At 67.9% G+C, this 55,989-nt stretch carries 51 protein-coding genes (1 of these 51 only partly in view); 29 read left to right on the top strand and 22 right to left on the bottom strand.

Annotated features, from left to right (window positions below; genetic code table 11):
- The 5 genes from bioD to UUA_RS10700 all read left to right on the top strand — a co-directional run.
- On the top strand, positions 1 to 359 hold the 3' portion of the coding sequence (gene bioD / locus UUA_RS10720) for a dethiobiotin synthase (protein ID WP_008436695.1). It extends 319 nt beyond the left edge of the window; the window shows 359 of its 678 coding nt (coding positions 320-678); its start codon lies beyond the left edge, outside the window; its stop codon occupies positions 357 to 359.
- A 53-nt stretch (positions 360 to 412) separates the two neighbouring features.
- Entirely contained in the window at positions 413 to 760 is a 348-nt protein-coding gene (locus UUA_RS10715; protein WP_008436693.1) for a hypothetical protein, read from the top strand.
- Positions 761 to 879: 119 nt separating this feature from the next.
- A complete protein-coding gene (dcp, locus tag UUA_RS10710) occupies positions 880 to 3,069 on the top strand; it encodes a peptidyl-dipeptidase Dcp (RefSeq protein WP_008436692.1) in 2,190 nt (729 codons plus the stop codon).
- Positions 3,070 to 3,235: 166 nt separating this feature from the next.
- Positions 3,236 to 4,438: a hypothetical protein gene (locus UUA_RS10705; protein ID WP_155943263.1), complete on the top strand. Its 1,203-nt coding sequence runs from the start codon at positions 3,236 to 3,238 to the stop codon at positions 4,436 to 4,438.
- 258 nt (positions 4,439 to 4,696) lie between these two features.
- On the top strand, positions 4,697 to 6,532 hold the full coding sequence (locus tag UUA_RS10700) for a monovalent cation:proton antiporter-2 (CPA2) family protein (protein WP_008436689.1): 1,836 nt from the start codon (positions 4,697 to 4,699) through the stop codon (positions 6,530 to 6,532).
- A 10-nt stretch (positions 6,533 to 6,542) separates the two neighbouring features.
- On the opposite strand, the gene UUA_RS10695 is transcribed toward UUA_RS10700, so the two are convergent.
- On the bottom strand, positions 6,543 to 9,983 hold the full coding sequence (locus tag UUA_RS10695) for an ankyrin repeat domain-containing protein (RefSeq protein WP_008436687.1): 3,441 nt from the start codon (positions 9,981 to 9,983) through the stop codon (positions 6,543 to 6,545).
- Positions 9,984 to 10,053: 70 nt separating this feature from the next.
- Positions 10,054 to 10,347, bottom strand: a complete 294-nt coding sequence (locus UUA_RS10690; protein WP_008436685.1) for a YcgL domain-containing protein — start codon at positions 10,345 to 10,347, stop codon at positions 10,054 to 10,056.
- 254 nt (positions 10,348 to 10,601) lie between these two features.
- Here UUA_RS10690 and UUA_RS10685 point away from each other — a divergent pair, with 254 nt between their 5' ends.
- A complete protein-coding gene (locus tag UUA_RS10685) occupies positions 10,602 to 12,098 on the top strand; it encodes an OmpP1/FadL family transporter (RefSeq protein WP_008436683.1) in 1,497 nt (498 codons plus the stop codon).
- 73 nt (positions 12,099 to 12,171) lie between these two features.
- Here the strand turns inward: UUA_RS10685 and UUA_RS10680 are convergent, their stop codons facing one another.
- Together UUA_RS10680 and putA are read right to left on the bottom strand one after the other, a co-directional pair.
- On the bottom strand, positions 12,172 to 13,587 hold the full coding sequence (locus UUA_RS10680; protein ID WP_008436681.1) for a coniferyl aldehyde dehydrogenase: 1,416 nt from the start codon (positions 13,585 to 13,587) through the stop codon (positions 12,172 to 12,174).
- 244 nt (positions 13,588 to 13,831) lie between these two features.
- A complete protein-coding gene (gene putA / locus UUA_RS10675; RefSeq protein WP_008436680.1) occupies positions 13,832 to 16,987 on the bottom strand; it encodes a bifunctional proline dehydrogenase/L-glutamate gamma-semialdehyde dehydrogenase PutA in 3,156 nt (1,051 codons plus the stop codon).
- A 247-nt stretch (positions 16,988 to 17,234) separates the two neighbouring features.
- On the opposite strand from putA, the gene UUA_RS10670 reads away from it, so the two are divergent.
- The 5 genes from UUA_RS10670 (at position 17,235) to UUA_RS10655 (ending at position 21,742) form a co-directional block, all read left to right on the top strand.
- Positions 17,235 to 17,675 carry a DUF2244 domain-containing protein gene (locus UUA_RS10670; RefSeq protein WP_008436678.1) on the top strand — a complete coding sequence of 147 codons (441 nt, stop codon included), beginning with the start codon at positions 17,235 to 17,237 and terminating at the stop codon, positions 17,673 to 17,675.
- Positions 17,676 to 17,961: 286 nt separating this feature from the next.
- Complete coding sequence (coxB, locus tag UUA_RS10665) at positions 17,962 to 18,873, top strand: cytochrome c oxidase subunit II (RefSeq protein ID WP_039953834.1); 912 nt, start codon at positions 17,962 to 17,964, stop codon at positions 18,871 to 18,873.
- A gap of 63 nt (positions 18,874 to 18,936) precedes the next feature.
- Positions 18,937 to 20,553, top strand: a complete 1,617-nt coding sequence (gene ctaD / locus UUA_RS10660) for a cytochrome c oxidase subunit I (protein ID WP_008436673.1) — start codon at positions 18,937 to 18,939, stop codon at positions 20,551 to 20,553.
- 45 nt (positions 20,554 to 20,598) lie between these two features.
- Positions 20,599 to 20,742 carry a hypothetical protein gene (locus UUA_RS19810; protein WP_167316981.1) on the top strand — a complete coding sequence of 48 codons (144 nt, stop codon included), beginning with the start codon at positions 20,599 to 20,601 and terminating at the stop codon, positions 20,740 to 20,742.
- A gap of 112 nt (positions 20,743 to 20,854) precedes the next feature.
- Positions 20,855 to 21,742 carry a cytochrome c oxidase subunit 3 gene (locus UUA_RS10655; protein WP_008436671.1) on the top strand — a complete coding sequence of 296 codons (888 nt, stop codon included), beginning with the start codon at positions 20,855 to 20,857 and terminating at the stop codon, positions 21,740 to 21,742.
- Positions 21,743 to 22,097: 355 nt separating this feature from the next.
- On the opposite strand, the gene UUA_RS10650 is transcribed toward UUA_RS10655, so the two are convergent.
- Positions 22,098 to 22,313, bottom strand: a complete 216-nt coding sequence (locus UUA_RS10650) for a twin transmembrane helix small protein (RefSeq protein ID WP_008436668.1) — start codon at positions 22,311 to 22,313, stop codon at positions 22,098 to 22,100.
- Positions 22,314 to 22,372: 59 nt separating this feature from the next.
- On the opposite strand from UUA_RS10650, the gene UUA_RS10645 reads away from it, so the two are divergent.
- The 6 genes from UUA_RS10645 to mgtA all read left to right on the top strand — a co-directional run bounded on the left by UUA_RS10645 (position 22,373) and on the right by mgtA (position 29,219).
- Positions 22,373 to 23,131 carry an SURF1 family protein gene (locus tag UUA_RS10645; RefSeq protein ID WP_008436667.1) on the top strand — a complete coding sequence of 253 codons (759 nt, stop codon included), beginning with the start codon at positions 22,373 to 22,375 and terminating at the stop codon, positions 23,129 to 23,131.
- Entirely contained in the window at positions 23,128 to 23,697 is a 570-nt protein-coding gene (locus UUA_RS10640; protein ID WP_008436666.1) for a hypothetical protein, read from the top strand. The genes UUA_RS10645 and UUA_RS10640 overlap by 4 nt, the downstream gene beginning before the upstream one ends.
- A complete protein-coding gene (locus UUA_RS10635) occupies positions 23,697 to 24,872 on the top strand; it encodes a COX15/CtaA family protein (RefSeq protein WP_008436665.1) in 1,176 nt (391 codons plus the stop codon). The genes UUA_RS10640 and UUA_RS10635 overlap by 1 nt, the downstream gene beginning before the upstream one ends.
- Before the next feature lie 2 nt (positions 24,873 to 24,874).
- The gene (gene cyoE / locus UUA_RS10630) at positions 24,875 to 25,777 is read left to right on the top strand and encodes a heme o synthase (protein WP_008436664.1); all 903 of its coding nucleotides are present in this window, start codon (positions 24,875 to 24,877) and stop codon (positions 25,775 to 25,777) included.
- A gap of 398 nt (positions 25,778 to 26,175) precedes the next feature.
- Positions 26,176 to 26,409, top strand: a complete 234-nt coding sequence (locus UUA_RS10625; protein ID WP_008436663.1) for a hypothetical protein — start codon at positions 26,176 to 26,178, stop codon at positions 26,407 to 26,409.
- A gap of 155 nt (positions 26,410 to 26,564) precedes the next feature.
- Positions 26,565 to 29,219 (top strand): magnesium-translocating P-type ATPase, encoded by a 2,655-nt coding sequence (gene mgtA, locus UUA_RS10620; protein WP_008436662.1) that lies wholly within the window; start codon positions 26,565 to 26,567, stop codon positions 29,217 to 29,219.
- 40 nt (positions 29,220 to 29,259) lie between these two features.
- Here the strand turns inward: mgtA and UUA_RS10615 are convergent, their stop codons facing one another.
- The 4 genes from UUA_RS10615 to UUA_RS18855 form a co-directional block, all read right to left on the bottom strand.
- The gene (locus UUA_RS10615; RefSeq protein WP_008436661.1) at positions 29,260 to 30,255 is read right to left on the bottom strand and encodes a bile acid:sodium symporter family protein; all 996 of its coding nucleotides are present in this window, start codon (positions 30,253 to 30,255) and stop codon (positions 29,260 to 29,262) included.
- A gap of 10 nt (positions 30,256 to 30,265) precedes the next feature.
- On the bottom strand, positions 30,266 to 30,886 hold the full coding sequence (locus UUA_RS10610) for a DedA family protein (protein WP_008436660.1): 621 nt from the start codon (positions 30,884 to 30,886) through the stop codon (positions 30,266 to 30,268).
- A 118-nt stretch (positions 30,887 to 31,004) separates the two neighbouring features.
- On the bottom strand, positions 31,005 to 32,795 hold the full coding sequence (gene dnaG / locus UUA_RS10605) for a DNA primase (protein WP_008436658.1): 1,791 nt from the start codon (positions 32,793 to 32,795) through the stop codon (positions 31,005 to 31,007).
- A gap of 124 nt (positions 32,796 to 32,919) precedes the next feature.
- The gene (locus tag UUA_RS18855; RefSeq protein WP_008436657.1) at positions 32,920 to 33,090 is read right to left on the bottom strand and encodes a DUF1328 domain-containing protein; all 171 of its coding nucleotides are present in this window, start codon (positions 33,088 to 33,090) and stop codon (positions 32,920 to 32,922) included.
- A gap of 148 nt (positions 33,091 to 33,238) precedes the next feature.
- On the opposite strand from UUA_RS18855, the gene UUA_RS10595 reads away from it, so the two are divergent.
- The gene (locus UUA_RS10595; protein WP_008436654.1) at positions 33,239 to 33,553 is read left to right on the top strand and encodes a hypothetical protein; all 315 of its coding nucleotides are present in this window, start codon (positions 33,239 to 33,241) and stop codon (positions 33,551 to 33,553) included.
- Here UUA_RS10595 and UUA_RS10590 read toward each other — a convergent pair.
- Together UUA_RS10590 and rpsU are read right to left on the bottom strand one after the other, a co-directional pair.
- Positions 33,531 to 33,977: a GatB/YqeY domain-containing protein gene (locus UUA_RS10590; protein WP_008436648.1), complete on the bottom strand. Its 447-nt coding sequence runs from the start codon at positions 33,975 to 33,977 to the stop codon at positions 33,531 to 33,533. The two genes, UUA_RS10595 and UUA_RS10590, sit on opposite strands and share 23 nt — an antisense overlap.
- 189 nt (positions 33,978 to 34,166) lie before the next feature.
- Positions 34,167 to 34,382, bottom strand: a complete 216-nt coding sequence (gene rpsU / locus UUA_RS10585) for a 30S ribosomal protein S21 (protein WP_007081639.1) — start codon at positions 34,380 to 34,382, stop codon at positions 34,167 to 34,169.
- A 68-nt stretch (positions 34,383 to 34,450) separates the two neighbouring features.
- Between rpsU and tsaD the strand changes: the two genes are divergently transcribed.
- Positions 34,451 to 35,512, top strand: a complete 1,062-nt coding sequence (tsaD, locus tag UUA_RS10580) for a tRNA (adenosine(37)-N6)-threonylcarbamoyltransferase complex transferase subunit TsaD (protein WP_008436647.1) — start codon at positions 34,451 to 34,453, stop codon at positions 35,510 to 35,512.
- 7 nt (positions 35,513 to 35,519) lie between these two features.
- On the opposite strand, the gene UUA_RS10575 is transcribed toward tsaD, so the two are convergent.
- The 3 genes from UUA_RS10575 to UUA_RS10565 are packed head-to-tail and all read right to left on the bottom strand — an operon-like array spanning position 35,520 to position 38,021.
- The gene (locus tag UUA_RS10575; RefSeq protein ID WP_008436646.1) at positions 35,520 to 36,239 is read right to left on the bottom strand and encodes a pseudouridine synthase; all 720 of its coding nucleotides are present in this window, start codon (positions 36,237 to 36,239) and stop codon (positions 35,520 to 35,522) included.
- 37 nt (positions 36,240 to 36,276) lie between these two features.
- Positions 36,277 to 37,059, bottom strand: a complete 783-nt coding sequence (locus tag UUA_RS10570) for an ABC transporter permease (protein WP_008436645.1) — start codon at positions 37,057 to 37,059, stop codon at positions 36,277 to 36,279.
- The gene (locus UUA_RS10565) at positions 37,056 to 38,021 is read right to left on the bottom strand and encodes an ABC transporter ATP-binding protein (RefSeq protein WP_008436644.1); all 966 of its coding nucleotides are present in this window, start codon (positions 38,019 to 38,021) and stop codon (positions 37,056 to 37,058) included. The genes UUA_RS10570 and UUA_RS10565 overlap by 4 nt, the downstream gene beginning before the upstream one ends.
- A gap of 94 nt (positions 38,022 to 38,115) precedes the next feature.
- On the opposite strand from UUA_RS10565, the gene UUA_RS10560 reads away from it, so the two are divergent.
- On the top strand, positions 38,116 to 38,877 hold the full coding sequence (locus UUA_RS10560; RefSeq protein ID WP_008436643.1) for a ferredoxin--NADP reductase: 762 nt from the start codon (positions 38,116 to 38,118) through the stop codon (positions 38,875 to 38,877).
- Positions 38,878 to 39,278: 401 nt separating this feature from the next.
- Positions 39,279 to 39,722 (top strand): spore coat protein U domain-containing protein, encoded by a 444-nt coding sequence (locus UUA_RS10555; protein ID WP_008436642.1) that lies wholly within the window; start codon positions 39,279 to 39,281, stop codon positions 39,720 to 39,722.
- A gap of 30 nt (positions 39,723 to 39,752) precedes the next feature.
- Here UUA_RS10555 and UUA_RS10550 read toward each other — a convergent pair whose 3' ends face one another.
- The 4 genes from UUA_RS10550 to UUA_RS10535 are packed head-to-tail and all read right to left on the bottom strand — an operon-like array spanning position 39,753 to position 44,415.
- A complete protein-coding gene (locus UUA_RS10550) occupies positions 39,753 to 40,787 on the bottom strand; it encodes a Csu type fimbrial protein (RefSeq protein ID WP_008436641.1) in 1,035 nt (344 codons plus the stop codon).
- Positions 40,784 to 43,192, bottom strand: a complete 2,409-nt coding sequence (locus UUA_RS10545; protein WP_008436640.1) for a fimbria/pilus outer membrane usher protein — start codon at positions 43,190 to 43,192, stop codon at positions 40,784 to 40,786. The genes UUA_RS10550 and UUA_RS10545 overlap by 4 nt, the downstream gene beginning before the upstream one ends.
- Positions 43,143 to 43,886 carry a fimbrial biogenesis chaperone gene (locus UUA_RS10540; RefSeq protein ID WP_008436639.1) on the bottom strand — a complete coding sequence of 248 codons (744 nt, stop codon included), beginning with the start codon at positions 43,884 to 43,886 and terminating at the stop codon, positions 43,143 to 43,145. The genes UUA_RS10545 and UUA_RS10540 overlap by 50 nt, the downstream gene beginning before the upstream one ends.
- A 4-nt stretch (positions 43,887 to 43,890) precedes the next feature.
- Positions 43,891 to 44,415: a Csu type fimbrial protein gene (locus tag UUA_RS10535; RefSeq protein WP_007514014.1), complete on the bottom strand. Its 525-nt coding sequence runs from the start codon at positions 44,413 to 44,415 to the stop codon at positions 43,891 to 43,893.
- A 402-nt stretch (positions 44,416 to 44,817) separates the two neighbouring features.
- Here UUA_RS10535 and UUA_RS10530 point away from each other — a divergent pair, with 402 nt between their 5' ends.
- The 6 genes from UUA_RS10530 to UUA_RS10505 are packed head-to-tail and all read left to right on the top strand — an operon-like array spanning position 44,818 to position 49,599.
- Positions 44,818 to 45,438 carry a hypothetical protein gene (locus UUA_RS10530; RefSeq protein ID WP_008436638.1) on the top strand — a complete coding sequence of 207 codons (621 nt, stop codon included), beginning with the start codon at positions 44,818 to 44,820 and terminating at the stop codon, positions 45,436 to 45,438.
- A gap of 32 nt (positions 45,439 to 45,470) precedes the next feature.
- Complete coding sequence (locus UUA_RS10525; protein ID WP_008436637.1) at positions 45,471 to 45,875, top strand: hypothetical protein; 405 nt, start codon at positions 45,471 to 45,473, stop codon at positions 45,873 to 45,875.
- Complete coding sequence (locus tag UUA_RS10520; RefSeq protein ID WP_193385131.1) at positions 45,868 to 46,068, top strand: helix-turn-helix transcriptional regulator; 201 nt, start codon at positions 45,868 to 45,870, stop codon at positions 46,066 to 46,068. Before UUA_RS10525 ends, UUA_RS10520 begins: the two co-directional genes overlap by 8 nt.
- 2 nt (positions 46,069 to 46,070) lie before the next feature.
- Positions 46,071 to 47,651, top strand: coding sequence for an alpha/beta hydrolase (locus UUA_RS10515; protein WP_008436631.1), 1,581 nt, complete (start codon positions 46,071 to 46,073; stop codon positions 47,649 to 47,651).
- Between the two features lie 11 nt (positions 47,652 to 47,662).
- Positions 47,663 to 48,397 carry an ABC transporter ATP-binding protein gene (locus UUA_RS10510; protein ID WP_008436630.1) on the top strand — a complete coding sequence of 245 codons (735 nt, stop codon included), beginning with the start codon at positions 47,663 to 47,665 and terminating at the stop codon, positions 48,395 to 48,397.
- Complete coding sequence (locus UUA_RS10505) at positions 48,394 to 49,599, top strand: ABC transporter permease (RefSeq protein WP_008436629.1); 1,206 nt, start codon at positions 48,394 to 48,396, stop codon at positions 49,597 to 49,599. Before UUA_RS10510 ends, UUA_RS10505 begins: the two co-directional genes overlap by 4 nt.
- Before the next feature lie 59 nt (positions 49,600 to 49,658).
- Here UUA_RS10505 and UUA_RS10500 read toward each other — a convergent pair whose 3' ends face one another.
- On the bottom strand, positions 49,659 to 50,156 hold the full coding sequence (locus UUA_RS10500) for a hypothetical protein (RefSeq protein WP_008436628.1): 498 nt from the start codon (positions 50,154 to 50,156) through the stop codon (positions 49,659 to 49,661).
- Between the two features lie 145 nt (positions 50,157 to 50,301).
- Here UUA_RS10500 and UUA_RS10495 point away from each other — a divergent pair, with 145 nt between their 5' ends.
- On the top strand, positions 50,302 to 52,035 hold the full coding sequence (locus UUA_RS10495; RefSeq protein WP_008436627.1) for a winged helix-turn-helix domain-containing protein: 1,734 nt from the start codon (positions 50,302 to 50,304) through the stop codon (positions 52,033 to 52,035).
- A gap of 3 nt (positions 52,036 to 52,038) precedes the next feature.
- On the opposite strand, the gene UUA_RS10490 is transcribed toward UUA_RS10495, so the two are convergent.
- The 3 genes from UUA_RS10490 to UUA_RS10480 form a co-directional block, all read right to left on the bottom strand.
- Positions 52,039 to 52,365, bottom strand: coding sequence for an EF-hand domain-containing protein (locus UUA_RS10490; RefSeq protein ID WP_008436626.1), 327 nt, complete (start codon positions 52,363 to 52,365; stop codon positions 52,039 to 52,041).
- A 2-nt stretch (positions 52,366 to 52,367) separates the two neighbouring features.
- Positions 52,368 to 52,970 carry a GTP cyclohydrolase I FolE gene (gene folE / locus UUA_RS10485; protein WP_008436625.1) on the bottom strand — a complete coding sequence of 201 codons (603 nt, stop codon included), beginning with the start codon at positions 52,968 to 52,970 and terminating at the stop codon, positions 52,368 to 52,370.
- A gap of 76 nt (positions 52,971 to 53,046) precedes the next feature.
- On the bottom strand, positions 53,047 to 54,489 hold the full coding sequence (locus UUA_RS10480) for a DNA recombination protein RmuC (protein ID WP_008436624.1): 1,443 nt from the start codon (positions 54,487 to 54,489) through the stop codon (positions 53,047 to 53,049).
- A 123-nt stretch (positions 54,490 to 54,612) separates the two neighbouring features.
- Here UUA_RS10480 and UUA_RS10475 point away from each other — a divergent pair, with 123 nt between their 5' ends.
- On the top strand, positions 54,613 to 55,806 hold the full coding sequence (locus tag UUA_RS10475) for an NAD(P)/FAD-dependent oxidoreductase (RefSeq protein ID WP_008436623.1): 1,194 nt from the start codon (positions 54,613 to 54,615) through the stop codon (positions 55,804 to 55,806).
- Positions 55,807 to 55,989: the final 183 nt, after the last annotated feature.

The following is a 55,989-nucleotide window of genomic DNA, read 5'->3' as shown; positions in this document are numbered from 1 at the left end:
AGGCGGCGCATGGCACGGTGGTGGTCGAGGGCGTCGGCGGCTGGCTGGTGCCGCTGGCGCCGGGGCTGTTCGCCTCGGACATCGCCAGACAGTGGCAGCTGCCGGTGATCCTGGTGGTCGGTCTGCGGCTGGGCTGTCTCAACCACGCCCAGCTCAGCGCGCGCGCGATCGTGGCCGACGGCTGCCGCCTGCTGGGCTGGATCGGCAATTGCGTCGACCCGGCGATGGAAGCGCCGGAGGAGAACCTGGCCACGCTGTGCCGGTTGTTGCCGGCGCCATGCCTGGGCGTGCTGCCGCACGGCCTGGCGCCGGCGCTGGCCGCCGGCCATCTGCGCGCGGCGGTGACGGCGTTGGACTGAACTTCACGCGCGGCGTGCTGCGATAGGCGCCTGCCCGCACTTCAGGAGTCGTCATGGCCCGCAACCACTACTACCTCTCGATTGCCGATCTCGGCCACGCGCGCGGCGACGATCCGCGCTTCGCCTACGACGGCGCCGGCCCGAATGATTTTGCCGCAGCGCTGCAGCAGGCCTTGCGCGACGACACCCTGTTCCAGCGCTGGCGCGCGGCGCAGCCCGACCCGGATGCGGTCGACGCCAGCCTCGGCGCGACCGACCCGGCGGCGCAGGTGCAGGCGAAGGTCGCCGACCTGCGCACCGACGTGGACCTGCTCACCGATCTGCCGATGAGCGTGGTGCGCCACCGGCTGTACCTGCTGATCGGCGCAGCGTGGCAGCTGCGCGACCTGCGCGCGGCCTGAGTGGCGCGCGGACGCCGACGCGGGATCCTGCGGTTTGGAAACTCGCCGCGCTGTCGCTACAGTCGGCGGTCACGACTTGCCCTGCCCGCCGACGGGCACATCTCAACCTGGGAGACCGCATGCTTCGCCTGCGCATGATCATGATCGCCACCACCATGGCCCTCGCCGCCTGCTCGCAACAGCCGCACGAGGCCGCCAACCCACCCGCGCCGGCCACCTCGGCCGCCGCCAGCAGCACCGCCACCGCCATGACCAGCAACCCGTTCTACAGCGCCAGCACGCTGCCGTTCCAGGCACCGCCGTTCGACAAGATCCACGACGCCGACTACCAGCCGGCGATCAAGGAAGGCATGCGCCAGCAGCTGGCCGAGATCGAGAAGATCGCCAACGACCCGGCCGCACCGACGTTCGAGAACACCTACGTGGCGATGGAGAAATCCGGCGCGATGCTGCACCGGGTGATGGCGGCGTTCAGCGCGGTCACCGGCGCCAACACCAACGACACGCTGCAGAAGGTGCAGGAAGAGGAGGCGCCGAAGCTGGCCGCACACGAGGACGCGATCCACCTCAACGGCAAGCTGTTCCAGCGCGTGCAGGTGGTCTACGACCAGCGCGACACGCTCAAGCTCGATCCGGAATCCGCCCGTCTGGTCGAGGTGGTCTACAAGAACTTCGTGCATGCCGGCGCGAAGCTCTCCGACGCCGACAAGACGAAGCTGAAGGAGCTCAACAAGGAAGCGTCCACGCTGAGCACCGCGTTCACCAACAAGCTGCTGGCCGCCACCAGGGACGCCGCGCCGGTGCTCGCGGACAAGGCGAAGCTGGCCGGCCTCTCCGACGCCGAGCTGGCTGCCGCCGCCCAGGCTGGCAAGGATCGCAAGCAGGAAGGCAAATACGTGCTGAGCCTGCAGAACACCACCCAGCAGCCCGAGTTGCGGGATCTTGCCGACCGCGCCACCCGCCAGGCGCTGTTCGAGGCCTCGTGGAACCGTGCCGAGCAGGGCGACGCCAACGACACCCGCAAGACCATCGAGCGGCTGGCGCAGATCCGCGCCGAACAGGCCAAGCTGCTCGGCTTCCCGAACTACGCGGCGTGGAAGCTGGACGACCAGATGGCGAAGACGCCGGAAACGGCGTTGAAGTTCATGCACGACCTGGTGCCCGCGGTCACCGCGCGCGCGAAGGCCGAGGCGGCTGACATCCAGGCGGTGATCGACCAGCAGCACGGCGGCTTCAAGCTCGCCCCGTGGGACTGGAACTTCTACGCCGAACAGGTGCGCAAGGCGAAGTTCGACCTCGACGAGAACCAGATCAAGCCGTACTTCGAACTCGACAACGTGCTGCAGAACGGCGTGTTCTACGCCGCCAACCAGCTGTACGGGCTGACCTTCAAGGAGCGCCACGACATCCCGGTGTACCAGCCGGACATGCGCGTGTTCGAGGTGTTCGACCAGGACGGCAAGTCGCTGGCGCTGTTCTACACCGACTACTTCAAGCGCGACAACAAGAACGGCGGCGCCTGGATGGACAACCTGGTCACGCAGTCGAAGCTGCTCGGCAGCGAGCCGGTGATCTTCAACGTGTGCAACTTCAGCAAGCCGGCCGCGGGTCAGCCGGCGCTGCTCTCGTTCGACGACGTGATCACTCTGTTCCACGAGTTCGGCCATGCGTTGCACGGCATCTTCGCCGACGAGCAGTACCCGACCCTGTCCGGCACCAATACGGCGCGCGACTTCGTCGAGTTCCCCTCGCAGTTCAACGAGCATTGGGCCACCGACCCGAAGATATTCGCGAACTACGCCAAGCACTACCAGACCGGCGCGCCGATGCCGCCGGCGCTGGTCGACAAGATGAAGAAGGCCGGCAAGTTCAACAAGGGCTACGACATGACCGAGCTGGTCGCCGCCGCGCTGCTCGACATGAACTGGCACACCCTCGGCGCCGATGCGCCGCTGCAGGATGCCGACCAGTTCGAGGCCGCCGCGCTGAAGAAGGACGGCGTGGATCTTTCCTACGTGCCGCCGCGCTACCGCTCCAGCTACTTCCAGCACATCTGGGGCAACGGCTACGCCGCCGGCTACTACGCCTACCTGTGGACGCAGATGCTCGCCGACGACGCCTTCATCGGCTTCAAGGAACACGGCGGCCTGAGCCGCGAGAACGGCGACCGCTTCCGCGCGATGGTGCTCTCGCGCGGCAACACGGAGGAACTGGCGAAGATGTACAAGGACTGGCGCGGCCACGATCCCGAGATCGAGCCGATGCTGGAAAACCGCGGCTTGAAGGACGCACCGAAGCCGAAGAAGTAAGCACACTCCATGCACTTGAGATGCAAAGGCCCGCCGTTCGGCGGGCCTTTGCATTGTGCGGCCTTGGCGCGCCGGTGAATGCGGATCCCGCGCGGCAGGGCCGGTGGTTGCGCCACCCCGATGTGCACGGGTACAACCATCTGCGTCATTTGCCTCGGGGATGGGTATGCGCCATGCCGCATGCTGGTGGGCACGGATCGTTTTCGCTGTTCTGGGAGCAGGATGGTTCGTTGCGCCTCTCCTGGCTGACAGTTGGATGCCGGCGACGACGAAGGTTTATTTCTCAGCCGACCGTACCTGGCGGCTCACCGTGACGCCACGGGCCGTCTCTGGGGCGTTGGCCTACTTCGAGGACAAGGCCGCTGGTCGCGAGGATGCTGGCGCATTGCCGGGCAACCTGCAGAAGCGGGCACAGGGATTCATGGAGCATCTGGAGCATGGCCATTGGCGTGTGGTCTGGAATGAGCCGCTGCTCAACGAGGTGAGTCCCGTCGAGGCAATCATTTCACCCTCCGGCTTCGTGGTGACGTTCGACAATTGGCACGGCGCCGGTTACGGCGATGACGTGGTAGTGATTTACGACGGTCACGGCAAGCCCGTGCGTGCGATGGGATTGAAGGATTTCCTGCCGAAGGAGTACATCGAAGCATTGCCGCACAGCGTCAGTTCAATCTGGTGGGGAGAAGGCCATCATTTCTCGGCTGACGGCAGGCAACTGGTTTTGCGCGTTGTGGTGCCGGCCGAGAGCACGGTGGAAGCGATGGACGATGCGAAGGCGGAGCACGTCGAGCTGGCCTTCGAACTGATGGATGGAAAGGGATCGGTTCCTGATGAGCCGGCTTGGTCCGGGGCCATGACGAAGGCAGCTCGCGTGGATGCATTGCTGCGTGCAAGATGGGCGAAGGAGGAAGCGATCTTTGTCGCGCCGCTGCAGAGTCCGCATGGCAGTGAGTATGTCGATTGGGTGCACTACCTCACGGAAGCGTTCTTCCGGGTTGATGCTGATTGGCAGGATGGCTTCCCGGCAACGGTCGTTCTGCGATTGCCGACAGCCGGGGATTACGAGGCGTCGGTAGATCATCTGTTCAATGCGCTTCGAGGCGAGTTGAACAGGGACGGCGCACTGATGATCGCCTCACCCTCGCAGGACAACCTCGTGCGTGTTTTGGCCCGGCTTGCGAAAAAAGTGCCGCGTGAATGGTTGAAAGACGCTCGTGTCTATGTGGCGGTCGATGCCGCCCATACGGATGCAGCAAAAAGCGCACTGGCTCGGACGGGAGCAAAGTACATCCAGTTGAATCCGGATGTTCCCATTCCTCAGCGGAAGGCACGCCTCAAGGCCTTCCAGGCGAGCAAAGGCAACCCGTGAGCTGTAACAACCGATATTCCGGACAACGATGGGTATCCGGCGGTGAGGGCGGGCACGCGAACTCGCGGGACATCAGGTCTCATGCCTGAGCTGGCGTTAGGTATGACGGGTCATAGCGTCGATCTTCAGCTTCTCGCGACAGTCCATCAGCTGCACCAGCCGCTTGGCATTGGCCTGCGGCGGGACGTGACCTCCGCCGCCCGCACGGCCGCCGGCCGCGTGGAATAATCGAAGCTCCCCGACCGGAGCCGCCAGCGCTTGGACAGCCATCATTTCCTGCAGACCGCGGTGGTGTTCCTGCTGGCCGCGGTGATCGCGGTGCCACTGACCAAGCGCTTCCGGCTGGGTGCGGTGCTCGGCTACCTGATCGCCGGCGTGGCGATCGGGCCGCAGCTGCTGGGGCTGGTCAGCGACACCGAGGGGGTGGCGACGATCTCCGAGTTCGGCGTCGAGCTGATGCTGTTCGTGATCGGCCTGGAACTGTCGCCGCAGCGCCTGTGGGTGATGCGCCGCTCGGTGTTCGGCACCGGCCTGCTGCAGGTGCTCTCGACCAGTGTGGCGATCGCGGCGGCCGGGTATTTCCTGTTCGGCCTCACCGGCAAGGGCGCGGCGATCGTGGGCGGCAGCCTGGCACTGTCGTCCACCGCGTTCGGCCTGCAGATCCTGGCCGAGCGCAAGGAGGCCGGTTCCGCCTACGGCCGGCAGGTGTTTTCGATCCTGCTGTTCCAGGACCTGGCAGCGATCCCGCTGATCGCCGCGGTGCCGCTGCTGGCGTCCTCCACCGCGCAGGATTTCAACCTGCTCGCGGTGCTGCGCACGGTGGGCGTGATCGTGGCGGTGATCGTCGGCGGCCGCTACCTGCTGCGCCCGGTGTTCCGCTTCGTGGCCAAGGCGGATTCGGTGGAGGTGTTCACCGCCACCGCGCTGCTGGTGGTGCTGGGCGTGGCGCTGCTGATGGAGATGGCCGGCGTTTCGGCCACCCTGGGCGCGTTTCTGGCCGGCATGCTGCTGGCCGATTCGGAGTACCGGCACGAGCTGGAATCGAACATCGAACCGTTCAAGGGCCTGCTGCTGGGGCTGTTCTTCATCAGCGTCGGCATGTCGATGGACCTGTCGCTGCTGCTGCACCGCCCCGGGCTGATGTTCGGCCTGGTCGGCGCGCTGCTGCTATTGAAGAGCGTGCTGCTGTGGCCGCTGGGGCGGCTGCTGGGCGGGCTCAACCGTTCCGATACCTTGCGCCTGGTGGTGCTGCTGGCCTGCGGCGGCGAGTTCGCGTTCGTGGTGCTGCGCCAGGCGGCCGAACAGCGGCTGATCGGCGTGGTCCAGCGCGACGCGCTGGTGCTGGCGATCACCTTGTCGATGGCGCTGACCCCGTTGCTGGTGGTGCTGGCGGCGAAGGTGCTGGAAGTGCGGCCGAACAAGCCGTCGCGTGAGTTCGACGCGATCGATGCCGGCACGCCGCGCGTGATCATCGCCGGCTTCGGCCGTGTCGGCCAGATCATCGCCCGCGTGCTGCGCGCGCAGAATATCCCGTTCGTGGCACTGGAGCATTCGGCCGACCAGGTGGACGAGTCACGCCGCTTCGGCAGCGTCAACCTGTTCTTCGGCGACCCGGCGCGGCCGGAGCTGCTCCGCGCGGCGCGGGCCGACCGGGCCGAGGTGTTCGTGTTGGCCACCGACGACCCGGAGGCGAACCTGCGCACCGCACGACTGGTGCGGCGGCAGTATCCGCACCTGAAGATCATCGCTCGCGCGCGCAACCGCCAGCATGTGTTCCGGCTGATGGACATGGGCGTCGAGGAGCCGGTGCGCGAGACCTTCCACTCCAGCCTCAAGATGACCCGCAAGACGCTGGAGGCGCTGGGCCTGCCGCACGAACTGGCGATCGACCGGGTCGAGCGCTTCCGCCGCTACGACGAGGAGCTGCTGAAGAAGCAGGCGCTGGTCTACGACGACGAGACCAAGCTGATCCAGAGCACGCGCGAGGCCATGCTCGACCTGCAGCAGCTGTTCGAGGCGGATGCCGAGCGCAGCGCGGAACGCGAGCGCCAGCGCGACGCGGATACGCCGCTGGCCGGCGAGGAAGGGGAGTAGCGGCGGCGGTTCAGTCCGAGGGCTGCGCCGGCTGGCGCAGGGTTTGCCGCACGCTGGGGATCGCGCTGCTGCGCGCAGCCAGCTCGTGGGCGATGTCGACATAGCCCAGCTGCCGCGCCACGTCGGCCGCGGTGCGCCCGAACGCATCGGCCGCGTTGCGGTCGGCGCCGCGCGACAGCAGCACGCGCGCCGGCGGCAGCAGCGCATGCATGGCGCAGGCGTGCAACGCAGTGACCCCGCGCTGGTCGGCGGGTTCGACCTTGGCGCCGGCCTCCAGCAGCAGCGGCACCAGCGCGCCCAGGTGGGTGGCATCGCAGGCGCTGCCCGGGCGCAGCTGCGCGCCGAGCAGCAGCAGCAGCGGCGTCTTGCCCTCGTGGTCGGCGTGGTTGATATCGGCCCCGTGCTTGAGCAGGCGGTCGAACAGGCGCCGTGCGCGCAGGCTGTCGTTGTGCTCGAAACCGAACTGCGCCGCCGCATGCAGTGCGCTGCGGCCGGCGTCGTCGACCGCGTTGACCGCAGCGCCGGCGTCCAGCAACTGCTCGACGATCTCCGGGTAGCCCATCGCGGCCGCCACCATCAGCGCGGTGGCCTGGTTCGGCAGCCGCTGGTCGACGGCAACCTGGTGCTGCAGCAGCAGGGCGACCAGCGCCTCGCGGCGCGCGGCCACCGCGGCGGCCAGCGGGGTGACGCCGCTGCCCGCGGGCAGTGTGGGGTCCGCGCCGGCGCCGAGCAGGCAGGCGGCGATGTCGCGGTGGCCGGCGCCGCAGGCGTGCAGCAGCGCGGTGGCGCCCTGCTCGTCGCGGGTGTCCACGGCGAAGCCCAGTTCCAGCAGGCGCTGCACGCTGGCCAGCGCGCCGGCCTTGGCGGCGGTGGGCAGGTCGTCGGCGCGCAGCGCGCGGTTCGGTCGCGGCCAGTCGCGCCAGTCCAGCCAGCGCTCTACCGCCGGGTGCTCCAGCGCCAGGCCCAGCGGGGTCTCGCCGTTCGCGTCGGTGGCCTCGGGGTTGGCGCCGTGGGCGATCAGCGCGCGCACCAGCGGCAACGCCTGCGCACCGTGCTCCAGCGCGGCGAACAGCGGCGTGCGGCCGTCGCGGTCGCGCGTGTTCGGGTCGCCGCCGCGCGCCAGCAGGGCCTGCAGCAGCGGCAACTGCGCGTTGGCCGCGGCCAGCTGCAGCGGCGTGCGTTCGCGGGCGTCGGCGCCGAACGGATCGGCGCCGCGTTCGAGCAGATTCAACGGCAGCGCGGCGCCCTCGGCAGCCCCGTTCAAATATGCCAGCGCCTGCGACAACAGGCCGGCACCGGCCGGGCTGGCGCCGGCCTGCAGCAGGTCGTCCAGCGCCTCGGTGGCGTCGGGCAGCTGCGGCAGCAGGGCGTCGAACAGGCGCTGGCCCAGCGGCGGCAGATGCGGTGCGTCGGCGGTTTCGGCGTCGTCGATGCGCGGCGCTTCCAGCCGGGCCTCGGCATCGAGGCCGTGGTCGAGCAGCCAGCGGCGCGCCGCGTCGTGGCCCGGCCCGGCCAGTTCCAGGTACAGCCGGGCCAGCTCTGCCTGCGGCCAGTCGCGCACGCGCTCGGCGAAGCCGGAGACGATCGCCCAGTGGCCGAAGCGCAGCGCGTCCAGCAGATGGGCGGGGGTGTCGTTGCCTTCGGCCAGCACGTCATGGCTGAGGCTGGCCGGCAGCGGCGTGTCGGGGTCGAGCAGGGCGACCAGGTCCCAGCGCCCGGCACCGGCGGCGTGATCGAGCGCGCTGCGGCCGTCGCCACCGGCGGCCTTCGGATCGGCGCCCAGCGCCAGCAAGGCGCGCACGGTGTCGGCGTGCGCGCGTGGCGACTGGCAGGCCAGGGTCAGCGCGTCGCGGCCGTGGCTGTCGCGCAGGCCGGCATCCGCCTGCGCCTCGGCCAGCAGCTGCATGATGCCGCCGGCGCCGGCACGCGCCGCTTCCATCAGCGCGCTGCTGCCGTGGCGATCGACCAGGTTGACGTCGGCGCCGGCGGCGCACAGCGCGCGGGCGATCTGTTCATGGCCTTCGGCAGCGGCGGCGAGCAGGGCATGCCGGTGCCGTGCGTCGACCGCGTTGACCGCGGCGCGCTGCTTGAGCAGCAGCTTCACCCCTTCGACGTCGTCGTCGGCGATGCTGGCGGCGGCGACCAGCGCCGGTTCGCCCTCGGCCGGGGCCGGCTTGGCCCCGCGTTCCAGCAGGAATTTCACCAGTGGCCAGTTGGCGGCGCGGCAGGCGGTGGCCAGTGGGCTGACGCCGGCCTTGTTCAAGGCGTTGATCGGCGCGGCCGCGTCCAGCAGCATCGCCGCCACGCCGGCGTCCCCGCTGAGCACGGCGCCGTGCAGCGGCGTGTTGCCCTCGGCGTCGGTGACCAGCGGGCTGGCGCCGTTGGCAAGCAGGGTCAGCACCGCCTCGGCGCGGCCGTGCCAGCTGTCGCGGGTGGCGGCCAGCAGCGCGGTGATGCCGCCGCTGGCGCGGTTGACGTCGGCACCCTTGGCGATCAGCGCGCGCAGCAGGCGGGTGTCGGGCAGCAGGGCGGCCAGCATCAGCACCGGGCGCTGGTCGCGGTCGTCGCCGGGGGGCGCGGTGTCGGGGGCGGCGCCGGCTTCGACCAGCGCCAGCGCGCGCTCGATGTCGCCGTCGCGGGTGGCGGCCAGCAACGCGGCGGCCTGCTCCGGCGTGCCGGCGGTGCGTTCCTGTTCGCTCAGCACCGGGCGCGGCGCGCTGGCGGCGCGCGGGTCGTGGTCGCCGCGGCGGCGCGGCTGCTGGCGTTCGCACAAGAGTGCGCGCAGCGTGCGATTGGCGATCACCAGGCAGCCCAGTGGCAGCAGCACGGCGCCATAGATCGCCAGCGCGGCGACGCGAGGCTCCGGCGGCAGCACGCCGTACAGGCCGGTCAGCGCGATCGCGCCGAAGGCCAGCACCAGCAGCGCGAACGCGGCCGGCAGGAAGTGGCTGAAGAAGCGCTCCTCGCGCGACAGGTGGCGGCCGAACGCGATGCTGCGCAAGGTGGCGGTGAAGATCCACGAGCCGTCGCGCTGGCTCGGATAGGCGTCGTCCCACACGAACACCAGACCGAACGCCGGCCACAGCCGCCACAGCGCGACCAGCGCCAGCACCAGCGCCGCGGCCAGCACCAGCGCCGCGCTGAGGCTGGGTTCATGGGTCAGCTGCAGCATCGGCCACGCGACCAGCACGAACACCAGCACGGTGTAACCGGTGAACATCACCAGGTGCGCGGCACCACGGCGCAATACGGTGCGGCCGAAGCGCGGCTCGGGGTCGAAGCCGATCGCGTGGCAGGTCGCCGCCATGGTCAGCGCATTGGCCAGCAACAGTGGAACCAGGGTCAGCGGGTGCGTGACCAGGCCGGCGACGGCGACCGCGAACCATCCGGGAACGAACCAGGCCAGGGCGTGCAGGAGGGGTGGGCGGCGGCGCGATTTGGGCTGGGTCATGGGGACAGTATAGAAATCGTTGGCGGTGCAGGCGGTAACCAGGCGTTAACGCGAGCCGATGATGCGCGATTCATTCGTCCCGATCATCCCGCGGCGCGTGGGTATAGGCGGGGTGGTTTGCGGCGGCCAGGGTTTCCTGCGGCGGCAGCTGCAGGTGCCAGCCTTGCGTGCGCAGGTGCTCGAGCACCTGCGCGGTGTCCTCGACCGGCAGCTTGCGGGCCTCCTCCAGCTGTACCTCCATCACGAAACGCAGCTCCCCCAGCAGCAGCGCCAGTGGCTCGGGCAGCGTGTCGAACGCGTCGCGCTGCGCCAGCCACAGATAGCTGTCGGCTTTGCGCAGGCTGGCGTAGACGAAACATTGCATGGCGGCACCGTGTGGATGGGCGGGCGGACGCAGGGTGGCGAGAGTAGCAGCGCCAGATACGGGGCCCTCCGGCCCCTAGTTTGCCTGTCCGATTGAAATGGACTCGTTAGTTATTTGTTGCGACCGCACTTGCAACGCCTTGTCCAACAGGGCAAAGTCCTGCGAAGGAAGTTCAAACGCACGTATGAAATTGTCCTTCCGGCCGATCCTATCGTCACTACCCGAGCTGTTCCAACACTATGCAGGAGCTAGCGATGCACACGTCTTTCCGTTCCCTCACGGGCGCCGCCCGTCCACTGGCGCTTGCCGCGCTGAGCATCGCGGTCGTGGGCGCCCTGGTCGCACCCGCGAGCGCGGATGCCAGTGCGTTCCAGCTCAAGGAAAACAGCGCCAAGGGCCTGGGCCGCGCCTTTGCGGGTTCCGCTACCGCTGGCGGCGACGCCTCGGTGGTGGTCAACAACCCGGCCGCAATGTCCGAGCTGAAGGGTACCTACCTGCAGGCCGACGTCACCGCCATCAATTTCAGCGCCAAGTTCAACGGCAGCGCGCATGACGTGCTGGGTCGCCCGATCAGCGGCGGCAACGGCGGCGACGGCGGCACCACCTTGCCGGTGCCGGCGCTGTTCTTCGCCACCCAGGTCAGCGACCGCGTGCACGTGGGCGCAGGCTTCTCGGTGCCGTTCGGTTTCCAGACCGAATACGACAAGGACTGGGTCGGCCGCTATCACGGCATCAAGTCCAAGTTCCAGTCGCTCGATGCCACGCTGTCGGCGTCGTTCGACGTCACCGACAACTTCAGCCTGGGCGCCAGCTTCATCGCGCAGAAGACCAGTGCCGAGCTGACCAGCGCGATCAACTTCAACGCCGTGGGCCTGGGCATCCAGAAGGGCATCGGCGACAAGACGGCGGCGGGCGTGGCCGAGATCCAGGCGGCCATGGCCGCCGGCCAGCTCTCGGGGACGCAGGGCACCGCGATGATCCAGTCGACCGTGCAGCAGGGCCAGGCCGCCGCCGCCGGCGTGGCCGCGGTGACGCCCCCGGGTTCGGACGGCTATGCCCGCGTCAAGGGCGACGACTGGGGCTACGGCTGGCAGCTGGGCGGCTACTGGAAGCTGACCCCGAACGACAAGCTGGCGCTGAACTACCGCTCCAAGATCAGCCACGTCCTGACAGGCACCGGCAACTTTACCACCACGCCGGGCTACGACCTGCTGCTCGCCAACCCGACGCTGGCCAGCTCGATCCCGCCGTTCTCCCACACTACCGGCTCCGCCGACTTCACCACCCCCGCGGTGGCCAGCGCGAGCTACTGGCACCAGGCCGAAAAGTTCGGCTTCGGCGCCGACGTGTCCTGGACCAAGTGGGACGTGTTCAAGAACCTGACGGTGAACTACGGCAACGCGCAGCCTTCGACCAGCGAGAAGTACAACTGGCGCAACACCATCTACGCCTCGATCGGCGGCGACTACTACCTCAACGACAAACTGACCTTGCGCGGCGGCATCGCGGTCGACAGCAGTCCGACCTACGTCGGCACTCGCGGTGCGCGCGTGCCCGACTCGACCCGCAAGATGGCCTCTGTCGGCCTCGGCTACAGGGCCAACGAGCGCCTCGAGCTGAACGTCTCCTACGCGCACATCTTCGTCAACAACGCGCATGTCGACAACGTCAGCAGCACCGGCGACAGGCTGACCGGCAACTTCGACGACTACGGCAACCTGCTGAGCTTCTCGGCGATGTACAAGTTCTGACGCCGATCGCGCTGGCCGTGCCATCAAACCTCCCCGCTCCGGCGGGGAGGTTTTTTTGTGTGCGCGGAGGAGGTCAGCCGCGGCGCAGCAGCAGCGCGAGCATGCGCCGGAAGCGCGCGCCGTAAGGCGGGTTGAGCAGGCCGGCGCCGTTCCAGCGCGCCTGGCGGAATACCGGCTTGAAGTGCGAGAACGTGCGGAAGCCGGCCTCGCCGTGATAGCCGCCCATGCCGGAGGCGCCGACACCGCCGAACGGCAGCTCATGCTGGGCGATTTGAAACAGCGTGTCGTTGACGCCGACACCGCCGGCGTGGGTGCGTGCAAGCACCAGATCGATGCGGGCCTGATCGTGCTCGAACAGGTACAGCGCCAGCGGATGCGGACGGGCGGCGATGTAGGTGATGGCGTCGTCCAGCGAGTCGTACGGCAGCAGCGGCAACAGCGGGCCGAAGATCTCCTCGCGCATCACCGCCATGCTGTCGTCGACCTCGGTCAGCAACTGCGGCGGCAGCAGCCGTCGCGCCGGATCTTCCGTCGCTTCACCGAGCGGGTGCGTACGCGCGCCGGCGGCCAGCGCGCCATCGCGCAAGGCGGCCAGGCGCTGGTATTGGCGGTCGGAGACGATACTGGCGTATTGCGTGTTCCGCTCCAGCCGCGGATACATCCGCGTCGTCGCCTTGCCGGCCAGCTCGATGAACTCCGCCACGCGAGCGCGCGGCAGCAGCACGTAGTCCGGCGCGATGCAGGTCTGCCCGGCGTTGACCAGCTTGCCGAACACGATGCGTTCCACCGCGTGTTCGAGGCGGGCACCGGGGCCAATGATCGCCGGCGACTTGCCGCCCAACTCCAGCGTCACCGGGGTGAGGTTGGCCGCGGCCGCGCGCATCACGTGGTGGCCGACCGCGGTGGAGCCGGTGAACAGCAGGTGGTCGAACGGCAGCGTGGAGAATGCCTGCGCCACCTCGGCGTCGCCGTTCACCACGACTACTTCGTCGGGCTGGAAGTACTTCGCCACCTGCTCGGCGAACAACCCCGAGAAGCGCGGCGTGAACTCGCTCATCTTCAGCATCGCGCGGTTGCCGGCGACGAGCGCGTCGACCAGCGGGCCGATCGCCAGATACAGCGGATAATTCCACGGCACGATGATGCCGACCACGCCCCGCGGCTGCGGGATCAGCACGTTGCGGGCGGGCAGGAAGGCCAGTCCCGCCAGCGAGCGCCGCGGACGCATCCAGCGGCGACCATGGCGCAGCGCATGGCGCACTGCCGACAGACTGGGGAAGACCTCCAGCAGGTCGGTCTCCTCGGCCGGGCGCTGGCCGAAGTCGGCGTCGATCGCCGCGGCGAACGCCGCGCGCTGTTCGAGCAGCATCTTCTCCAGTTGGCGCAGACGTTGCGCGCGGCGGGGCCACCCGGGCATCGGCTCGCGCGCCTGCGCGTCGCGCAGGCGCTGCAGCATGCCGGCAAGATCAGTGTTCGTAGCGTCGTGCATGGCGTTTCGCTCAGGGGTCGTCCATCCAGCGAGTGAACTCGGCAAGTCCTTTTTCTCTCGTGGCATGCCAACGCTCCGTGCCATGGGATGCAACGTACTCGCAGCATCCGCACCGTGGCAATGCCGGAAGCCCCTCGCCCCAACCCTCTCCCCCAAGCGAAGCTTGAAGGAGAAGGTGCAGGATGCGAGATTTTCCCGAATCCCGAATCCCGAATCCCGAATCCCGAATCCCGAATCCCGGCTCTTACTCCCCGATCGTCAGCAACGACGCGTTGCCGCCGGCGGCGGTGGTGTTGATGGTGAGCGTGCGTTCGCCGGCGAAGCGCAGCAGGTAGTGCGGGCCGCCGGCCTTGGGGCCGGTGCCGGAGAGGCTTTCGCCGCCGAACGGCTGCACGCCGACCACCGCGCCGATCTGGTTGCGGTTGACGTAGCAGTTGCCGACGCGGGCGTGGCTGCGGATGTATTCCACGGTGTCGTCGATGCGGCTGTGCACGCCGAGCGTGAGGCCGTAGCCGGTGGCGTTGATCTGCTCGACCACCTGAGCCAGTTCGCTGCCCTTCCAGCGGATCACGTGGAGCACCGGGCCAAACACCTCGCGGGTCAGCGTGGTCAGCGAAGGAATTTCGTAGGCGCGTGGGGCGAAGAAGGTGCCGTGGGCGGCGATGTCGGCGTCGAGCGCCGCCTCGGCGATCAGCTTGGCTTCCTGGTCCATCCGCGCGGCGTGGTCGACCAGGATCTTCTTGGCGTCCTCGTCGATCACCGGACCGACGTCGGTGGACAACTGGCCGGGATCGCCCACCTTCAGCTCGGCCATCGCGCCGGCGAGCATGCTGGTCACCTTGTCGGCGATGTCCTCCTGCACGAACAGCACGCGCGCGGCCGAGCAGCGCTGGCCGGCGGACTGGAACGCCGAGGCGATCACGTCCTTGACAATCTGCTCGGGCAGGGCGGAGGAGTCGGCGATCATTGCGTTCTGGCCGCCGGTCTCGGCGATCAGCGCGGCGATCGGCGCGTTGCGCGCCGCCAGTGCGCGGTTGATCGCCCACGCGGTTTCGGTGGAGCCGGTGAAGGCGACGCCGGCCACGCGCGGATCTTTCGTCAGCGCGGCGCCCACGGTGGCGCCATCGCCCGGCAGGTACTGCAGCACGTCGAGCGGCACGCCGGCCTCGTGCAGCAGCTTCACCGCCGCGTAGCCGATCAGGCTGGTCTGCTCGGCGGGCTTGGCGATCACGCTGTTGCCGGCGGCGAGCGCGGCGCTGATCTGGCCCAGGAAGATCGCCAGCGGGAAGTTCCACGGGCTGATGCAGACGAACACGCCGCGGCCGTTGAGGAACAATTGATTGCTCTCGCCGGTGGGGCCGGGCAACTGTTCGGGCTGGCCGAACAGGCGGCGCGACATGGTCGCGTAGTAGCGCAGGAAGTCGGCGGCCTCGCGAACTTCCGCGATGGCGTCGGGCAGGCTCTTGCCGGCTTCGCGCACGCACAGCGCGATGAACTCGGCGCGGCGCGCTTCGAGCTGTTCCGCCGCATGCTCGAGAATCGCGGCGCGGCTGGCGGCGGGCAGGCGGTCCCAGTCCGGCTGGGAGGCGACGGCGTTGGCCAGCGCCCGGTCGACCAGCGCGGCGTCGGCGCTGACGTAGCTGCCTACGACCTGGCGGCGGTCGGCGGGGTTGGTCACCGTGACGGTGGGGCCGTTGCCCTTGGCGCCGGGCACCAGCGGTTCGGCGGTCCACGGGCCGGCCTTGGCGGCGACGGCTTCGGCGAGGGCCTTCAGTTCGTTGTCGTTGGAGAAGTTGATGCCCATGGAATTCTTCCGCAGTTCGCCATAGAGGTTGACCGGCAAGGGAATGCGCGGGTGGGGAATGGACGCGAAACGGCGCACCGTCTCGCAGGGATCGGCCACCAGCTCGCGCACCGGCAGCGTCTCGTCCACCACGCGGTTGACGAAGCTGGTGTTGGCGCCGTTCTCGAGCAGGCGGCGCACCAGGTAGGGCAGCAGGTCCTCATGCGTGCCCACCGGCGCGTAGACGCGGCACGGCACGTTGAGCTTGTCCGCGCCGATCACCTCGGCGTAGAGGTCGGTGCCCATGCCGTGCAGGCGCTGGAACTCGAACGGCCGGCCGCGCGCAATGTGGTGCACGGCGGCGATCGAGTGCGCGTTGTGGGTGGCGAACTGCGGGTAGATCAGCTCGCTGCCGGCGTCGAACAGCTTGTGCGCGCAGGCGAGGTAGGACACGTCGGTGTTCGGCTTGCGGGTGTACAGCGGGTAGCCCGGGAGGCCCTGTTCCTGGGCACGCTTGATCTCGGCGTCCCAGTAGGCACCCTTCACCAGGCGCACGTACCAGCGCCGGCCGGCGGCGCGCGCCGTCTCGATCAGCCAGTCGATCACGAACGGGGTACGCTTCGAATACGCCTGCACCACGATGCCGAGGCCGTTCCAGCCGGCCAGCGAGGGGTGTGCGAAGACGTCGCCGATGATGTCCAGCGAGAGTTCCAGCCGGTCGGCTTCCTCAGCATCGACCGACAGCGCGATGCCCTGCTTCATCGCCAGCTGCGACAGCTCCAGCAGTTTCGCAGTGAGCATGCGTCGTGCGTCTTCGCGCTTGGCCACCTCGTAGCGCGGGTGCAGCGCGGACAGCTTGACCGAGATCGACGGCGCGTCGGTGTGGTTGGCGAACGGGCCGCGCGCGCCGATGCGGGCGATCGCGCGGCGGTAGTCTTCCTGATAGCGCTCGGCGGTTTCCGCAGTGAGCGCCGACTCGCCCAGCATGTCGTAGGAATAGCGGTAAACCGCGTATTCCTTCTTGGCGCAGCGGTCCAGCGCCTCGTCGATGCTGCGGCCCATCACGAACTGGTGGCCCATGATGCGCATCGCCTGGCGCACCGCCAGGCGGATCGCCGGCTCGCCGGCGCGGCCGGCGAGGCGCTTCAGCGCGCCAGTGAAGTCGTGGCGGGTGTCCTCGGCCAGTTGCACCAGGTGGCCGGTCAGCATCAGACCCCAGGTGCTGGCGTTGACGAACAGCGACTCGCTCTGGCCCAGGTGCTTCTTCCAGTCCGCCTCGCCCAGCTTGTCGCGGATCAGCTTGTCGGCGGTGGCCTTGTCGGGGATGCGCAGCAGCGCCTCGGCCACGCACATCAGCAGCACGCCTTCCTCGGAAGACAGGTCGTACTGGCGCATGAAGGATTCCACCGCGCTCTGGTCCTTTGCGCGCGCCCGCACGCGCGTGACCAGGCCGGCGGCGACGTCGATCACCTGCTCGCGCTCGGCCGGCGGCAGGGTGGCCTGGGCGAGCAGGTCGTTGACCGCTTCGGTCTCGTCGCGCAGCCAGGCGGCGGTGATCCGCGCGCGCGCGGGCGCGCCGTCGGGGGGAAGTTCGGGGCGGAGAATGGCTTGGGTCACGGGCTTGTCAGTGGGATGTGCGGATGCGGAGGGGAACGCGGAATTGTACGCGTGCCGTGCAATCCGCGGGAGTCGGGGCGCCGCGCGGGCGCGGCTCTACCGCGCAGCATCATTCCTTGATCCAGGTCAAGCAGGTGCGACATTGTTGCCCGTTGCGCCGTCGCGGCCTATGATTCCGGTGTTCCAGGCACGCCGGGTCCCCATGATCGTGCTTCGACCAGCTACCGCCGGCTTGCCCCGCGTGACGATGTGGCTCAAGCCCAACCGCACGCTAAGCCGGCGCGGTCTGCGTCGGCTGATCGTGGTTCTGGCAGTGCTGGTGCTGATGACGGCTGGACTGGTGGCGTGGCAGGGGAATGTGTTCGCTCCGCTGTTTGCCTTGGTGGAATCCGCTGCCATGGCCATTGCCTTGAGTGTGGCCTGGCGGGCTGGCGACCGTAGCGAGCGCATCACCCTCGACGCCGAGTCGCTGGAGGTGCAATCGCTGCCAGGCCGGCGCCGCACGCGTTTCCCGTCGTACTGGGTACGCGTGCTGCTGGAGCCAGGCGGCAGTCGTCAGCGGTTGCTGTTGTCGTCACATGGACGCGAGCTGGAGATCGGCGCTTTCCTGGCGGAGCAGGAACGTGCCGCGCTGTCGAAGAAGCTCATGGTGTTGCTGGCCGATTTCAACGGGCAGCCACGCAAGTAGGTTCAAAAGAGTCTGTGTTGATTATCCAAGTACGCCGCGCCGGGAGCTGTTTGCCCGCGGGGCAAGGAAGAGGGAGGGAATGTATGTCGATACATGACCGAGCGATGACGCCGCTCCGTGGGCAAACGGACCCGGCCCTGCGGGTTGCCCTGCAGCGGCCGTCACGCGCCAGCTCGCGGCTTGCCCATGCAGCCAGCATGGGCTTCACCACGGACCACCACCTGCCAGCCGCTGCAGGGCAACGCGACGTACTTGGATCATGAATACAGACTCTAAGGTGCAAGACATGACATCTGGCGGCATCAGGCGATCATTCACGGCAGTGGCGGCCCTCGCCCTTGCATCGTTCGGCAGCGCGGCGCTGGCCGCTCCCGGTCCGTGGCAGCTGAACATGGAGCGCGGCGCGAGCACCTGGTCGCCGGTGCCGTACCACCTGAACAACGTGGCGCTCGGCGTGTGCACGGTAATCGGCGTGCTGGTGTTCAGCGCCATGTTCATCGCCATCTTCCGCTTCCGCAAATCGCGCGGCGCGGTGGCCGAGAAGTGGTCGCACAACACCACCGTGGAGGTGGTCTGGACCACCATTCCGGTGCTGATCCTGATCACCCTGGCCTACCTGGCCACCAGCGGCCTGACCAGCTGGGCCGACACCACCGGTTCGCAGATGACCGTCAAGGTCACCGGCTACCAGTGGAAGTGGCGCTACGACTATGTCGACTACCTGGGCAAGTCGATCGACAAGGTCGGCTTCATGTCCAGGCTGGACACGCGCAGCGACCAGACCCGCCAGCTCGGCTCGGGCATGGACCCGTTCGCGGTCAAGGTCGGCAACGAGAACACCTACCTGCTGGATGTCGACAAGCCGCTGGTGGTGCCGGTCGACACCAAGATCCGCTTCGTGATCACCAGTGGTGACGTGATCCACTCCTGGTGGGTGCCGGCGACCGGCTGGAAGATCGACGCGATCCCCGGAATCATCAATGCGGCGTGGGCCAACTTCACCACGCCGGGCACCTATCGCGGCCAGTGCGCCGAGCTATGCGGCCAGGACCACGGCTTCATGCCGATCGTGGTGGTGGTGAAGTCGAAGGCCGATTTCGCCAAGTGGCTGGCCGCGCAGGAAGCGGGTTCAGCCGCGCCCGCCTCGGCGCCACAGACCGCGCAGGTTGCCGCTTCGGCCTCCGGCAAGCAGGGCTGAGCCCGCTTGCCGCCACGGTTTTTTTGCAGTCGCATTCCATATCCAGGTTAGAGGTGCAAGGCCATGTCCTACGCAGCCACCCATGATCAGCATGATGATCACCACGGCGCGCCGAAAGGTTTCTTCCAGCGCTGGTGCATGTCCACCAACCACAAGGACATCGGCACGCTGTATCTGATTTTCTCGCTGACGATGCTGTTCATCGGCGGCAGTTTCGCCATGCTGATCCGTGCCGAGCTGTTCAAGCCCGGGATGCAGCTGATGCAGCCGTACTTCTTCAACGAAATGACCGCCATGCACGCGCTGGTGATGATCTTCGGCGCGATCATGCCGGCCTTCGTCGGCCTCGGTAACTGGATGATCCCGTTGATGGTGGGCGCGCCGGACATGGCACTCCCGCGCATGAACAACCTGTCGTTCTGGATCCTGCCGTTCGCCTTCGTGCTGCTGCTGTCCACCCTGTTCCTGCCCGGCGGCGGCCCGGCCGGCGGCTGGACCATGTACCCGCCGCTGTCGCTGCAGAGCGGCTCGCTGGCCTACGCGGTGTTCGCCATCCACCTGATGGGTATCAGCTCGATCATGGGCGCGATCAACATCATCGCCACCATTCTCAACATGCGCGCGCCCGGCATGGACCTGATGAAGATGCCGGTGTTCGTGTGGAGCTGGCTGATCACCGCCTTCCTGCTGATCGCCGTGATGCCGGCGCTGGCCGGCGCGGTGACCATGCTGCTGACTGACAAGTACTTCGGCACCAACTTCTTCAACCCGGGCGGCGGCGGCGACCCGGTGCTGTACCAGCACATCTTCTGGTTCTTCGGCCATCCCGAGGTCTACATCATGATCCTGCCGGCGTTCGGGATCATCTCGGAGATCGTGCCGACCTTCGCCCGCAAGCCGATCTTCGGCTACAAGGCGATGGTGTTCGCGATCGCCTGCATCGCCTTCCTGTCGTTCATCGTGTGGGCGCACCACATGTTCGCGGTGGGCCTGCCGCTGGGCGCCGAAGTCTTCTTCATGTACGCCACCATGCTGATCTCGGTGCCGACCGGCGTGAAGGTGTTCAACTGGGTGGCCACCATGTGGGGCGGCTCGATGACCTTCGAGACGCCGATGCTGTTCGCCATCGCGTTCATCATCCTGTTCACCATCGGCGGCTTCTCCGGCCTGATGATGGCGTTGGTGCCGGCCGACTTCCAGTATCACGACACCTACTTCATCGTGGCGCATTTCCACTACGTGCTGGTCACCGGCGCACTGTTCGCGATCATCGGCGCCGCGTACTACTGGATGCCGAAGTGGACCGGCAACATGTACAACGAGTTCTGGGGCAAGGTGCACTTCTGGAACAGCGTGATCTGGGTCAACGTGCTGTTCTTCCCGCAGCACTTCCTGGGCCTGGCCGGCATGCCGCGCCGCATTCCGGACTACAACGTGGCGTTCGCCAACTTCAACATGATCAGCTCGATCGGCGGCTTCCTGTTCGGCGCCACCCAGCTGATCTTCGTTGGCGTGCTGATCCACTGCGCGTTCTTCTCGAAGAAGAAGGCCACCGATCGCGTATGGGAAGGGGCCAAGGGCCTGGAGTGGACCATCCCGTCGCCGGCGCCGCACCACACCTTCGAGGTGCCGCCGGTGATCAACGACGATGAACTGGCTCACGGCCACGTCAACGATTGACCGTCATGCCGGCCGTGGCCGGCATGACCTCGGGAGCAGGCAGAGATGGCGCAGCAGACGATTCATGCGGCAACGGCCCAGCCGGACGGGAAATCCCGCCGCGGCGTGCGGCGCACGGTCACGATACTTGCCGTGGTCGCGCTGGCGGTCTACCTGTCGACGTTCCTGCAGATTCTGCTGATGAAATAGCGGTCCACGCGTTACAGGTGTCCTTCAACCGGCGCGGTTCGGCAGCCGGCGTGCAGTTCCCCGGTCGCTGCGACGGGGCAAAGTCATCAAGAGAAATCCACGGGGTTACACCATGGGTCAGCAACACGACGCTTACTTCGTTCCGACCAAGAGCTACTGGCCGTTCGTGGCCGCAGTGGTCATGTTCACCACCGTGTTCGGCGCCGCGCACTGGTTGGGCGCGGAGCCCGGCGAGAGTGGTTTCGGCAAGTCCGTGCTGACCATCGGCGTGATCGGCATGCTGGCCATGTTCTTCGGCTGGTTCCGCTCGGTGATCAACGAGTCGCTGGCCGGCAACTACAACCACCAGGTGGACACCTCGTTCCGCATGGGCATGATGTGGTTCATCTTCTCCGAGGTGATGTTCTTCGGCGCGTTCTTCGGCGCGCTGTTCTACATCCGCATGTTCTCGGTGCCGTGGCTCGGCGGTCACGGCCACGGCGTGCTGACCCACGAATTCCTGTGGAGCGACTACACGGCCGCCTGGGGCGCCAATGGCGGCAACGGCCCGGAACAGGCCGGCGGCGCGTTCCGCACCGTGCCGGCATGGGGCCTGCCGCTGCTGAACACGCTGATCCTGCTCACCTCCAGTGTCACCGTGACGATTGCGCACCATGCGCTGCGCGCCGGCCATCGCGGCAAGATCCTGCTGTTCCTCGGGCTGACCGTGCTGCTGGGCGCCACCTTCCTGTACTTCCAGGCGCACGAGTACATGGAGGCGTACAAGGAACTGAACCTGACCCTGCACAGCGGCGTCTATGGCTCGACCTTCTTCATGCTCACCGGCTTCCACGGCCTGCACGTGACGTTGGGCACGATCATGCTGGCGGTGATCTGGCTGCGCGTACTGAAGGGGCATTTCGACAAGGACCATCACTTCGGCTTCGAAGCGGTGGCGTGGTACTGGCACTTCGTCGACGTGGTCTGGCTCGGCCTGTTCATGTTCGTTTATATCCTCTGACTTCACGCGACGTCCTGTCGCGAAAGGCAAAGATCAAGAAACCGGCCATCCGTGGCCGGACTTTTCAGAAGAGCGACGCGAGATCCTGCTGCGGAGAGCGAATCAAGAACCGGCCATCGGGCAGCTACTCCTGCGTTGCCTCAACTGGGGCATCCATGCCCTCGTCATGCCCTCGTCATGGCCGGTTCTTGCTTTCACGCGACGTCGTGTCGCGAAAGGCAAGATCAAAGCCGGCCATCCATGGCCGGATTCTTCATAGGAGCATTGCTCCGGATCGGGTTCGGGCATGAAAAAAGCCCGCCGGATAGCGGGCTTTTCGTTTGGCGGGAAATGGCCGCGGTCGTGGCGGCTACAATCATTGGCCCACGTCGTGCGGGTGCAGCCAGCCCATCCAGATGCCGAACGCGACCATGGCGATGAACACCAGCGACAGGCCGATGCGGCGGGTCAGCGCCCATACCGTGCGCCGGTCGTCGTCCTTGTCGGTCATCATGAAGTACAGCGCCTGACCGAGGCTGAAGATCACCACCAGCAGCACCACTACCAGCGCAATTTTATAGATGGTTTCCACGTGATTGATCCCGTCAAGTTCGACACGGCGAGTATAGCGGCCACCGGCAGGCGCCTGGCGTGAGCGGATTCCGCCGTCCTTCGTGGTGGGCGCTGCTGCTGACCGCGGCCGGAGCGTTGCTGTTCGTGCGTCTGGGCGTGTGGCAGCTGCATCGTGCCGACTTCAAGGAAGATCTTCTGCGACGGTATGCCGCGGCCGCTGCGGCGCCGCTGCAGGACTTTGCCGTGGTGGCCGACGCGCCGCCGGCGGACGGCTTTCCGCGGGTGAAGGTCGACGGCCACTACCTGGCCGACCGCGTATATCTGCTGGACAATCCGAAGCACGACCGCCGCGGCGGCGTGCAGGTGTACGCGCCGCTGGCGATGGACGACCGCTCGCCGTTGCTGCTGGTCGACCTCGGTTTCCTGCCCGGCAACGGCAGCGACAAGCCGCCCCAGGTGCCGCCGTTGCCGACCGGCAGGATGAGCCTGCAGGGGTTGTACGTGCCACCGCCGCCGGTCGGCTTCGAGATGGGCGGCAATGCGCTGGCACGGCAGACGCAGTGGCCGAAGAGTTCGATCTTCCTGGATCCCGCGCAGGTCGCCGTCGACCTCGGACGGCCGCTGTATCCGCGGGTACTGGCGCTGGACCCTGACCCGGCGGCGATCTACGAGCGCGAGCGCAACCTCGATTTTTCCTCGATGCCGCCGGCGCGGCATCGTGCCTACGCGTTCCAGTGGTTCACCTTCGCGCTGGCCGCGGTGGTGATCCTGCTGGTCGTGCATCGCAAGCGCAAGCCGCGCCGCGCCGATTCCACCAAGGTCGATGAGAACCGATGAAAGCCGCTGACCCCGCCAACGTGCGCAAGAGCCGACTCTTCCTGCTGCTGATCGTGCTGGCGTTCGTCGCGCCGATGATCGTCGCCGGCCTGCTCAGCTGGAGCGGCTGGCAGCCGGGTACCAAAGGCAACGGCGAACCGATCCTGCCGCAGCGCAACTTCGTCGACGAACAGCTGCGCGTGCAGCTGGCGGATGGCCAGCCCTACGCCTGGCGCGACAGCCAGCCGCGGCTGACCCTGGTGGCGCTGGCTGGCCCCGACTGCGCCGCGCGCTGCCTGGCCACGCTGACCAGCATGGCTGCGGCGCGGGTCACGCTGAACCGCAACCAGTCGCGCCTGCGCCTGCTCTACCTGGGCACGCCGCCGGTGGACGACGCGCGTGACGGCATGCGCAACTACTGGCAGCTCGGCACCGACGTCGACGGCAAGCTGGCCGGATTCCGGCCCGACGCAGCGGACAGCGTGAGCGGGCTGCTGGTGGAATCCAACGGCACCGCGCTGTCGCTGTATCGCGCCGGCTTCGACCCGAGCGGTTTGCGCAAGGACCTGCAGAAGGTGATCAAGTGATGTCGTCACGTTCGCTGCGGTGGTTGCGCTGGCTGGCACTGTTCGCCGCGGTGTTCGCCTTCGGGCTGGTGATGTTCGGCGCCTTCGTGCGGCTGTCCAACGCCGGCCTGTCCTGCCCGGACTGGCCCACCTGCTACGGCCAGGTGACCTGGCCGCAGCATGCGCAGGCGGTGGCGCATGCCGACGCGGCGTTCCCGGATCGCCCGTACGAGGCGCACAAGGCCTGGCGCGAGCAGGTGCACCGCTTCCTCGCCGGCACGCTCGGCGTGCTGGTGTTGCTGCTGGCGTTGCTGGCGAGCTGGCGCCGTCGTGATGCGCTGCTGGCGGTGCTCGTCGGCGCCGTGTTCGCGGCGCTCGGCGTGGGCCTGTACATGCGCGGCGAACACCTATGGTCGTCGCTGCTGGCGGCCTGCGCGATCGCGCTGCCGCTGATCGCCGCGATCCGCCTGCCGCGGCCCGGTGCCTGGAAGATCTGCGTGCTGGCGCTGGCGGTGATCATCTTCCAGGCGATGCTCGGCATGTGGACGGTGACCTTGCTGCTCAAGCCCATCGTGGTGATGGGCCACCTGCTCGGCGGCATGGCCACGTTCGCGCTGCTGGCCTACGCCGCGCTGCGTTTCGCCGGCGTGGCGGCAGCGGGCGATGGCCTTGCCGACCTGCGCCGGCTGGTGGCCGTCGGCATCGTGCTGTTGCTGTGCCAGATCGCGCTGGGTGGCTGGACTTCGGCGAATTACGCCGCGCTGGCCTGCGGCTACGGCCCGGGCTCGTTCCCCGAATGCCTCGGCCAGTGGGCGCCGCCCGCCGATTTCCGCGAGGGTTTCGTGCTGTGGCGCGGCATCGGCGTGAACTACGAGGGTGGCGTGCTCGACATGGCCGCGCGCAGCGCGATCCAGATCGCGCACCGGCTCGGCGCGCTGGTGGTGTTCTGCTACCTCGGCTGGCTGGCGGTCCGCACGGCGCGGCATGGCCTGCGCGCGCTGGGCCTGGCGATCGCGCTGGCGCTGGCGGCGCAGGTGCTGCTGGGCATCAGCAACGTGTACTTCGGCCTGCCGCTGGCGGTGGCGACCGCACACAATGGGACGGCGGCCCTGCTGCTGTTCACCCTGTTGGCCACGCTGGCGCGCACGCAGCGGCGGCATGACGCGTCGATGTTCCTGTCGTTGGGGCGAGCGTGAAGATGAGCGTTTTCCATGAGTACCTGCAACTGACCAAGCCGCGCATCGTCGCGCTGCTGGTGTTCTGCGCGGTGATCGGCATGTTCCTCGCCGTGCCCGGCATGCCGCCGTGGCGCGCACTGGTGTTCGGCACGCTGGGCATCTGGCTGGCGTCGTCCTCGGCGGCCGCGTTCAACCAGCTGATCGACCAGCGCATCGACAAGGTGATGGTGCGCACGGCGCACCGGCCGCTGGCCACCGGCCATCTCAATGCACGCCAGGTGTTCGTGTTCGCGCTGGTGCTGGGCCTTGCCTCGATGCTGGTGCTGGTGCTGTGGGTGAACACGCTGACCGCCGTGCTGACCTTCGCCGGCCTGATCGGCTACGCGGTGATCTACACCGCCTTCCTCAAGCGCGCCTCGCCGCAGAACATCGTGATCGGCGGCCTGGCCGGCGCGATCCCGCCGGTGCTGGGCTGGACCGCGGTCACCGGCGCGCTGCACCCGTACGCGCTGCAGCTGTGCCTGATCATCTTCGTGTGGACGCCGCCGCATTTCTGGGCGCTGGCGATCTTCCGCCGCGACGACTACTCGCGCGCGCAGGTGCCGATGCTGCCGGTGACCCACGGCGTGGTGTTCACCCGCTGGCACATCCTGTTCTACACCGTGCTGCTGGTGCTGGTGACCTTGCTGCCGGCGCTGACCGGGATGAGCGGGCTGGTCTACCTGGGCGGTGCCGCGGTGCTGGGCGGGGCGTTCCTGTATTACGCGGTGCGCTTGCTGAATCCCCCGGACGAGCTGTACGCGATGAGGGTGTTCAGCTACTCCATCGTCTACCTGATGGCGCTGTTCGCGTTCCTGCTGGTCGACCACTGGCTGCTGCCGCCGCTGATGTCTTCCGGCCCGCCGCCGGTATCGTTCGGCTGAGAGGTTGTGATTTTTTCAACCTCTCATGTGAGGGGGCCTGGCGTGTACCGGACTCGCGACTGAAGAAAACCACAGCAGGATGTGGTTTTCTTCACAAGCTCCGAGCGGCGATCGCGCGAACTTTCGCCGCCGCAGGCATTGACAACGCGCTGCTGCAGCACAACAATGCGCGCGCCCTCCGGCGCGTTCGCGCCGACCGGCTTCCTGTCCTGACTAACCAAGGCATATGGACGTTTACCCTAGTCGCAACGTCGACATCCGCTCGCATCGGGTGCCGGCATTGCATAACAAGCTGATGATCTGCGGCGACCGCCCGCGGTCGGCTGGCGCTTTCCTCGACTAGGGAAGACCGGCCCACCTCCCGCGGCGCCGTGGGCGCCGTAACGAGGAGATGGGCCATGAAGCTCCTTCGCGATTCCGTTCTGTTGCGCACACTGCGCCGGCTGCTGGTTGGCCGTCGCAAGGCCGTGCGCGCGCCCTACACCATCACCGTGCCCGCCCCGCTGGAACGTCCCGCCGGTAGCAGCGTGGTCGAGCTGCCGCGCCGTGCCGACGCCGGCGAGCGCGCCGCGTCGACGCAACAGGCCCGCTTGCCATCGTCCGGCCATCTCGCGCTGGTATCCAGTCGCTGATGGTCGCCCCGACCTCATGCAAGGGGTGGCCTCCGCCAGCGGCGGAGCCATCGCGGCGCGTGCGCGGCCATGCGCAACCATGCCGGCGCGTTTGACGGATTGATTCCGCGCACTCGCACCGGCGGCAGGCAACAGCGGGTTCACGGAAGCGGGTCATGATCAAGCAATCCATCCAGGGCGCCCTTCCGAAGGTGCCGGGCAAGGGCGCGCCGGCACCGGCGCACGTGGCGGTGGCGCAGGAGGCGTTCCGCGACAACGAGGCGCTGCTCGCCGCGCTGGACACCACGCCGGCCGGCCTCGATGAGGCGCAGATCGCCGCGCGGCTGGGGCGCGACGGCGTCAACGAGGTCTCGCACGAGAAGCCGCCGCACTGGTCGGTGCAGCTGCTGCGCGCGTTCAAGAACCCGTTCATCATCGTGCTGCTGGCGCTGGCCGGGGTGCAGCTGTTCACCGATTCCAGCGATCTTACCGGGCCGGCGATCATCGCGGTGATGGTGGGCATCAGCGTATTGCTGAGCTTCACCCAGGAGTTCCGCTCCTCGAAGGCGGCGGAGCAGCTGAAGGCGATGGTGCGCAATACCGCCACGGTGACGCGGCGTGCCTCCGACGGCCACAGCGAGCGCATCGAGGTGCCGGTGGGCGAACTGGTCGCCGGCGACATCGTGCACCTGGCCGCGGGCGACATGGTGCCCGCCGACCTGCGTCTGCTGCACGCGAAGGACCTGTTCATCAGCCAGGCGATCCTCACCGGCGAGTCGCTGCCGGTGGAGAAGGCCGCACCAGGCATGCACGGCGCGGCCGACGCCGACCGCGCCAACCCGCTGGACCTGCCGACGATCTGCTACATGGGCACCAACGTGGTCAGCGGCACCGCCACCGCGGTGGTGGTGGTGACCGGCCAGCGCAGCTATCTCGGCTCGCTGGCGCACAGCATCGTGGGCCAGCGCGTGCAGACCAGCTTCGACCGCGGCGTGAACAGCGTCAGCTGGCTGCTGATCCGCTTCATGGCGGTGATGGTGCCGGTGGTGTTCCTGATCAACGGCTTCGACAAGCACGACTGGCTGCAGGCGTTCATGTTCGCGCTGTCGGTGGCGGTCGGCCTCACCCCGGAAATGCTGCCGCTGATCGTCACCGCGAACCTGGCCAAGGGCGCGCTGGCGATGTCCAAGCGCAAGGTGGTGGTGAAGCGGCTCAACGCGATCCAGAACTTCGGCGCGATGGATGTGCTGTGCACCGACAAGACCGGCACGCTCACGCTGGACAAGATCGTGCTGGAGCGACACCTCGACCTGCACGGCGAGGAGTCCGACGAGGCGCTGGAGTACGGCTACCTCAACAGCCGTTTCCAGACCGGCCTGAAGAACCTGATGGACAAGGCGGTGCTGGAGCATCGCGACCTGGAGCCAGCCGCGGCGCACTACCGCATCGTCGACGAGATCCCGTTCGACTTCCAGCGCCGGCGCATGTCGGTGGTGCTCGGCAACGGCGACGGCCACGACCTGATCGTGTGCAAGGGCGCAGTGGAGGAGATGCTGTCGATCTGTGCCTGGGCGAAGACCGGCGGCGAGACCGTGCCGATGACCGACGTGCTGCGCGACGAGGTCAAGGAGATGACGCACGGGCTCAACGAGGACGGCCTGCGCGTGCTGGTGGTGGCAGTGAAGCAGCAGCCGCCGGCCGGGCGGCCGTACGGTGTCGCTGACGAGAGCGGGCTGACCGCGGTGGGCTGCCTGGCCTTCCTCGATCCACCGAAGGATTCGGCCGCCACGGCAATCGCCGCGCTGCATCACCATGGCGTGCAGGTGAAGGTGATCACCGGCGACAACGAGGCGGTGACGCGCAAGATCTGCCGCGAGGTGGGGCTGGACGTGGAGCACTCCGCGCAGGGCCGGCAGATCGAGCCGCTGGACGACGCGGCGCTGGACGCGCTGGTGGCGCGCACCACCGTGTTCGCCAAGATGTCGCCGCTGCAGAAGGCGCGCGTGGTGAAGTCGCTGCAGCGCCAGGGCCACACCGTGGGCTTCCTCGGCGACGGCATCAATGACGCGCCGGCGCTGCGCGAGGCCGACGTGGGCATCTCGGTGGACACCGCCACCGACATCGCCAAGGAGTCGGCCGACATCATCCTGCTGGAAAAGAACCTGATGGTGCTGGAGGAAGGCGTGCTGGAAGGCCGCGTCACCTTCGGCAACATCATCAAGTACATCAAGATGACCGCCAGCTCGAACTTCGGCAACATGTTCAGCGTGCTGGTGGCGAGCGCGTTCCTGCCGTTTTTGCCGATGCTGCCGCTGCAGATCCTGGTGCTGAACCTCTTGTACGACATCTCGCAGCTGTCGATCCCGTTCGACCGCATGGACGAGGAGTACCTGCGCAAGCCGCGCAAGTGGGACGCCAGCGACATCGGCCGTTTCATGGTGTGGATCGGCCCGGTCAGCTCGATCTTCGACATCACCACGTTCCTGCTGCTGTGGCACGTGTTCGGCGCGAACTCGGTGGACCACCAGTCGTTCTTCCAGTCCGGCTGGTTCATCGAGAGCCTGCTCACGCAGACGCTGATCGTGCACATGATCCGCACGCGCCGCATCCCGTTCCTGCAGAGCATCGCCTCGGCGCCGGTGCTGGCGCTGACCAGCGCGATCATCCTGGTCGGCCTGTTCGTGCCGTTCACCGGGCTGGGCGCCAAGATCGGCATGGTGGCGCTGCCGCCGGCGTTCTTCGGCTGGGTGGCGCTGACCGTGCTCACCTACGGCGTGCTGACCCAGCTGATGAAGCTGGTCTACATCCGCCGCTACGGACGCTGGCTGTGAGCATGGCCGCGGGTGGCGGCGCGCGGGCTGCCGGCGGACGTCAGTCCGCCTCCAGCGTGTCGTCCGTCGCTGCCGCGCGGGTGGCGTAGCGCCGCGCCACCACCGCGCACACCATCAGCTGCAGCTGGTGGAAGATCATCAGCGGCAGCACCAGCGCGCCGAGGCCGCCGGCCTGGCCGGCGAACAGGATCTTCGCCATCGGGATGCCGCTGGCCATGCTCTTCTTGGAGCCGCAGAACACGATGGTGATCTCGTCCTCGCGCGAAAAGCCGAGCCGGCGCGCGGCCCAGGTCAGCGTGGGCATCACCAGCGCCAGCAGCAGCGCGCACATCGCCAGCGTGGCGAGCAGGGCGGAGACCGGCGTGTCGCGCCACAGGCCGCCGACCACCGCGGCGCTGAACGCGGTGTACACCACCAGCAGGATGGTGCCCTGGTCGGTGTAGCCGAGCAGCGGCCGGTGGCGATCGACCCAGCCGCCGATCCAGCGTCGTGCGGCGTGCCCCAGTGCAAACGGCAGCAGCAGCTGCAGCATGATGTCCAGCACGCCGCGCCAGGAAGCGCCGCCGCCGTGGCTGGCCAGCAGCAGGCCAACCAGCAGCGGGGTCAGCACGATGCCGATCAGGTTCGACATCGACGCGCTGACCACCGCGGCGGGGACATTGCCGCCGGCGATCGAGGTGAACGCAATCGACGACTGCACCGTGGACGGCAGCGTGCACACGAACAGCACGCCGAGGTACAGCTGCGGCGTCAGCAGCGTGTGGCCGAGCGGCTGCAGCGCCAGCCCCAGCAGCGGAAACAGCACGAAGGTGCTGGCGAACACGGTCAGGTGCAGCCGCCAGTGGGTCAGCCCCTGCACGATCGCCGTGCGCGGCAGCTTGGCGCCGTGCAGGAAGAACAGCAGTGCGATCGCTGCATCAGTGACCCCGTCGAATATGCGTGCGGCGCCGTCGCGGCAGGGCAGCAGCGTGGCCAGCAGCACGGTGGCGAGCAGGGCGACGGTGAACTTGTCCGGGCGGACGCGGCGCGGCGACATGCGGAGCCGCTCAGTCCAGTCCGCAGCGCTTGCGGCGTCGATGCTTCCACCACAGCACCAGCACGGTCAGCAGCACGATGCCGACCAGCACCCACAGGCTGCTCTGGCCGCGGTGGATCCATTTCACCAGCCACTCGTGGTTGTCGGCGCCGAAGTAGCCCAGGTAGACCCAGATCGGCACGCTGATCAGCGCGGCCATGGTGTCGATCAGCAGGAAGCGCAGGAACGAGACCCGGTGCGTGGTGCCAGCGGTGAGGTAGACGGTGGTGCGCATGCCGGGCAGGAAGCGCGCGAAGAACAGCATGCGGTTGCCGTACTGGTCGAACTTCTCCTGCACCTTGACGTAGCGCGACGGAGTCAGCACACGCGCCACGAAGCGCCATTGCAGGATGCGCGCGCCGTAGTGGTGGCCGAGCAGGAAGATGGCGCAGTCACCCAGCAGCACGCCGAACATCGCCAGCGCGAACATCGTATGCACGTTGGCGTAGCCCAACCCGGCGATCACGCCGCCGGCGACCAGGGTGATGTCTTCCGGCAGCGGCAGGCCGGCGCCGCAGATCATCAGCGCGATGAACACGGCCACGTAGCCGTTCTCGGCGAAGATCGTCACCAGTTGCTGCAGCAGGTCCATCAGTGTCCTTGCGCTCCCCGGTGCGGCCCCTGGCCGGCCGCAGCCGGGCATGATCCCATAGTCGGGCGGGGTCCGGCGGCCGCTACGGCAAGGGTGGTCAGGCGGCTGCTCATTGCGGTCAGACCGGGGCCACCGGCGGGCGCACGCGGGCGGCCAGCAGCTCGCGCAGTTCGGCCTTCTCGGCGGGGTCCAGCGTACTCTCCCGGCTCTTCGCGGTAAGCGCGTCGCGACGCTGGGTCGCAGCCTGGTCTTCCATCCGCGCCAGCGCGTCGAAGAATTCGCTGCGCTGCGCCTCAGGCTCGCCCACCGCCAAAGCCGCCATCAGCTTCTGCAGCGAAGGGTATTCCGCCCGCTCGGCGAAATGCTCCACCAGCATCGCGGAGTTGATGCCGGGGCGCGCACGGGCCAGGTCGAGCAGCTCGGCCAGCAACTCCACGCCGGGCTTGTCCAGGCGCAGGAAGCGGTAGGGCCGCTCCACCTGGTCGGCCATGCCCGGCTGCGCCAGCAGCAGCGAGATCGCGCTGCGCACCAGGCTGCGCTGCACCGCGGTGGGCCGCTGCATGGCGCGGTGCGTGGCGGGGTCGGCCTGCAGTACCGCGCGGGCGCCGCTGCGCTTCTCCAGCTCCTGCGCCATCAGGTCGCGGAAGGCGCCGTCGGGCAGCTTCGCGATCAGCGGGCGGGCGCGCTCGGCGAGGCGGGCGCGGCCGTCGAGGCTGGCCATGTCGACGTCGCGCGCCAGCTCGTTGAAAAAATAATCCGACAGCGGCATCGCTTCCCGGATGCGCCGTTCGAAACCCTCCCTGCCTTCCTTGCGCACCAGCGTGTCCGGGTCCTCGCCGTCGGGCAGGAACAGGAAGTACGCCTGGCGCCCGTCGCGCAGCCGCGGCAGCGCCGATTCCAGCGCCTTCCACGCCGCGGCGCGACCGGCACGGTCGCCGTCGAAGCAGAACACCACGTCGGGCGCGGCACGGAACAGCACCTCGGTGTGCTCGGGCGTGGTCGCCGTGCCCAGCGTGGCCACCGCGATCGGCAGGCCGGCCTGGTGCAGCGCGATCACGTCCATGTAGCCCTCCACCACCACGATGCGCTCGAGCTTGGGATTGGCCTGCTTCACCTGCCACAGCGCGAACAGCTCGCGGCCCTTGTGGAACAGCGGGGTCTCGGGGGAGTTCAGGTATTTCGGGGAGCTTTTTTCAGGAGTGCGGGCAGGGATGCCCGCTTCTTGATCTTCGCGCGCAGGAGGCGCGCTGGAAATGATGCGGCCGCCGAAGGCGATGACGCGGCCACGGCGGTCGAGGATCGGAAACATCAGCCGTTCACGGAAACGGTCGTACTTGCTGCCGCGCTCGTTCGAGGCAACCATGCCCGCCTCGTTGAGCAGTTCCATCCGCCGCGGCGTGTTGCCCAGCGCCTTGATCACGCCGTCGTAGCCGGCCGGCGCCCAGCCGAGGCGGAAGCGCTTGATCGTCTCCCCGTCCAGGCCGCGCTTCCTGCAATAGGCCTGCGCCTCGGCACTGCGCGGCAGCTCGCCCTGATACCAGGCCGCGGCGGCGTCGAGCAGGGCGTAGAGGTCGGTCTTGTCCTCGCGCGGGCGTTCGTCGCGGCCGCCTTCGCGCGGCACGGTCAGGCCCACCGACTGCGCCAGCTCCTCGACGGCGTCGGGGAACTCCAGCCGCTCGTAGTCCATCAGGAACTTCACCGCGCTGCCGTGCGCGCCGCAGCCGAAGCAGTGGAAGAACTGCTTGGCCGGACTCACGTAGAACGACGGCGTGCGCTCGTTGTGGAACGGGCAGCAGGCAGTCCACTCGCGCCCGGCCTTCTTCAGCGGCACGCGCCGCTCGATCACGTCGACGATGTCGACGCGGGCGAGCAGTTCGTCGATGAAGCTGTCGGGGATCAGGCCGCGCATAGACCGCCTAGTCTAGTCGGTCGTCGCCGGCGGGGCTTGGGGCGGCTGGGGCGAAATGTCGCAGGGAGGGCGACGGGCCGCCATGTCCGGGCGGTTCCCGTCGCACCACTGAACCGAAGCGCGGCTAGAGCAGCTTGACCACGCCGATCACCGCCAGCACGGCCAGCAGGAACAGGATCAGGAAGCACGCGAACAGCACCTTGGCGATGGTGGCGGTGGCGCCGGAGAGGCTACCGAAGCCGAGCCAGCCGGTGACCAGCGATACGATGGCGAAGATGATGGCCCACTTCAGCATGCGCTTCTCCCGTGGTGGTGGCGCCCGCGGCGTAGCGCGGCCGCGAGTCGTCACGGTTGTAGCGGAGGGCGCGTGAACGCGATGCATGGCGGCTTGCCCGTGCGCCGGCGGCGCGGCAAGCTTCCTGGCCCGCCCGGAGTGACCAACCATGCTGATCAATGCGGTGATGATGCTCAGGCAGCGCGCGATCGTGCGCGCGTTCGAGCGGGCGGCCGCGACCACGGCGGCGACCGCCCGCACGGCGGATCAGCTGGGGCTGCAGCCGGGCATGGCCTGGCATCGGCTGGCGAGCCTGGCGGTGCTGCGTTGCCCGGGCGAGGGTCGCTGGTTCCTCGACGTGGCGAACTGGCAGCGGCTGCGCCGGCGCCGCCATCGCATTGCGCTGGCCGTGGTCGCCGGCGTGCTGGTGCTGCTGGGCCTGCTGCTGGTGGCCGGCACGCTCAGCCGGCCAGGCGCGCCTTGATCCGCCCCGAGACCACGCCCATGTCGGCGCGGCCGGCGGCCTTTTCCTTCACCGCGGCCACCACCTTGCCCATGTCGCGCGGCGAGCTGGCGCCGGTGGCGGCGATGGCCTCGGTGATCAGCGCGTCGATCTCCTCATCGCCGAGCTTGGCCGGCAGGTAGCCCTCGATCACCACCATCTCGGCGCGCTCGACATCGGCCAGGTCCTCGCGGCCCGCGGCGGCATATTGGCTGACCGAGTCCTTGCGCTGCTTCAGCATCTTCTCCAGCACGGTCAGCACCTGCGCGTCGTCCAGCTCGATCCGCTCGTCCACCTCGCGCTGCTTGATCGCCGCCAGCATCAGCCGGATCACCCCCAGCCGGTGCTTGTCGCCGCCGCGCATGGCGGTCTTCATGTCTTCGGTGATCTGCTGCTTGAGCGTCATGGGCGGGGCCTCGGAAGGTGGATGAACAATTCTACGGAAACGACAAGGCCGGCGTTGTCCTGGGGACAACACCGGCCGAGGTCGAATCCGGAGTGCTTGCGGTGGCTGCGACTGGCCGCGCCAACCGTGTTTCCTGCATGCGCCGCGTGAAGACGCGGGCGGCTCGCCACTGGGCGAGCGGGCGGAAACTCAGTACAGGCGGACCTTGCGCGAGACGTCGCGCGACAGGCGGCGCAGGTGGCGCTTCACCGCGGCGGCGCGCTTGCGCTTGCGCTCCTGGGTCGGCTTTTCGTAGAACTCACGCTTGCGCGTTTCGGCGAGGACGCCGGCCTTTTCGCAGGTACGCTTGAAACGACGCAGTGCGATCTCGAACGGCTCGTTCTCGCGAACTTTTACGTTGGGCATGGAAACTCCGAGTGGTAATCTGCCCGCTGGTACGGGACTGTCAAATAGGGCGAGCCGCGAATTATACCGTGGATATCACAGAATTTTCAAAGCCGGCGAACAAGCCGGTGCTGGGCATCGAAACCTCCTGCGACGAGACCGGGGTGGCGCTGCTGCGCTGGGAGCCGGCGGCGCCGGGCCGCGGCCTGCTGGCGCACACCCTGTACAGCCAGATCAAGCTGCATGCCGATTACGGCGGCGTGGTGCCGGAACTGGCCAGCCGCGACCACGTGCGCAAGCTGCTGCCACTGATCCGCGAGGCGCTGGCCCAGGCCGGGCTGACCGTGCACGACCTGGGCGGGGTGGCCTATACCGCCGGTCCCGGCCTGGTCGGCGCCTTGCTGGTCGGTGCTTCCGCCGGGCGTGCGCTGGCCTGGGCGCTGGGCGTGCCGGCGATCGGGGTGCACCACATGGAAGGCCACCTGCTGGCGCCGCTGCTCGAGGCGGAACCGCCGGAGCCGCCGTTCGTGGCCCTGCTGGTTTCCGGCGGCCACTCGATGCTGGTCGAGGTCAAGGCGATCGGCCGCTACACGATCCTGGGCGACACCCTGGACGATGCCGCCGGCGAGGCGTTCGACAAGACCGCCAAGCTGATGGGGCTGCCCTACCCCGGCGGCCCGGCGCTGGCGAAGCTGGCCGCGCAGGGTATGGGCGGCGCGTTCCGCTTCTCCCGCCCGATGACCGACCGGCCGGGGCTGGATTTCAGCTTCTCCGGCCTGAAGACCCAGGTGCTGCTGGCCTGGCAGAAGTCGGACCAGGGCGAGCAGACCCGCGCCGACATCGCGCGCGCGTTCGAGGAGGCGATCATCGATACGCTGGTCATCAAGTGCCGCCGGGCGCTGGCGGCCAGCGGCACGCAGCGGCTGGTGATCGCAGGTGGCGTGGGCGCGAACCGCCACCTGCGCAGCGAGCTGGCCAAAGCCGGCGAAAAGGACGGTTTCCGGGTGTATTTCCCGCGGCTGGACTTCTGCACCGACAACGGCGCGATGATCGCGCTGGCCGGCGCGATCCGCCTGGCCAGCGGCCAGCGTCAGGACGAGACCGTGCAAGTGCGCCCGCGCTGGGATCTGCAGAGCCTGCCCGCCGCCTGACGCACGCTCACCACTGCGTGCGCCCGGGCAGCAGACCCTTCAACTCCGCCTCGGTGAGGTTGCGCCACTGGCCGACCTTCAGGTGCGCCAGTTTCACGTTGTCGATGCGCACGCGGCGCAGCTGGGTCACCCGGTAGCCGAACGCGGCAGCCATCAGGCGGATCTGCCGGTTCAGGCCCTGGGTCAGCACGATCGAGAAGCCGAACTTGGCGATGCGGCGGGTGCGGCAGGGTTTCGTCATCTGCCCGTGCACGCGCACGCCCTTCGCCATGCCGGCCAGGAATTCGTCGGTGACCGCCTTGTTCACGCCGACCAGGTATTCCTTCTCGTGGTGGTTCTCCGCGCGCAGGATCTCGTTGACGATGTCGCCGTTGCTGGTCAGCAGGATCAGCCCTTCGGAATCCTTGTCCAGCCGGCCGACCGGGAAGATCCGCTGCGGGTGGTCGACGAAGCCCACGATGTTGCCGGACACGCCCGGATCGGTGGTGCAGGTGATCCCGACCGGCTTGTTCAGCGCGATGTAGACGGCCTTCTTCGCCGCCGGCGTGGCGGCCAGCATGCGCGCCTTGACGATCTCGCCGTCCACGCGCACCTCGTCGCCGTCCAGCGCCTTGGCACCGGTGGTGACTACCGCGCCGTTGATGCTGACGCGCCCGGCCAGCAGCAGCTCGTCCGCCTCGCGGCGCGAGCACAGGCCGGTTTCGCTGATGTATTTGTTGACGCGCATTTCCACCCTCGATGCAGGGTGCGCTCCTGCAGCTTTTTCAGGAGCGCAGCCCCACGCCGCGCTTGAGCAGCTGCAGCGCGAACACGGTAAGCGCCGCCACGAAGCCGAGCATCACCACGAAGGCCCAGCCCACGTGCACGTCGCTGATGCCGAGCACGCCGTAGCGGAACGCGTTGACCATGTACAGGATCGGGTTGGCGCGCGAGATCGCCTGCCACGGTTCGCCCAGCATCGTGACGGAATAGAACACGCCGCCGAGGTAGGTCAGCGGGGTGAGGATGAAGGTGGGCACCAGCGCGATGTCGTCGAACTTCTTCGCGTACACCGCGTTGACGAAGCCGGCCAGCGAAAAGATGGTGGCGCCCAGCAGCACCGAGGCGAACGTGATCAGCGGGTGCACCACGTGCAGGTCGGTGAAGAACAGCGCGATGACCAGCACCAGTACGCCGACGACCAGGCCGCGCACCACCGCACCGGCCACGTAGCCGGTGAGGATCACCCAGTTCGGCATCGGCGACACCAGCATTTCTTCCACCGCGCGGCTGAACTTGGCGCCGAAGAACGAGCTGGAGATGTTGCCGTAGCTGTTGGTGATGATGCTCATCATCACCAGTCCCGGCACGATGTACTGCATGTAGCTGAAACCGCCCTGGATGGTGCCGATGCGGCTGCCGATCAGCTTGCCGAAGATCACGAAGTACAGCGTCATGGTGATCGCCGGCGGGATCAGCGTCTGCGTCCAGATGCGCATGATGCGCACGATCTCCCTGCGCACCAGGGTGTTGAGGGCGACCAGGTTGGCGGCGGCGTTGCTGCTCATGCGGCGCGCTCCCGGCCCGGTTCGTGCCGGCCGTTCTCCACCAGCCGCACGAACAGCTCCTCCAGCCGGTTGGTCTTGTTGCGCATCGAGGTCACGGCGATGCCGTGCACGGACAGCGTCGCGAACAGCGAATTGAGGTCGTGCGAGCGGGCCATCTCGGCCTCCAGCGTGTGTTCGTCGCGGCGGCGCAGGGTGACGTTGGGAATGCTCGGCAGCTCGGCCGGGATGGTGGTCACGTCCAGCACGAAGGTTTCCACGTCCAGCGTCGCCAGCAGGCGCTTCATGCTGGTGTTCTCGATGATCGTGCCGTGGTCGATGATCGCGATGTTGCGGCACAACGACTCGGCTTCCTCCAGGTAATGCGTGGTCAGGATCACCGTGGTGCCGGCCGCGTTGATGGCGCTGACGAACTGCCACATCGAGCGGCGGATCTCGATGTCGACGCCGGCGGTGGGCTCGTCGAGGATCAGCAGCCTGGGTTCGTTCATCATCGCGCGGGCGATCATCAGCCGCCGCTTCATGCCGCCGGACAGCGTACGTGCCTGCATCTGCGCCTTGTCCCACAGGCGCAGCTCCTTCAGGTATTTCTCCGCGCGCTCGGCGGCGATCTTGCGCGGGATGCCGTAGAAGCCCGCCTCGTTCACGCAGATGTCGAACGGCTTCTCGAACTGGTTGAAGTTGATCTCCTGCGGCACCAGTCCGATCAGCTTCATCGCCTCGCTGCGCTGCCGGTTCACCGAAATGCCGAATACCCGTGCGTCGCCGGAAGTGGCGTTCACCAGCGAGGACAGGATGCCGATCAGGGTGGACTTGCCGGCACCGTTGGGGCCGAGCAGGGCGAAGAAGTCGCCAGGCTGCACGGTCAGGCTGATGCCCCTCAGCGCTTCGACGCCGTTGCCGTAGGTCTTGCGCAGGTTGTCGACGACAAGCGCCGGGGCCTTATCTTGAGACTGCGGGGACATGGGCTGCACCGAGGGGGTTAGCCCTTATTATAGCGGGCTACGTCCCGTCGTCCGGCCCTGCCGGACGGCACACACCGTTTCCGGAACCCGCCCCATGGCCGACCACTTCCAGCTCCGTCTCGTCGACAGCCGCATGCTCGCGCCCGCGGTGCGCCACATGGTGTTCGAGCGCGTCGACGGCCAGCCATTGGTGTTCCAGCCTGGGCAGTTCCTGCAGGTGCATTTCCACTACGACGACGGCACGGCAACCAAGCGCAGCTATTCGATCGCCACCACCGGCGACAGCAGCTCGCCGGGCGCGTCCGTGACCGTCGGGCGCATCGAGATCGCGGTGAGCTACGTCGACGGGGGCGCCGCCACCCAGCTGCTCGGCGAGCTGCCGGTCGGCGGGGTGATCGATGCCAGCGGCCCTTACGGCCGCTTCTGCCTGCAGGAGGCCGACACCCACCCGCGCTACCTGCTGCTGGCCACCGGCACCGGCGTCACCCCCTACCGCGCCATGCTGCTGCAGATCGAGAAGCTGCTGGCGCAGGGCGGCCGCGACGTGGTGCTGCTGTACGGCGCACGCAACGAGGGCGAGCTGCTCTACGGCGAGGAGTTCGAGGCGTTCGCCCGCACCCACCCCGGCTTCGCCTTCCATGCCTGTCTCAGCCGCGAGGCCCGCGTGCTGCCCCGCCCCACCGATCGCTACGGCTACGTGCAGAACGTGCTGGCCGAACTGGCCCCGCATGCCGACCGCGACATCGCCTACCTGTGCGGCAACCCCAACATGGTCGACGCCGCCTTCAACGTGCTGAAGGAATCCGGCCTGCCGGTGCCGCAGATCCGCCGCGAGAAGTACGTCTCCTCGCGTTGATAAAGCTCGCCGCTTTCGCGCCGATATGACGTCTGGCCCGACCCCACGCCATGGGGGTAGGCCGCCGGCGGTGTTTCCTGCGCGCGTCACCTCACGCGCAGATCACGCGGCGCAGGGTAAATCGACGATGCGACAGGTGGCTGCGGCGAAGTTCGGCCCCGACCCGCCATTAACGTGACCCACGTCACGTTTTCCGGCGTCGGCGGGCTCAAGCCGGTAAAGCTCGGGCGGAGCGCGCCGAAAGCCACTCAAGGAACCCCGTCATGGCCGGGGCACCTGGAGAGGTGAACGGAATGAAATGGTCAGTCGGTTTGTGGGCGGGGCGTCGCCGTTGCCGGGAAGCCATCCATCGCGCATTCGGTCGCGGCGGACGGGCTGGCGGGTCGAGAGCGCTGGTCCCGATGCTGCTTTCCACTTTTCTGGCAGCCATCGCCCTGGTCTCGTTTCCTTCCGTCGCCGGCCAGGCTACGGCCAGCTTCCGGATCTCGGTGACCGTGGTGGCCTCGTGCAGCGTGCAAACCCAGCCGCTGACCCTGGCGCCCTACACCACGGGCGGTGCGGCCACGGGCACGGCATCGCCCGGCTCCATTGATGTGACGTGTGCGCGGGGTACGCCCGCCGCCGTCTATCTCGAGGGCGACCGCACCATGCGCAGCCAGTCCGGCGTCCGCATGGCTTACGAACTGCGCGCGAACGGCAACCTCTGGCCGGCTGGCGAGGCGATCCATGTCAAGGGGCTTGGCCCCACGGCGATTCACCTGGCCGTTTCGGGCTCGGTGCCCGCTGGGCAGAAGGTCCCGACGGGCGATTACGAGGATACGGCGGTGGTACGCGTGGTCTATTGACGAGCGCGAATGAGATTTGCCGAGTATCCGTCAGTAGTAAACGTACACCGTGACAGCGTCGAAATAGTCGCCAGGCGTCGCAGAGCCTTGACCGGGCGGAATCTTGCCGCACACGGTAAACATCTGCGACGGCTGGGTGCCGGTTTGCGTATCGGTGCCGTCGGTATTACCCCACTCCGTACTGCAGTTTCCGCGGTACAGCTGGTACGGAACGTAGTCGCTGTGCGTGGGGCCACCGCGCATGCGTCGGGTGGTGCCATCCCAATTCTTGCCATTGTCCAGGCCGACGCGATAGCCGATCTCGCTCACGCAACTGACCGTAAGCGTGGTGGTGGCGGTTGCATTGCTGGGGTCACCGTCGAGTCCGCCGAAATCCAGGGGATTGGTGGCGACTTGGCAAGTCGGAACCAAGTTGGCCAATACCTGGAAACCGCTGATGGTGCCTCCACCCGAAGCGTTGTTGCAGCCAGTGTTCGCCGGTCCGGTGTCGAAGGCTACGTCGCTGTTGCCGTAAGTAGCGCTGTATGGGCCGGTCTTCTTTGTTGTCCAGCTGATGCCTTGGCTACTGTCGATGGCGGCGTAGATCGGTAGCGTGATGGGAGCTGATGTGCCATTGGCAGGCACTGCCACGGTGCCGATGTAAGGCGTGCCCCATTTGCTGGACGTGTTGCTGCCCCAAGTCTGGGTTTTGCCGGCATCTTTGTAGAGTTGATAATCGAGCGAGCCGTTTTTCGGTCCGCTCATGGATCGCTGACTGGAACCCCCGGGATTGCTGATACTTATGCACACGTCGATGTTTTGCGAAGCCGATGAGGCGTTCGTGCAGTAGTAGGTCAGGAAACCCGTGGTATTCAGGTTGACGTCGCTGTTCAAGTTCGAAAGGTAGGTAAGGCCGAGGGTCGGGTCGGCGTTGCCGAAATTGATGCTGGTCGTGATCGCAGTGCAAGTGATGTCGGGCACGCTGGCCAGCGTGGTGCGCAATGGCCTCATGCTGGCGGGAGCCAGCCACTGGCAGGCGACGAACAGCGCGCCCAACCACAGGTAGATATGGATGCGACGGTTCATGGCGCCCCCTTCTTGGTGCAGGTAAGCGGCCCGATCTGCGGGATGCCGTCACCCTGCCTGCGATAGTCGAATCCGGTGTTGCAGGTGCCGCCTTCGGGCAGGCTGACCTCCAGCACGTTGTGCCTGTCCAGCGTGTCCAGGTATACCGCGCCGTCGAAGCCGACCAGCGCCGGGTCGCCGGCCTGGCCGCGCAGGCGCACCTGGCTGCCCAGCGGCAGCGGCTTGCCCGCGTCGTCGCGCAGCAGCACCGAGGCCGCGCGCACCGGGGTGATGCCGAAGCTCACCAGGGTGCCGGCGCGGTCGACGGGCGTGGCGTTGGTGTCCACGTGGCCGATGCGCACGTCGGCCGGCAACTGCATCGGGTCGATGCTGAGTTTGTTGTTCTGGTACGCATTGAGCGGTGTCACCAGCAGCAGGCCTTGCCGGTCGGTATGGCCGACCAGATTGTTCTCCAGCTTCACCGGCACGTCGGGGATGCCATCGGTGGAGACCAGCGCGAAGCCGTTGTAGATGCTGCGCGCAGCGAACGCGTGGCCGCCCATCAGCACCAGCGCACCGTTGGCGCCGGCATAGGCGCTGCTGCTCCCGCCGAAATTCATGAGGCCGGCCTGCGCCTGACCGTAGCGGCCCAGGTAATCCAGTTCGGCCAGGCCGCCGTGGCTGCCGTCGCCCTGTTGCGTTTGCGCGCGCCAGCCGAACCCGCCGTCGGTGGGCAGCGAGCGGGAAATGCTGGCATCGAACAGGTTGCGGTTGCCTTGACGCTGCACGCCGGCGCTCATGTAGGTCCGCGCATCGAAGGTCAGGCTGAAGCTCAGGAACACGCTGCGGTCGCGCGACACGTCCAGGTTCTGGTTGAGGTTCAGGCTGATCGAGGCGCTGCGACCGAGCGACTTGTACCAGTAGCCGCTGGCGTAGCGGCTGGTCTGTTCCAGGTAGCGCAGGTGCACATAGCTGACGCCGAAGTTGCCGAAACCATCGGTGCTCATGCCGGCCTGCGCGCTGGCGCTCAACCGCGGCGACGGACTGCCGTACAGCGCGGCCACGTCGCGGTAGCCGCTGCTGCTGCGGGTACCCTGCACGCCGAAGTTGAAGCGGCTGTTGATCCACTGGTAGCCGAGACTCAGCTGCGAGCCGTCGAGCCCGCCATGCTGGCTGCGCGCCACCGAGCCGGACACGATGCCCGCATGGCCGAGCAGCCAATCGCCGCCGACACCGGCATTGGCCAAACCTTGCGTGACCTCGGCGTGGGCACTGGCGGTGAACTGGTCGGTGAGGCCGCGGCGCCAGCTGCCGCTGGCCATCGGGTCGCGGCCGTAGGAGAACGACCGCAGGCCGTAATCCTCGCGCACGAAGCCAAACCCGGCCGACCAATCGGTCAGCCCTCTCTGCAGCAGCTGCTGGGTGTTGTACAGCGAGAAGTCCACCGTGGAGACGCGGCCCAGCGCGTCGGTCAACACCAGCTGGGCATTGCCGGCGCCGCTGATGCCCGGTACCGCGTTGAGCTGGAACGGGCCGACCGGCACCTGGCCGCTGTACTGCTTCATGCCGTTGACGTAGAGCTCCACCTGCGAGGGCAGCGTGGCCTGACCGAGGAATTGCGGCAGCGGCGCGGTGACGCGGTAAGGCTGCAGCGCGAAGTTGGTGCCGATCTGCACGCCGCCGATGCGGGTCGGACGCGACCACGCGGTGGCGCCGGTCAGCGTGTCGCCCACATCCATGGTGAGCATCCGTTCTGGGAACGACATGCTCCAGGTCGTATCCAGGCGAACCGAGCGGCCATGCCAGTCGCCATTCGTACGGCTGGTCTGCGAAAGCCCGGTGCTGCTCAGCGTGCCGGGGCCTCCGAACACGCGCAGTTCCGTGTACGCGCTCGCGCTGGCGCTGCCCTGGGTGTCGCGCGTGGCGTAGATGTCGTAGTTGAGCAGCGCGCCGGGCGAGGCGTTGGCGTGGGGAACCGGGGCGCTCTGTGCGTTGAGCACGCTGGTGGACAGGTGCAACAGCTTTAGCGGCACGGTCAAGGTCGCGGACTGTTGTTCAGCGTCATAGCGCACCTGTACGCCCGGCAAGCTGTCCAGGCGGACGGGATCGGGGCTGTCCGTCGGCAGCATGAAACCCAGCTGCTGCAGCGTCGCCCGCGTGGCCCACAGCGTGCCGTCGCGGTAGCCGAGATGCACCAGCCCCCGCTCGGTGCCGTTGATGATCAGGTCGAGGTACAGATCGGTGGCGTCGATGGTGGCCATCGCACCGACCGGATCGGCCGCCAGGGCCGAGCCGTCCACGCTGTCGGGGCTGCGGACCGCGTCTGCCGCCGTCGCGCGCGTGGCGATGGCCAGCAGGCAGGGCAGCAGTAGCGACTCAGCGAGCGCGATCGGCCAGCGAGAGCGTTTGCGTGGCCTGCGCGCCATTGATCGCTGCCTCCAACGTGCCGTTTTCGGTGAAGACCGAAGCCGGCTGCTTGAGCGGCCAGCGCATGGTGGCGCCGGGAAGGACATAGCCCAGCAGGCCGCCGGCGATGGTCGTGCGCTTGCCCTTGTCACTTACGTAGATGAGTTCGGCCAGCTGCGCGTGGCCGGTGCCGGTGTTGGACACCATCAGTGTCATGTGGTCGCCATCACGCTGCAGCTGCCAGTGCAGGTTGACCGTTGCGGCCGCCTCGCCCTGAGGCTCCACGAACACCGGCACCGAATAATGCAACACGAACTGCAAGCCGCGCTTGCCCGGTGTGTGCACCGGCAGTTCATCGATGGCCAGACGATAGGCGGCTTCCACGGCGCCGTTGCCGGAGGGCGGCGCACCGATCCGGATCACCCGGATCAGCTGCCGGCCGCCCGGCTGAATACCAAGCATCGGTGGGCTGATCACCAGCTCCTGCGAGGGCGTCAGTTGGTCCGCACCATTGACCTGTGTCCAGCGATACACGCGCACCTGCGCGTGTATCTGGTCGGTGCCGGTATTGCTGAGCCACAGTCCGTCGGCATGCTGCGTGGGCTGCAAGGTCAGCGAAACCGGCGCAACCTGCAGACCACTGGCCCACGCGCCGGCACCGACCAAGGCCAGGCCGGCGCACAGCAGCAGCCTGCACAGCGGGCGATTGATCATCGACTCAGTAAGCCACGCTGACAGTGACGGTGTCGGTGTAGGTATCGGGCTGGACGTTCAGGTTGGTGCCCAGCACCTTGCCGTAAACGGTGTAGTTCTGCGCCGTGCCGTTGCCGACGACGAGGCCGTTGGTGGCGCTCAGCGTGTTGGCGCCGTTGCCCCAGGCGGTGGTGTCGCCGCTGTCCTGATACAGCGCGTAGGCGATGGTGTCGGTGTTGCCAACGATGCCGCCCTTCATGGAACCTGTGCCGTCAGCGCTGTTGGAAGTCGGCGTCAGGTCGACGCTGTAGGCGGTCTTCTTCGAGCAGGTGACGTTGATATTGCTGGCGGACGTGGTGAGGTCGCCGGTCGAGTTGGCGTCGGTGCTGCCGAAGTCCAGCGCGGCGCCCGTGGAGACGGTACAGGCCTTGTTGATCTTCAGCTTGACCTGGAAGGTGCTGGTGGCCGGATTGGTGGCGGCACCGGCGGGGAAGACAAAACCGCCCAGAGCGAATACGGCGGCGGCGAGCAGGGTTTTCTTGAACATCATGACGATTCTCTCCGGGTGGATTTGATGGACTGGCGCAGGGCCTTAAAGCAAACGGCATGCCAATATCGGCATGTAAACGGTTACGTCAGGCACCAGGCCGCTCGCGAGAAGGCGGAATTTGAGGCTGGGCAAGGATTCCGCGTGTTTTGTCAGTCTTCCCTGACAAAAATCGGCACCTCAAACTGCGAACTATGTCACTTATTCAATACGCAGTCATCATCCCGTTTTCACATTTCGCGACCGTTTGCGCATCGGCTGGGGCCGTCTTGTAAAGCGTCCTTGACATTTGCCGGGAAGGTTGTCTAACCTGCAATTGTCAAGCTCGCTTGACATGACAGCGGGGGATCGCCATGCGCGCAGGGGCGCCGGCGGTCATCTGGAATCACCGGTGAGGACGGCGGCATGGCGCGTTTTACCGAAGGGCGTTACCGGAGCCGGGTGGCGCTGGCGATGGTGCTGTATGTCGTGGTGCTGCTGCTGGCGTGGCCGCTCGTTCGCGGCGCCGCCAGCCTGCCGCTGCGGGTCGTGCTGGCACTGCTGCCGACGCTGCCGGTGTTCTACGTGATCTGGCAGATGGCGCAGCGGGTGCGGCACGGCGACGAGCTGGAGCAGCGCACGCACCTGATCGCGCTGGGGGCATCCACGGCCGTCGTGGGCGTGGCCAGCCTGGTCGGCGGCTTCCTGGCGGCGGCGGGTGTCGTGCCGCTGGATGGCTCGATCCTGCTCTGGGTATTTCCGCTCATGGTGGTCGGCTATCAAGTGGCGCGATGGTGGGTGGTGCGCCACTACGGCAACGAACCGACCTGCGCCGGCGACGATGCCGGCATGGCGCTGCGCTGGCGCCTGTTGCTGGTCGCCGGCCTGGTGGCCGTGGTGGGGTGGCTTGCCTGGCGCCGTCAGGACGCCTTCGACAGCGGGATGTTCGTGGGCATGGCGGCAGCGGCGGTGCTGGTCGTGCTGGTGCAAGGCGCCCTCCATTGGCGCCGCCGCCGCGCTGCTGGCGCGCGGTCCCGTGACGCCTGAGTCCTTGTTCGCCGCCACCACGTGAGCCTGCCATGCGTGCCGTCCATAAACGCTACCTGCGCGAATTCCTCCCGGCGATGCTGGCCTACGTGGTGTTGATCGTGTTGTCGGGCTTGCTGCTGCCGAAGACCGCCGGCCTGCCGTGGCGGGTGGCACTGGCGCTGCTGCCGCTGCTGCCGATCGTGCTGGCGATCCGCGCGATGGTGCGGGTGTTGCGCGATCAGGACGAGCTGGAGCGGCGCATCGACCTGGAATCGTTTGCGATAGCCGCCATGGCGACCGGGTTCGGCTTCTTCAGCTTCGGCCTGCTGCTGCTGGCGGATGTCGGTTGGCAGGTGCGCGGCGGGGCAGTGGCGATCTGGGTGATGCCGTGCCTGTTCGTGACGTTCGGCCTCGCCAAGCTGCTGGTCGTCTGGCGCTACCGCCGCCATGCATAACCGCATGCGCGAACTGCGCGGCGAGCACGGCTGGTCGCAGGCCGATCTGGCCGAGCAACTGGATGTGTCGCGGCAGACCGTCAACGCGATCGAGACCGGCAAGTACGACCCCAGCCTGCCGCTGGCGTTCAGGATCGCGAAATTGTTTGGACGTCCGATTGAATCGATTTTTGACCCAGGGAGCAGCAGGTGAGCATGAAACCCGGAGCACGCATCGGTGCGGCGTTCGCCATCGCGGTGGCGATCTTCGTGGCCAGCCAGAGCGCTCGGCATGGCGAACAGAACAAGGATCAGGCGCCGCCGGCAACCGCGAGCGCGGCTGCGCCGGCTGTCGCCGCGAAGGTGACGCCGGCCAGCCCGGCCACCTGGCAACTGGGTGCCGTCACCCTGGCGGCATGCGAACTGGTGCAGCCGAACAGCGGGCTCAGCACGGCGGCGTGGTGCGCCGAGTTCCCGGTGCCGGAGAACCGCGCCGATCCGCACAGCCGCACGATCAAGCTGAAGCTGGCGGTGCTGCGCTCGCGCGCGCAGGTGGCAAGCCCGGACATGCTGGCCTTTCTCGCCGGCGGCCCCGGCCAGGCGGCGACCGACTCGGCCGGCCTGGTGGCGTCGGTGCTCAAGCCGCTGCTGGCGCATCGCCACGTGCTGCTGCTGGACCAGCGCGGCACCGGCGGCTCGAATGCGCTGGACTGCAAGGGGTCCGCCGAGGCGACGACGCCCGCCGACGACAGCACGTTCGACGCCGGCAAGCTGCGCGCCGCCGCCGCCGAGTGCCTGAAGCAGCTGGCCGGTCACGCCGATCCGCGCTACTACACCACCACGGTCGCCGCGCAGGACCTGGAGGACGTGCGCCAGGCGCTCGGCGCGCCGCCGCTCGACCTGCTCGGCGTATCGTACGGCACGCGGATGGCGCAGCAGTACCTCAGGCGCTTCCCGGGCGCGGTGCGCAGCGTGGTGCTGGACAGCGCGGTGCCGAACGCGCTGGCGCTGGGCGAGGATTTCGCGCGCAACCTGGACGACGCACTGAAGGCGCAGTTCGCCCGCTGCACCGCCGAGCCGGCCTGCAAGAAGCACTTCGGCGATCCGGACCAGACCTTGTACCAGTTGCGCGATGCGCTGCGCGCCAACCCGCACCAGGTCAGCTTTCGCGACCCGCAGAGCTACCAGACGGTGAAGCGGATGCTGGACGAGGACTCGCTGGCCAGCGTCGTGCGCATGTTCGCCTACACGCCGGCCACCGCCGCCTTGCTGCCGCTGTCGATCGACGCGGCCGCCCGCGGCGACGTCGGCCCGCTGCTGGGCCAGGCCAAGCTGCTGTCCGGCGAGCTGTCCGAACTGATGGGCAGCGGCATGCAGTACTCGGTCATCTGCAGCGAGGATGCCGACCTGCTGACGACGCGCCCGCAGGACGCGCAGACCATCCTCGGCACGCGCATGGTCGATGCGCTGAAGGCGGTCTGCTCGGTGTGGCCCAAGGGCACGCGGCCGGCCGATTTCCATGCGCCGCTGAAGACCGACAAGCCGGTGCTGCTGCTGGCCGGCCAGTACGACCCGGTGACCCCGCCGCGCTATGCCGAGGCGGTGGCGAAAGGCCTGCCGAACGCGCGCGTGCTGACGCTCAAGGGCCAGGCGCACAGCGTGATGGCGGCCGGCTGCACGCCGCAGCTGATCCAGCGTTTCGTCGAGAAGCTCGACCCGAAGACGCTGGACGCGAGCTGCCTGGACCGGCTGCAGCCGACGCCGATCTTCATCGACTTCAACGGTTCGACCCCTTAAGGAGCGGCGCCATGATCGAGGTAAGGGATTTGCACAAGGCGTTCGGCTCGGTGAAAGCCGTCGACGGCGTCAGCTTCAGCGCCCGCGACGGCGAGATCACCGGCCTGCTCGGCCCCAACGGCGCCGGCAAGACCACCACGCTGCGCATGCTCTATACGCTGATGACGCCCGACCGCGGCCAGGTGCTGGTGGACGGCATCGACGCGGCCGTCGATCCGCTGGGCGTGCGCCGTCGGCTCGGCGTGCTGCCGGATGCGCGCGGCCTGTACAAGCGGCTCAGCGCGCGCGAGAACATCGACTACTTCGGCCGCCTGCACGGCCTGCCGGAGGAGCTGCTGGCGAGCCGGCGCGAGGCGCTGGTCAAGGCGCTGGAGATGGACGACATCGCCGACCGCCGCACCGAGGGCTTCTCGCAGGGCCAGCGGGTGAAGACCGCGATTGCCCGCGCGCTGGTGCACGACCCGCGCAACGTGATCCTCGACGAGCCGACCAACGGCCTCGACGTGATGGCCACCCGCGCGCTGCGCCAGTTCATGCGGCGGCTGAAGGACGAGGGCCGCTGCGTGCTGTTTTCCAGCCACATCATGCAGGAGGTCGCCGCGCTGTGCGACCGCATCGTGGTGATCGCGCACGGTCGCGTGGTGGCCGACGAATCGCCGGACGCGCTGCGCGCGCAGACCGGCGAATCCAACCTGGAGGATGCCTTCGTGAAAATCATCGGCAGCGAAGAGGGGCTGGCGGCATGAGCACGAACCCTTCGAAAGCCCGGCGCGGCGGCGCCTTCCTCACCGTGTTCCTGAAGGAAGTGACCGAGAACCTGCGCGACCGCCGCACCCTGATGAGTGCGTTCCTCACCGGCCCGCTGCTGGGGCCGCTGCTGTTCGTGATGCTGATCAACCTCACCCTGAACCGCGAACTGGACAAGGCCGAGAAGCCACTGCCGGTGCCGGTGATCGGCGCCGAGTACGCGCCGAACCTGCTCGACGCGCTGAAGGCCGGCGGCGTGGTGCCGGGCGCGCCGGTGGTCGACCCCGCCCGGGCCGTGCGCCAGCAGAACGCCGACGTGGTGCTGCGCATCGGCGCCGACTACGGCAAGGCCTGGCGCCGGGGCGAGCCGGTGCAGGTGGAGCTGTTCTACGACTCCTCGCAGCGCGAGGCGAACAGCTCGGTGGAGCGGGTCAGCCAGCTGGTCGAAAGCTACGCGCGCCAGCAGGGCGCGATGCGGCTGGTCGCGCGCGGCATGTCGCCGGGCACGGCCTGGCCGCTGCAGGTGGCCCGGCGCGACCAGGCCACGCCGCAGTCGCGCGCGGTACTGATGTTCGCGATGCTGCCGTACTTTTTCGTCATCACCATCTTCATGGGCGGCATGTACCTGGCGATCGACCTGACCGCCGGCGAGCGCGAGCGGCAGTCGCTGGAGCCGCTGTTCGCCAACCCGGTGCCGCGCTGGAAGATCCTGTGCGGCAAGCTGGCGGCGATCTGCGCGTTCTCCGTCGCCAGCCTGCTGATCACCCTGCTGGCGTTCGCCGTGGTGGGGCAGTTCATTCCGGCCGGCAAGATCGGCATGGAGCTGGATCTGGGCCTGCATTTCGCGACCTGCGTGCTGCTGCTGATGCTGCCACTGGTGCTGCTGCTGGCCGCGCTGCAGTCGATGGTGGCGGCGTTCGCCAAGAGCTACCGCGAGGCGCAGACCTACATCTCGCTGCTGATGCTGGTGCCGATCATTCCCAGCCTGCTGCTGTCGTTCATGCCGATCAAGGCACAGGCGTGGATGTACGCGGTGCCGCTCCTGGGCCAGAACCTCGGCATCATGCAGCTGCTGCGCGGCGACGGCGTCAGCGCCGCGCAGATCGGCCTGTGCCTGGCCGGCAGTCTGGCGGCGGCGCTGATCGCGCTGCTGGCGACCGCCCAGCTGTACCGTTCGGAGCGTCTGGCGATTTCCGCCTGAAATGCATGCGCTCCTCCCCCTGCGCCCAGGGGAGGAGCGCGACACGGGCCGCTGATCGATCAGCGGCGCACCGCGGTTTCGGTGGCGCAGCCGCTCTTCAGGAGATGGTGCGCCGGGTCGTAGATCGCGACCGTGGCGGTGCTGGTGAAGCTGTTGGCGTTGGTGCTCAGCGTGATGGTCCGCTTGACCTCCTGGATGCCGGCGTAGCTGCCGTCCGGGTTGAACCGGAAGAACTGGAATTCCGACGCGAATTTCTGCAGGCCGATGAAGCTCCAGACGCCGAAGCTCGGGTAACGCAGGGAGGGTGGCGTGTTGACGCCGACCTCGGACTCGCTGCCGTCTGCCGCGTACTGGTTCATTGCCGGGAACGTCGCGAAGGCGTGGCCGCTGACGCAGTTGCGCAGCGTCACGCTGACGTCCCACACGCCGGTCAGTCGCAGCGGGGTCGGCAGCCATGAGGCCGGCATGGTGGTGGCCGCGGCGGTGGTACCGATGCCGGCGATCGCCACGAGGGCGGCGGCAACCAGGAATGACGTTTTTTGATAGCGCATCTTCATGACATGGACCTCGCGGAGGGGGAGGGTAGGCGGCGCCCATGCGGGGCGTCGCCGTGCCGCGACTGTTGCGCCGGCGGTCGGCGAAGTCCTTAGAATCGGCCTGAAAATTCCTGAAAGTTGACGTGTTGCCCTCCGGGAGACAGGTGTGGCTCGTTACGCGTTCGGCGATTTCTGCCTGGATGACGCCACGCATGCGTTATCGCGCGACGGCACGCCGGTGGCATTGACGCCACGGGTCTTCGACACCTTGCTGCACCTGCTCGCGCGCAGCGGCGAACTGATCGACAAGGACGAGTTGATGCAGGCGGTATGGCCGTCGCGGGTGGTCGAGGAGAACAACCTCAACCAGGCGATCTCGGCCCTGCGCCGCGCGCTGGGTGAAACGCGCGGCGAACATCGTTACATCCTGACCGTGCCGGGGCGGGGTTACCGGTTCGTTGCGCCGGTGCGCGTGGCGTCGTCGACCGATCCGGCGTTGGCGGCGAAGCCGTTGCGCACGCTGGCGGTATTGCCGTTCCGGCTGCTGCAGCCGGTTGCGGACGAAGTACTGCAGACCGGCGTGGCCGATACCCTGATCACCCGCTTCAGCGGCCTTGGCGAACTGGTGGTGCGGCCCCTGTCGGCCGTGTACCGGTTCAGCGGAGCGCAGCGCGATCCGCTGGAGATCGGGCGCCGGCTCGGCGTGGACGCGGTGCTGGACGGGACGATCCAGCAGGCGGCGAGCCGCGTGCGGATCAGCCTGCGTCTGCTGAATGTCGCCGAAGGCCGGCAGCAATGGGCCGAGATCTTCGACACGCAGGCCCATGACCCGTTTGCCCTGCAGGACGCGGTGGCGGAGAAGGCGGCTGCCGCGCTGGCATTGCGGCTGACCTATGACGAGCGTATCCGGCTGACCCGGCGCTACACCGACGATCCCGACGCCTGGCGCTGTTACGCACGGGCGCGGTTCCTCGTCGAGCAGCGTTCGCCGTCGGGGCTGAAGCAGGCGATCGCCTGCTTCAGGCAGGCCCTGACGCTCGATCCGGGCTATGCGCTGCCCCATGCGGAGCTGTCCGACGTCTACACGCTCCAGGGTGTGATGGGTGCACGGCCGCCACACGAGGTGGGTCCACTGGCGCTCGAGGCGGCGTTGCACGCGCTGGCGATCGACGAGCGCCTGCCGGTGGCGCACTATGCGCTGGGCCACGCGCTGGTGCAGTACGAGCGCGACCGGCGCGGCGCCGAACTGGCCTACCGCCGTGCGCTGGAGCTGGATCCGAATTGCGCCAACGCCCGGCACCGCTACGCGATCCTGCTGATGACGTCGGCGCGGCCCGACGAAGCCTTCACGCAGATCCGGCGTGCGCGCGAACTCGACCCGACCTCGCTGCCGATGGACGTTACCGAGGGCTTTCTCTACTACTGGGATCGCCAGTACGCGCGGGCGATCGGGCACCTGCGCGACTCGATCGAACGCGAGCCGCATTACTGGATGGCGCATTACTGGCTGGCCCAGGTACTCGGGTCGTGTGGCGAACATGCCGCCGCCGCGACCAGCGCGCAGCGCGCGAACGAGCTGCTGGGCGACGGCGGTGCAGCGTGGCTGGTGGCCTGGGCCCACGCGGTGGCCGGCCGGCGCGACGAGGCGCTGGCGGAACTCGACGCATTGCTGCAGCGGTCACGGCATCGCTACGTGCCGCCTTGCGACATCGCCCAGGTCCACGCCGGCCTGGGCGATGCCGGACAGGTTTTCGCGTGGCTGGATCGTGCCGAGCGGGAGCACGCGCGCTATCTCGACGCGCTCGGGGTCAATCCGATCCTGGATGCCTTCCGTGCCGATCCGCGCATGGCGGACCTCTGTGCGCGTGTCGGGATCACGCCACCGGCTTCACCGCGATAAGGTTCAGCGCGGCGGCGCGGTCAGTTCGCGGGCGTCGAGGTAGCCGTCGTGGTCGCGGTCGAGCTGGTGGAACTGCCGGCGCAGGTTGTCCCGGTATTCCGTGAGCGTGATCGGCTGGCCGCGACCACCGGGCAATTCGTCGGTTTCGAGGATGCCGTCGCCGTTGCGGTCCATCGCCTGGAAACCGCGACCCATGTACGCCAGGTACTCGGCTTCGCTGACCCGGTCGTCGCCGTCGCGGTCGAACATCTGCAGGTACTCCGAACGCGTGTCCTGCGCCAGCGCGGTCGCCGCAGCCAGCAGCAGCGCCAGCGCCGCAGCCAGCCGCACGTTCAGCGGTGGCCGCCGTGGATGCCGATGAACTGCAGGAACTCGGCGCGGGTGCGTGCATCCTCGCGGAAGGTGCCGAGCATCTGGCTGGTCACCATCGATACCCCGCGCTTGTGCACACCGCGGGTAGTCATGCATTCGTGGCTGGCGTCGATCACCACCGCCACGCCGGCTGGCTGCAGGGTCTCCTGGATGCACTGGGCGATCTGCGCGGTGAGCGTCTCCTGCACCTGGAAGCGGCGCGCGAAGCCGTCCACCACGCGTGCCAGCTTGCTGATGCCGACCACCCGGTTGGTCGGCAGGTAGCCGACGTGGGCACGGCCAATGATCGGCGCCATGTGGTGCTCGCAGTGGCTCTCGAACTGGATGTCGCGCAGCACCACCATCTCGTCGTAGCCGTCTACCTCGCTGAAGGTGCGGCGCAGGTAGTCGGCCGGGTCGGATTCGTAGCCGGAGAACCAGTCGCGGTACGCCTTCACCACCCGCTTTGGGGTGTCCAGCAGGCCCTCGCGAGCGGGATCGTCGCCGGCCCAGCGCAGCAGCGTGCGCACCGCCTCCTCGGCCTGCTCCTGGCTGACATCGTTAGGGTTGCGCTGGTCGCTCATGGGGGGTCTCGGGTAGGCGGATAGGGCAGTTTAACGTCCGCGCCAAGCCGGCGCAGGTCCGGGTGCGACGGGGAAGTCAGGTCTCGGTGTCGTCGTCGCTGTCGTCCGGTGCGGGCACGTCGTCCAACAGTTGCCGGGTGACGTCGCCCGGCGCGGTTTCCACGCCGCGCAACCTGCGTTCGATGGCGCGGGTACGCACGCCGGTCGCGTCGATCTGGTTGCTGGCCTGGTCGAGATTCTTCTTGACCTTGTCCAGCACCGCGCCGAACTTGCCGAATTCGGTCTTGACCGCGCCCAGCAGCTGCCATACCTCGCTGCTGCGCTTTTCGATCGCCAGCGTGCGGAAGCCCGCCTTGAGGCTGGTCAGGATCGCCGCCAGCGTGGTCGGCCCGGCGACCGTGATGTGATGGTCGCGCTGCAGCGACTCGAACAGGCCCGGTCGCCGCAGCACTTCGGCGAACAGGCCCTCGGTGGGCAGGAACAGGATGGCGAAATCCACCGTGTGCGGGGGCACCACGTACTTGCTGCGGATGCGCTTGGCTTCCTCGCGCACGCGCCGTTCCAGCGCATTGGCGGCGTCCGCGGCGGCGACGGCGTTGGCGTTTTCCTGGGCGTCCTGCAGGCGCTGGTAATCCTCGAGCGGGAACTTGGCGTCGATCGGCAGCCACAGCGCAGCGCCATCGACGCCGTTGGGCATGTGGATGGCGTATTCGACCCGCGCGTCGACGTTGGGCACTACCGCCACGTTGGCGGCGTACTGGTCGGGCGCAAGCAGCTGTTCGAGCAGCGCGCCGAGCTGGGTTTCGCCCAGTACGCCGCGTGTCTTCACGTTGCCGAGCACGCGCTTGAGGTCGCCGACGCCGGTGGCCAGACTCTGCATCTCGCCCAGCCCACGCTGCACCGCTTCCAGTCGTTCGGACACCAGCTTGAAGGACTCGCCGAGGCGGGTTTCCAGCGTGGCGTGCAGCTTCTCGTCGACGGTAGCACGCATCTGTTCCAGCTTGGCCGCGTTGTCCTGCTGGATCGCGCCGAGCTTGGTCTCCAGCGTGGCGCGCACCTCGCCCATGCGTTTCTCGTTGTCGGCGGTGAGCGCGGCGAGACGTTGCTGCTGCTGTTCGCCGAAGTGGTTGAGCGCCAGCGTGGTTTCCGCGCGGCTTTTGCGCGCGTCCTCGGCGAGTTGCTGCGCCAGCGTCTGCAGGCCCTGGCTGGTGCCGTCGGTGAGCGCGGCGAGACGCTGGCCGAAGCCGTCGATGCGCTCGGCCTGCTGCCGCGACATGTCGCCGAGCTGCTCGCCCACGTGGCCGCGGAAGCGGTCGAAGCCCTGCTGCAGCTCTTCGCGCCCGGCGCGCTGCTCCTCGCGCAGGGTGCGTTCGACGCGGGCGCTGTCGTCCTTCAGGGCATCGAGTTTCGCGCCCAGGCCAGGGTCGCCGCGGCCGCGCAGCAGCAGCGCGACCTGCAACAGCAGTACCAGCGCGGCGAGGATGACCAGGATGATCAGCAGGGTTTCGGCGAGCGTCATGGAACGTTTTCCCGGGATGATGCATCCAGTGTACGTCGAGCCGTCTCGTCGGCTGCGCCTGATTCACGCCACCGCGATCGCGGTGGTGCATCATGGGCCGATCCGTCGGCCCGGGAGAAGCTCATGGAACACGTCCACGATTACCTGATCATCGGCGGCGGCATGGCCGCCGATGCGGCCGCCAAGGCGATCCGCGAGGTCGATCCCGCGGCGAACGTCGGCCTCGTCGGCGCCGAGGCGCAGCCGCCATACAAGCGACCGCCGCTGTCCAAGGCGCTGTGGAAGGGCGACAAGTCGGTGGCCGACATCGACCTGGCCACCGCGGCCAGCGGCGCTGTGTTGCATATGGGGCGGCGCATCGAGTTGCTGGACCGGGTGGCGCGCACGGCGCGCGACGACCACGGCGACAGCTACCGCTACCGCCGCCTGCTGCTGGCCACTGGCGCCACCCCGCGCCGGCTGCCGTTCGAGGGCGGCGAGCGGATCATCCATTTCCGCACGCTGGACGATTACCAGGCCTTGCGGCGCTACGCCAAGCCTGGCGCCTTCATCGCGGTGATCGGCGGCGGCTTCATCGGCTGCGAACTGGCCGCATCGCTGTGCGCCCTCGGCTGCAAGGTGAGCCTGCTGTTTCCCGGCGGGACGATCGGCGCGGGGCGCTACCCCGAGGGCCTGGCGCGCTATCTCGACGCGTACTACCGCGATCGCGGCGTGGACGTGCGCAGCGGCGTGCGCGTGGAGGGCAGCAACCCTACCGATGGTGGCGTCGAGCTGACGCTGTCCGACGGCAGCCTGCTGCGCGTGGAGGCGGCGGTGGCCGGCCTCGGCGTGACGCCGAACACCGCGCTGGCCGAACAGGCCGGGCTCGCCATCGACAACGGCATCGTGGTCGACGCGCAGCTGCGCAGCAGCGATGCGGACATCTGGGCCGCCGGCGACGTGGCCAATTTCCACAATCCGGCGTTGGGCCGGCGCCTGCGCGTGGAGCACGAGGACGCGGCGGTCAGCATGGGCCGCCATGCCGGCCGCGCGATGGCCGGCGTGGCCGGGGAATACACCGTATTGCCGTTCTTCTATTCGGACCTGTTCGACCTCGGCTACGAGGCGGTCGGCCTGCTCGACACGCGCCTTGAGGTGGTCGAGGACTGGCGTGAGCCGAACCGCGAGGGCGTGGTGTATTACCTGGACGGTGGCCGCGTGCGCGGCGTGCTGCTATGGAACACGTGGGACCAGGTGGGTGCCGCGCGCGAGTTGGTCGCGCAGGCCGGTCCATTCGATGCCGCTACGCTGCACGGGCGGTTGCCGCAAAAAACCTGACCCACACCACGTTGCTGTAGGAGCGCACCCTGTGCGCGATGTTCTTCGTCAGGTAGCGAAAGAGCATCGCGCGCAGGCGCGCTCCTACAAAAAAAACGGCGGTTTTGACCCACCCGCAGCCGCGTAGGGCGGACACGGGCCGCCGGCGTTGGTTTTCGCAGCCGCGTAGGTTGGGGTGAGCGC

It is taken from the genome of Rhodanobacter thiooxydans LCS2, assembly GCF_000264375.1.
In the GTDB taxonomy this organism is placed as follows: Bacteria; Pseudomonadota; Gammaproteobacteria; order Xanthomonadales; family Rhodanobacteraceae; genus Rhodanobacter; species Rhodanobacter thiooxydans.
This window is presented reverse-complemented; position numbering and strand designations above follow the sequence as displayed.

Excerpts from the sequence above, each read along its gene's own strand:
- UUA_RS10715 (WP_008436693.1), top strand. The coding sequence starts at position 413 with ATGGCCCGCAACCACTACTACCTCTCGATTGCCGATCTCGGCCACGCG.
- dcp (WP_008436692.1), top strand. The coding sequence starts at position 880 with ATGCTTCGCCTGCGCATGATCATGATCGCCACCACCATGGCCCTCGCC.
- UUA_RS10705 (WP_155943263.1), top strand. The coding sequence starts at position 3,236 with ATGCGCCATGCCGCATGCTGGTGGGCACGGATCGTTTTCGCTGTTCTG.
- UUA_RS10695 (WP_008436687.1), bottom strand. The coding sequence starts at position 9,983 with ATGACCCAGCCCAAATCGCGCCGCCGCCCACCCCTCCTGCACGCCCTG.
- UUA_RS10690 (WP_008436685.1), bottom strand. The coding sequence starts at position 10,347 with ATGCAATGTTTCGTCTACGCCAGCCTGCGCAAAGCCGACAGCTATCTG.
- UUA_RS10685 (WP_008436683.1), top strand. The coding sequence starts at position 10,602 with ATGCACACGTCTTTCCGTTCCCTCACGGGCGCCGCCCGTCCACTGGCG.
- UUA_RS10680 (WP_008436681.1), bottom strand. The coding sequence starts at position 13,587 with ATGCACGACGCTACGAACACTGATCTTGCCGGCATGCTGCAGCGCCTG.
- UUA_RS10670 (WP_008436678.1), top strand. The coding sequence starts at position 17,235 with ATGTGGCTCAAGCCCAACCGCACGCTAAGCCGGCGCGGTCTGCGTCGG.
- coxB (WP_039953834.1), top strand. The coding sequence starts at position 17,962 with ATGACATCTGGCGGCATCAGGCGATCATTCACGGCAGTGGCGGCCCTC.
- ctaD (WP_008436673.1), top strand. The coding sequence starts at position 18,937 with ATGTCCTACGCAGCCACCCATGATCAGCATGATGATCACCACGGCGCG.
- UUA_RS19810 (WP_167316981.1), top strand. The coding sequence starts at position 20,599 with ATGGCGCAGCAGACGATTCATGCGGCAACGGCCCAGCCGGACGGGAAA.
- UUA_RS10655 (WP_008436671.1), top strand. The coding sequence starts at position 20,855 with ATGGGTCAGCAACACGACGCTTACTTCGTTCCGACCAAGAGCTACTGG.
- UUA_RS10640 (WP_008436666.1), top strand. The coding sequence starts at position 23,128 with ATGAAAGCCGCTGACCCCGCCAACGTGCGCAAGAGCCGACTCTTCCTG.
- UUA_RS10635 (WP_008436665.1), top strand. The coding sequence starts at position 23,697 with ATGTCGTCACGTTCGCTGCGGTGGTTGCGCTGGCTGGCACTGTTCGCC.
- cyoE (WP_008436664.1), top strand. The coding sequence starts at position 24,875 with ATGAGCGTTTTCCATGAGTACCTGCAACTGACCAAGCCGCGCATCGTC.
- UUA_RS10625 (WP_008436663.1), top strand. The coding sequence starts at position 26,176 with ATGAAGCTCCTTCGCGATTCCGTTCTGTTGCGCACACTGCGCCGGCTG.
- mgtA (WP_008436662.1), top strand. The coding sequence starts at position 26,565 with ATGATCAAGCAATCCATCCAGGGCGCCCTTCCGAAGGTGCCGGGCAAG.
- UUA_RS10615 (WP_008436661.1), bottom strand. The coding sequence starts at position 30,255 with ATGTCGCCGCGCCGCGTCCGCCCGGACAAGTTCACCGTCGCCCTGCTC.
- UUA_RS10610 (WP_008436660.1), bottom strand. The coding sequence starts at position 30,886 with ATGGACCTGCTGCAGCAACTGGTGACGATCTTCGCCGAGAACGGCTAC.
- dnaG (WP_008436658.1), bottom strand. The coding sequence starts at position 32,795 with ATGCGCGGCCTGATCCCCGACAGCTTCATCGACGAACTGCTCGCCCGC.
- UUA_RS18855 (WP_008436657.1), bottom strand. The coding sequence starts at position 33,090 with ATGCTGAAGTGGGCCATCATCTTCGCCATCGTATCGCTGGTCACCGGC.
- UUA_RS10595 (WP_008436654.1), top strand. The coding sequence starts at position 33,239 with ATGCTGATCAATGCGGTGATGATGCTCAGGCAGCGCGCGATCGTGCGC.
- UUA_RS10590 (WP_008436648.1), bottom strand. The coding sequence starts at position 33,977 with ATGACGCTCAAGCAGCAGATCACCGAAGACATGAAGACCGCCATGCGC.
- rpsU (WP_007081639.1), bottom strand. The coding sequence starts at position 34,382 with ATGCCCAACGTAAAAGTTCGCGAGAACGAGCCGTTCGAGATCGCACTG.
- UUA_RS10575 (WP_008436646.1), bottom strand. The coding sequence starts at position 36,239 with ATGCGCGTCAACAAATACATCAGCGAAACCGGCCTGTGCTCGCGCCGC.
- UUA_RS10570 (WP_008436645.1), bottom strand. The coding sequence starts at position 37,059 with ATGAGCAGCAACGCCGCCGCCAACCTGGTCGCCCTCAACACCCTGGTG.
- UUA_RS10565 (WP_008436644.1), bottom strand. The coding sequence starts at position 38,021 with ATGTCCCCGCAGTCTCAAGATAAGGCCCCGGCGCTTGTCGTCGACAAC.
- UUA_RS10560 (WP_008436643.1), top strand. The coding sequence starts at position 38,116 with ATGGCCGACCACTTCCAGCTCCGTCTCGTCGACAGCCGCATGCTCGCG.
- UUA_RS10555 (WP_008436642.1), top strand. The coding sequence starts at position 39,279 with ATGCTGCTTTCCACTTTTCTGGCAGCCATCGCCCTGGTCTCGTTTCCT.
- UUA_RS10550 (WP_008436641.1), bottom strand. The coding sequence starts at position 40,787 with ATGAACCGTCGCATCCATATCTACCTGTGGTTGGGCGCGCTGTTCGTC.
- UUA_RS10545 (WP_008436640.1), bottom strand. The coding sequence starts at position 43,192 with ATGGCGCGCAGGCCACGCAAACGCTCTCGCTGGCCGATCGCGCTCGCT.
- UUA_RS10540 (WP_008436639.1), bottom strand. The coding sequence starts at position 43,886 with ATGATCAATCGCCCGCTGTGCAGGCTGCTGCTGTGCGCCGGCCTGGCC.
- UUA_RS10535 (WP_007514014.1), bottom strand. The coding sequence starts at position 44,415 with ATGATGTTCAAGAAAACCCTGCTCGCCGCCGCCGTATTCGCTCTGGGC.
- UUA_RS10530 (WP_008436638.1), top strand. The coding sequence starts at position 44,818 with ATGGCGCGTTTTACCGAAGGGCGTTACCGGAGCCGGGTGGCGCTGGCG.
- UUA_RS10525 (WP_008436637.1), top strand. The coding sequence starts at position 45,471 with ATGCGTGCCGTCCATAAACGCTACCTGCGCGAATTCCTCCCGGCGATG.
- UUA_RS10520 (WP_193385131.1), top strand. The coding sequence starts at position 45,868 with ATGCATAACCGCATGCGCGAACTGCGCGGCGAGCACGGCTGGTCGCAG.
- UUA_RS10515 (WP_008436631.1), top strand. The coding sequence starts at position 46,071 with ATGAAACCCGGAGCACGCATCGGTGCGGCGTTCGCCATCGCGGTGGCG.
- UUA_RS10510 (WP_008436630.1), top strand. The coding sequence starts at position 47,663 with ATGATCGAGGTAAGGGATTTGCACAAGGCGTTCGGCTCGGTGAAAGCC.
- UUA_RS10505 (WP_008436629.1), top strand. The coding sequence starts at position 48,394 with ATGAGCACGAACCCTTCGAAAGCCCGGCGCGGCGGCGCCTTCCTCACC.
- UUA_RS10500 (WP_008436628.1), bottom strand. The coding sequence starts at position 50,156 with ATGAAGATGCGCTATCAAAAAACGTCATTCCTGGTTGCCGCCGCCCTC.
- folE (WP_008436625.1), bottom strand. The coding sequence starts at position 52,970 with ATGAGCGACCAGCGCAACCCTAACGATGTCAGCCAGGAGCAGGCCGAG.
- UUA_RS10480 (WP_008436624.1), bottom strand. The coding sequence starts at position 54,489 with ATGACGCTCGCCGAAACCCTGCTGATCATCCTGGTCATCCTCGCCGCG.
- UUA_RS10475 (WP_008436623.1), top strand. The coding sequence starts at position 54,613 with ATGGAACACGTCCACGATTACCTGATCATCGGCGGCGGCATGGCCGCC.